Raw genomic sequence first — 57,671 nt, forward strand, 5'->3', positions numbered from 1 at the left:
AGCCCGTAGTCCAAGCCCAAGCCCAAGCCCAAGCCCGGATTCGAGTCCGGCCCTGAGCAGGAGCCCGAGTCCGCGTCCACCCTCGAGCCCAAGCCCGAAGCGGAGTCCGGCTCCGATCCCGAATCCGAGCCCGTAGTCCAAGCCCAAGCCCAAGCCCAAGCCCGGATTCGAGTCCGGCCCTGAGCAGGAGCCCGAGTCCGCGTCCACCCTCGAGCCCAAGCCCGGATCCGAGTCCGGCCCCGGCCACGACCCCCACTCCCACCCCACCCCCCGAGTTCCACCCCGCCCCCAATCCCGCCCGCCCCAAACACCACCCGCCCCCGACCCGATACACGCCAGGCGCGCGATCCCCCAATCCCGGTACCGCCCCGCCTCCCACCGACCCTCCGCCTCCGAAGGTGCGTCCAATACGCTCGGCAAGCCGTCCGAACCCAAGGAGTCGTCACGTGGTCCCGATCGCCCCGGGCGCAGTTCCGCTGCTCGGCCACACTCCGGCGTTGCTGCGTGGCCGCTGGGACTTCGTGTCGTCGCTGCGTGCCCACGGGCCGATCGTGCGGATCCGGGTCGGGCCGAAGGAGTTGTACGTCCTCAACGACCCCGCCCTCGTGCGCTGCGTCCTGGTCGAACACGCGGACACGATCGAGCGGGACGGCTTCTTCAAGCAGGCCCGGTTGCACATCGGGGACGGCCTCGCCGCATCCGACGGGCCCCTGCACCGCAGCCAACGGCGGACCCTGCAGCCTGCGTTCCAGCGGTCCCGGATCGGCGGGTACGTCGAGCTGATTCGCCGCCAGGCCGAGGAGGCGAGTGCGCAGTGGTTGCCGGGGGCCACGCTCGCGCTGGATCGGGAGATGAGCGAACTCGGGCTCGGTACGCTCGGCCGGTTGATCTTCGGGGAGAATCCGGCCGCCGACGCGGCGGTGGCCGAGGTACGACGGTCGCTGCCGGTGTTCATCCAGGAGGTGTTCACGCGCACCGTGTTGCCGGAGTGGGCCCGGCAGTTGCCGACACCCGGCAATCGGCGCTTCGCCGAGACGGGTAGCCGGTTGCGGGCGGCGATCGCCTCGGCCGTCGACGCCGGTGCGGGTACGGGTCTGCTCGGCGAGTTCGCGCGCATGGACATGTCGCCCGAACTGGTGCGCGACGAGGCGGTGTCGATGCTGATCGCCGGCAACGACAACACGAATGCCACCCTTTCGTGGGTATTTCACGAGATCGGGCGGCATGAGGACGTGCGCAAACGCCTGCACGCCGAACTCGACGACGTGTTGGCCGGCGGACCGGTGACCGCCGAGAACATCGGTGCTCTCGTATATACAAGGTGTGTTGTCGACGAGACGCTTCGGTTGTACGCGCCCTGGCTGGTGGTTCGCCGGGCCAATCGCGACGTCGACGTGATGGGCCATCACATCCCGAGCGGCAGCGACGTGTTGTACAGCCACCATGCCCTGCATCGGGATCCCGCACTGTTTCCGGAGCCCGAGCGCTTCGATCCGGACCGATGGGCCGAGCCGGGCTATCGCGGGCATGTGCGGGGCGTGTACATGCCGTTCGGTGCGGGCGTGCACCGCTGCATCGGCGAACACCTGTTCCTGGCCCAGATCGTGACCACCGTCGCGACCGTGTCGGCCCGATGGCAGCTCCGACCCGCGCCCGGCAGGCCGTCCCGGCCGAGGACGAGCGCGCTGCCCCGCCCCGGACACCTCCCGGTCACGGCCGTCCGCCGAAGGACCTGAGGCCGCCGCGAGGAGGCAACCCGCCCTGGGCCTACCCCAGACGGGACCGCCCGCGCAGGGACCGCACACTCCCGGGGCCGCCCTCCTCGGGGCCGCCGGCTCGGGACGGCCCGCCCCCGGAACCGCCCGGGGCGAGACCTTCCATCCGTCGACCCGCGGCGCCCCCGACCACCGACCCACGCCCGAACTCCCCACCCCCACAAGCACCTAAGCGATTTGACGATACTTCGACCCCTTCGCCGGATTCGCCGACGAGACCCCGTGCTCGTCCACGCAGCGTGTCGAGTACGGTTCGCAGCGTCGGGTCGGCAGTGCGTTATCACGTCCGGGCGATCACGGTGCGCGTAGAACTCGGCCGGCCAACAATTGCCCGAAAGTGCTTGCGGAGGGCCTCGTTTCGGGACCATCGTGGGGCCCGTTCGGTGTCCGGAACGAGATGCTTGCCCGTGATCTTTGGTGGGGTCGGGTTCGTCATATGGCGTCCGCGATCGTGCTGGTTGACGCGGTCGGAAATTGTTTCGGAAAGCTTCGAATGATCGACTTCGGCGGCTGTTTTCGGGCCGTTCACCATTCACCTGACAGTGTGTGTGGTGGAAGATACGAGCGGTAGCTCCGAAGTGGATCACGGTCCGCACGGAACCTGGGTGGACCCGGCAGAGCAAGGGGGCGGAGCCGGTGGTGAAGGCAGCTACGGAACGGCCATCGGGTAACGGCGTCGTGTCGCAGGGCGCCGCCGCCGGTGGCGCGATGCCGGTCACGCCTACGCGCAGCCTCGGCGCCAGACGCCGGCGGCCGGCGCTCATCGCGCTCTCGGTCGCGCTGATCGCGGCCGGCGGACTCGGGTCGGCGGCGTTCTATCAAATGGGCGACAAACGTGTGCCCGTGCTCGCCGTCGCGCGCACGGTGCCGTACGGCCAGACCATCGCCGCCGACGACCTGCGGGTCGTGGAGATCAACGACGCGCCCGGACTGCGCCCGATCGGATCCGGCTCCAAGGCCGTCATCGTGGGCAAACGCGCCGCCGTCGAGCTGCGCGCGGGCACCCTGTTGACCTCGGATCAGGTCACCGAGCGGATTGCGATCCAGCCGGGCGAGACGCTCGTCCCGATCGCCGTGGACGGGACCAAGATGCCGGTGCAGCGGGTCACTCCCGGCACCCGGATCCTGGTCGTGACCGCGGTACCCGTGGCCGGCGGCAATACCAACCCCACGGCGGCGCAACCGATCACCACCGCGGCCACGGTGATCCGCTCCGCCGCCACGGACTCCGCTTCGAGCTCCGACAAGTCCGTCCTGGACGTGGCGGTCCCCGCCAAGGACGGTCCGGTGCTGGCTCTCCAGGTGGCCGAGGGCAGGTTCTCCATCGTGGTGCTGAACACGGGCAACGCGGACGCGGCACCGGCCAGGACCGGAGGGGCCCCATGACCGTCGTCGCGGTCACCGGTGGCGCCGGCGCACCCGGCGCCACCTCGACCGCGCTTGCCCTCCTGCTCACCTGGCCGCTGCCGGCCGGCCGTCGGGTGATCCTGATCGAGGCCGACCCGGACGGGGGTTCGATCCTGGCCGGCGCGCTCCAGGGTCGGGTTTCGGCCGAATACGGCCTGCACCAACTGGGTGTGGCGCACCGTCAGGGAAACCTGGTGGACGCGTTCTTCCGGCAATTGGTCGACCTGTCCGACGGTCGGCGCGAACGGCTGCTGCTGCCCGGCCTGGTGGACCCCACCCAGGCCTCCGGACTGGCCTACACGTGGGATCCGATCTCGCAACTCGCGGCCGGTCTGGGCAATCAACAGATCCCGCACGACGTGATCATCGACCTCGGCCGGCGCGGCACCACGGGCGCGTCGGCGATCGCCGCGCGCCGGGCCGATCTGGTACTGCCGGTCGTACGCGGGACGTTGCCCTCGCTGGCCCAGGCGCAGCCCCGACTGGTCTCGTTGCGCAACGACCTCGACACGCACGGAACGGGCTCGGACTCGATCGCGCTCGTGGTGATCGAGGAGGGTCGGTACGCGCGACAGGAGATCGGCAAGCACCTGGAGGCGCCCGTGTTGGGCCTGCTGCCGTTCGATCCGGAACGTGCCCGGGTGTTGTCCGCCGGCGAAGGGGACACCGGAAAACGCTTCCTGCGTTCGAAGTTCATGCGGGCCGCGCGCACCACCGCGGAAGCCGCCCTGGCCCTGGCCAACCAGCGCCGGATGCGGCTGGCGCCGCGCCCGGCGCCCGGCGGCGAGTTGCCGTCCGGGCCCGACGCGCCCATGGCGGGGGACGGTTGGGCCCAGGCCGCCGCCTACATCCGCCGGCCGGCGGAGCCGGAGTCGCGACCCGAGGCCGAACCGGCGCACCGGCCGGCCGGCGAGGAGGCGGGTCATGTTCGATAACGCGCGACCCCTGCACCCGGATCCGCACAACAAACCGGAACCCGAGCCACCCGTCGAGACCGGCCACCGCCCGCACATGCACGTCGTGCCGGGCCTGCCGGAGGCGGAGGACGTGCTGTACGCGCCGCCGGCGCCGCCGCTGCGTACCTGGCCGGAGGGGTTCCAGCGAGGCACCCCGGCCGGACCCGACGCGGCTCCCGGGCAGACCTGGTCGGCGGGCGCGGGCTCGCTCACCCCCGCCGTGGGCCACACCCCGCCGCCGACACCCGCCAACGGCACGCCGGTTCCGCCGGCCGCGTCGGCGCCCCCGAACGGGCTGCTGAACGGCGCGTCCCGGCACGCCGGCAGTCGGGACGGCATGTTCACCGTGCCGCCGACCGCGAGCGTGAGCGCGAACGGCGTCGGTACGGTCAGCCGCCGACCTCCGCCCGCCGGACAGTCGCCCGCCACGACCACCACCGCCAAGCCACCCCGAAACCCCTCCGGCGAACCGGTGGTGGACCCGGCCCTGGTGCGGATACTGAAGGAACGCGCGGCCGAACAGCTGCACGAATTCGACAAGTTGTCGCCCGGACTGACCAACGAGGACCGTGAGCAGCGCGGCCGGGCGATCGTCGCCCAGGTCGTCGCCGAATGGGCCGACATCACCGCGCGCGAGCGCGGCATCTCCACCACTCCCGCCGAGGACCGGGCAATGGCCCGCGCGGTGTGGGACTGGCTGTTCCGGGCCGGGCCGTTGGAGCCGTACCTGACCGACCCCGCGGTGGAGAACATCCTGGTCAACGGCTACGACACGGTCTGGGTGGACTACGCCGACCGGCCCCGCGTCCAGGTACCGCCGCTGACCTCCTCCGACGAGGAGCTACGCGAGTTGCTCCGCGACCTGGCCCGACGGCACGGCAGCGGCGAACGCACCCTTTCCACCGCGCAGCCCACACTGGCCCTGCGGCTGCCGGACGGCTCGCGGCTCCAGGCGATCACCGAGGTCACCCCGCACACCTACGTGACGATCCGTCGGCACCGGGTGCGCGACGTGCGGCTCGCCGAACTGATCGGCCTGGGCACGCTGGACCGCACCCTGGCCGCCTTTCTGGGCTCGCTGGTCCGGGCCAAGAAGAACCTGATCATCTGCGGCACCCAGGGTGTGGGCAAGACCTCGCTGCTGCGGGCGTTGTCCCACGAGATCCCCCGGGACGAGCGGATCGGCACCTTCGAGACCGAACTCGAACTCTTCCTCCACGAGTTGGGGCACCTGCGCCAGGTGGTCGCGATCGAGGCCCGGGAGGGCAACGGCGAGCGGGGCATCGACGGCAAGTCGGCGGGGGAGTTGACCATCGGCGAACTGATCCCCTCCGCGCTGCGCATGTCGTTGTCCCGGATGATCGTCGGCGAGGTGCGCTCCAGCGAGATCGTGCCGATGTTGCGGGTGATGACGAACGGCGAGGGCGGCTCGATGTGCACGCTGCACGTGCGCGAGCCGGACATGATCTTCGACCGGATAGCCGAACTCTGCCTGGAGTACGGCGCGCACATGAGCCCCGAACTGGCCTACCGGCTGGCCTCCAACGCGGTCGACTACGTCGTCTTCGTACGGATGATCGACGAGACGGCGATCGGCGGGAAGCGGCATCGTTTCGTGTCGCACGTGCTGGAGGTGACCGGGATGGGCGAGCACCGCCGCCCGGCCGTGAACACGATCTTCGCGCCGACCGGCGACGATCCGCGAGGCATGGCTCGGATGTATCCCTCGGACATGCCGGACCTGATCCGGGCCGGGTTCAGTCCGCATCTGCTCGACGAGCCGCACGGCTGGCGGCCGTTGCAGCTGAAACTGCATCAGGGCGGGTGACGGACATGGGTGACGCGCTGTTGGTCGCGGTGTGCGGCTGCCTGCTGGTGGGCGGCCTGATCGGCTTGGTCGTCGGACTCGTCGGCACCTACGACGACCCCACGCCCAAGCCGCCCGGGCGGCTGGAGTTGGCCGTGCGCCGAATGCGGTCGGGTCCGGTGAGCGCCCGGCAACGCACCGCCCGACGGGTGCGACTGGGCATCGGGATCGTGGTGGCCGCGCTGGTCTGGCTGTTCACCGGTTTCCTGATGGCCGGCCTCCTGGTGATCGTGGCCTTCACGGGACTGCCGTGGTTGCTCGCGCCGACCAAGAGCGACCGCACCGTCATCAACCGGCTGGACGCGCTCGCCGAATGGACCCGGCGGATCGCCGACCTGATCGAGCTGGGTGCAGGCCTGGAGAACGCGATCCTCACTTCACGCGCGACCTGTCCGGAGCCGATCGTCGAGGAAGTCGGCGACCTGGTCAGCCGGTTGCAATCGCGATGGCGTCCGGACGAGGCACTGCGGGCGTTCGCCGCCGACCTGGGCGACGCCACGGCGGACAAGATCGCGGCGGCGCTGATCCTGCGCTCCGCGGACCGCGGCCCCGGCCTGGCGATGGCGCTCAAGGACCTGGCCGGCACGGTGCGCGAAGAGGTGCGCCAGCGCCGCGCGATCGAGGCGGACCGGGCCGGCGCCCGGATCGCCGTGCGCTGGATCACCTACATCACGCTCGGCGTGACCGCCCTGGTCGTGGTGATCAACCGCAGCTACGCGGAGCCGTACGGGAGCGTGGCGGGACAACTGGTCCTGCTGTTGCTGGCGATGGCCTATATCGGCACGCTGATGTGGATGCGGTCGCTGGCCACCGACCGCGCCAAGCCCCGGTTCCTGGTCGCCGATCCGCGCAGCGTGGTCAAGGCTGCCAAAGCGGTGGATGCGCAACAGGCGGAAGGTGTGCACAGCGCACCCGTGTTGCGGGGTGAGTGGTCGTGATCCCACCCGCGGTGATCGTCAGCGGTTGTGTCCTGGGCGCGGGCGTCGCGCTGCTCGTGCGCGAGTTGTGGCCGGCGCCGCCGGACCTGGGCAACGCGCTGAATCGGCTCTCCGGCACGCCCAAGCGGCGTACCGAGCAGACCGGCAGCAAGTACGACGATCAACTCGTCACGCTGGCCCGACGCATCCCCGGCTTCCGGGTGCCACACCGTGAACTCGACCTGGTCGGCGAGACGGTCGCGCAGTTCGTCCGCACGAAGGCGCTGATGGCCCTGCTCGGGCTGCTGCTTCCGGCGATGCTCTCCGCGGTGCTGGTGGCCACCGGCATCGGAGTGGCTTTCTACGTACCGCTGTTCCTGTCCCTGTCGGTGGCGGCGGGGATGTGGTTCATTCCGGACTTCGCGCTGCGCGACCAGGCAAAGGCCGCCCGGACCGAATTCCAACACGCGGCGGCCGCCTATCTGGACCTGGTCGCGCTCGGCCGCGCCGGTGACGCCGGCCCGGCCGAGGCGCTGGAGCGGGCCGCGGCCGTGGGGGACGGCTGGGCGTTCGCCCGGATCCAGGACGCGTTGGCGCGGGCCAGGGTGAGCGGTGCGGACCCCTGGGACGGCCTGCGCGACCTGGCCAAGGATCTGGACCTTCCGGAACTCGCCGACGTGGCGGACATCATCGAGATGGCGGGCACCGAAGGCGCCGCGGTGTACGGCACGTTGCGGGCCCGGTCCCAGTCGCTGCGCATCGAACTGCTCGCGAACGAACACGAACAGGCGAACGCGGACTCGGAGCGGCTCACCGTTCCGGGGACGATGCTCGTGGTGATCATGGGAATCCTGCTCGGATTCCCGGCAATATCCCGGATTTTCTCGGTATGAACGACCTTCGGACTCCGAGCCGTTCTCCGGAAGGAGTACAGGCAATGCAAACCGGTTCCTCGTCCCCCGCGGTACTCGATCGCGTGGAAAGCGCCGTACACAGACTGGCCCCGGCCCCGATCGCCTTCGTGTTGATGGTCACGGGCGGCGTGGTGGACCGCTATCGGCGGTTGCGCAAGGAGCGCGACCACGGCGCGGTCAGCATCGAGACGGCGATCATCGTCGCGGTGCTCATCGTTGCCGCGGTCAGCATTGCGGCGGTCATCTACGCCATGTACCAGAAGTACCAGAAGGGCCTGAAGGACTCCGACAAGGACTACCAGGAGCCGAAGCCGAACGCGTAGAGATCCGTCCCCCGAAGACCCGACGCCCAAGGATCCGGACCCGTTCTCGTGAACAAGGTGCCCCGCGGCTTTCCCGCCGATGCGATCCGACGCCGTCTGCGCAAGGCAGGCGGCTCGGATCGCGGCGGCATGTCCATCACCATGGCGATCATCTTCCCGGTGTTCATCCTGGTGCTGCTCGCGGTGATCCAGGGATGCCTGTGGTGGTACGCGCGCGAAGTCGCGATGCAGGCGGCCAAGGAGGGCGTCGAGGAGGGTCGGCACAAGGGCGGCAACATCGGGGACGCGGAGAAGCGCAGCCGGGATGTGGCGAAAGACCTCAGCGGGGGAATGCTCAAAGACCTGAAGGTGACTCCGGAGCGAGTCGACGGCAGCCGGCTCAAGGTGACCGTCGAGGGCACATCGTTGTCGATCGTGCCCGGCATCGGGAGTCTGACGATCACGCAACACGCGGACGGCGTTGTCGAGCGGTGGACGACAGCGGGCCGATGAAGACCTGGGGGGCGAGGGTGCACAGGGGGAGCCTGCGGGCGGACGAGGGGTCGTTCGCCTTGGAGGCAGCGGTACTTGCGCCCGTGTTGATCGGGTTCCTGTGTCTGGTCATCGCATTCGGGCGCACCACGCTGGCCGGCAACGGGGTCGATGCGGCGGCGAAGGCCGGGGCGCGCGAGGCCTCGATCGCGCGCGACGAGTCGACCGCCCGTACGCGGGCGATGGCGGCTGTGGAACGGTCCTTGGCCCAGGACGGGATCGATTGCTCGGCCGAAACCGTCGTCGACACCTCCGGGTTCAGCGTCAAGGTCGGTACGGCGGCGACCGTCACCGTGACGGTCGCCTGCAAGGTCTCGCTGTCCGATGTCGCCTTCCCGGGCATCCCGGGGTCGAAGACCATGCGTGGCACCTTCACCTCCGTGATCGACACCTACCGGGAGAGGTCGCCGAAGTGACGGCCGTGTGGCGAATCCGCGCGCGCGACAGGGGCGTCACCGCCGACCCCGGGGATCGCGGCTCGCTGGCCATCATGCTCGCGATCATGATGGCGGTGATCATTCTGCTCGTCGGGCTGGTGGTCGACGGCGGCGGCAAATTGCGCGCGGATTCCAAAGCCGATGCGTTCGCACAGGAAGCGGCACGTGCCGCCGGGCAGGCGATCGACCCCATCAAGGCCATTCCGGGGACGGCGATCGTGGTGCCCAGGGAAAGTGCCAAGAACGCAGCGCGCGACTACCTCGCCGGAACGGCGGTGGAACCCGACCCCGAGGTCAGCGTCGCTCCGGACGGCCGCAGCATCGAAGTCATCGTGACCCTCAAGTACAACACCAAGGTGGCCGCCTTCTTCGGCGTCTCCACCGTCACCGTCAAAGGCCATGCCCGTGCCGGGCTCGTCCATGGGATCCAAACCCCGGAGGACGCACCGTGACCGTTACCCAAGGCCCTCGTCCCGGCGCCGGTTCCGGTCCCGGGGCGCACGCTCGCAGCCGTGACGACCGCGGCAGGCGCCGTGGTCTCGGCCGCTTCCTGTTCGACCTCGTGCGTGGTGTGCTCAGCCTCGCCGTTCTGCTCGCGCTGCTGGTCGGCCTGCCGGCGCTGCTCGTCGTGGCCACCACGACACTGTTGCCGCGCCGACTACCCGGACTGGACGAGGTCACCAAGATCCTGACCGCTCCCGACGACGGGAGCGGGTTCATCGCGGCCCTCGCGATCATCGCGTGGATCGCGTGGTTGTGCTTCGCGATCTCCGTCGTGGTGGAAATCCCGGCCCAGGTCCGGGGGTTGTCCGCACCGCGGATCCGCGGCCTGGGCTGGAGCCAGAAGGCGGCCGGGGCACTGATCGGCGGCATCATGCTGCTGCTGCCCACCGGCACCGCACTTGCCGCGGGGCAGGCGCAGGCCGCTCCGCATCTGCCGGACAGCGTCGCGAGTGCGCCCAGCGCGGTGGTGGAGCAGGAAATCCCGGTCCGGGTACAGGAACCCGGGCCGAGCGCCGGGCCCACGCATACCGTTCAGCGCGGTGATTCGTTGTGGACGATCGCCGAGGAACGGCTCGGCGACGGCAAGCGGTGGACGGAGATCGCCAAGCTCAACGATGGCAAGGTGATGGCGAACGGCCAGCGGTTCGATTCGGCGGACTACGTCGAGGTGGGCTGGGTGCTCGCGCTGCCCGCGAATGCGGCACCGCCCGCCGAGGTCAAGGCCGCGCACGCGCCCGAGACCGGGCCCGGGGACCAGCGCGACGACAAGAAGGCTCTGCCGCAGACGGTCACGGTCAAGCCCGGCGACACCCTTTCGGACATCGCCGAGGAGCTGCTCGGCGACGGCGACCGCTATCCGGAGATCTTCGCCGCCAACAAGGACAAGCCGCAACCGAGCGGCTCGGTGCTGACCGACCCGAATGCGATCGAACCCGGGTGGACGTTGTCCATCCCCGGCGCCGGCGGCAACGAGGCACAACAGCCGCCGCAGCAGCAACCACAGCAACAGCCGCCCCAGCAACAACAACCTCAGCAACAGGCGCCGCAACCACCGCAGCAGCAACAACCGCAACCGCCCCCTGCCGCCGAGCAGAAGCCGTTCGTCGAGACTCCGCCGCAGATCGCCAAGCAGGACCCGATCACCGCGCCGAGCGCCCCCGCCAAGCCGAGCCAGGCGCCGAAGCAGAAGTCCGAGAACAGCAATCCGACCGGTAGCCGGGCCGAGGTCCCGAGCACGAGCGGCGACGAACGTTCGGTGCCGATCGGCGCCATTGCGCTGGGGGCGGTCGGTGCCGCGGCGGTACTGGGCGCACTGCTGGTGCGCCGCCGGCTTCAGCAGTCGGTACGCCGGGACGGCCGCCGGATCGCGATGCCCGCTCCGGAGGCCGCGGACCTCGAACAACAGCTGCGGGCGACCGAAACCCCCGACGCGCTGGACCTGTTCGACCGCACCCTCAGGACGCTGTGTGCCCGGATGTCGGATACCGGGCGAACCCTGCCGCTGATCGACTCGGTGCAGCTGACCGATCGGCAACTCGAATTGCATCTGGCCGCGCCCTCCCCGCCGCTGTATCCCTTCGAGGCGGTGCACGGCGACCACATGCACTGGACCTGCCCGGCGGACGCCGAGTTGTTGCACACCAGTGCGGCGGCCAACGTGCCCGCGCCCTATCCCGCGCTCGCCGTGTTGGGCGAAACCGACGACGGCCGGCAGTTGTTGATCGATCTCGAATCGCTCGGCGTGGTCGGGCTCACCGATGGCTCCGGCGCGGACAACCTCGCGGTGTTGCGCGCGCTGGCGGTCGAGCTGCTGTCCAACGTGTGGAGCGACGATCTGTGCGTGACGGTGGTCGGCTTCGGTCGCGAACTGCGCGACGTCGAACGCGAGGGCCGGCAACAACTGCGCTACGCCTACTCGCTGGACGAGGCCCTCGGCCGACTGGCCACCTGGTCGGACGAGGTGGTCGGGCTCCTCGACGACGCCAAGCTCACCTCGCCGCGCCAGGCTCGCACCAAGGGCATCCTGCCGGACACCTGGCCGCCGGAGATCGTGTTGTCCCTGGAGCCGCTGACCGAGGCACACGTGCCGCACATCCAGCGGTTGACCAACACCTACCCGCGTGCGGCCGCCGCGATCATCGCGCCGATCCACGCCGAGCCCTGGCTCAGCGGACTCGGCGTGACCCGACTGCCCACGGTGCCGGGTCTGGTGACGCCGAGCCGGATCAATACCGACGTACACGTGCAGCGCCTCGAAGACCCCCAGTACCAGGCGCTGGTGAGCATGTTCACCGTCTCCAAGGATCTGGACGGGGTGCCCGCCGACGAGGTGCTGATCCCGGGTCAGCGAGCCGACCACGAGCCGGAACCCGTCCAGGTGGGTGCCGGTGCGACCGGTGGCAGCATCTCCTCGGCCGCGTGGTCCGCGGTCGGCGGGATGGAGCGGCCGGCCCGGATGGGCGGCGGCACCGCGACCGAACTGGACGCGAGCGCCGAGGCGTCTCCCGACTACTACCAGCCCGATCCCACCGATCCCGAGCCGGACGAGCGGGCCTTCGCGGCGCCGGCGCCGAATGCGGGCGGCCGGGTCGGCTCGGGCTCCTGGGGCGCCGCGGTGTATCCGGTCACCGGACGGCCGTTGGCGCCGCCGGAGCGGATCGAGCGGCGCGTGGGATCGCCGGAGGACACCGGTTCGTTGCCCCTGCCCTGGCTGCCCGACGACCCGCACGAGTACGACCCGGAGCAGTCCGAGCAGTCCGAGCAGTCCGAGCAGGCGGAACGCGGCGACGAGCCGCAGCTGTTCCGGCCTTCGCCGGCCGGTTCGGACGGTGCGGGTGCGGTGGGGCCGCGGACGTATCCCGAGTCGACCGGAGCGGCCGAGCCGGCGGTCGACGAGCGGCCCGCCGCCGAGGTCGGTACGGAGCCCGGGTATCCGGAACAGTCATATGCCGAACCGCCGTATGCGGAACCGCCGTACCCGCATCCGCCATATGGCGGTGAAGCGTCGGTGCCGTCATCCTTCGAGGAGCCGACCGCCGACGGGTCGGTCCGTGCCGGGTCGGTGTATGCCGAGCCGCACGCCCAGGACGCTCTCGTCGCCGCGCCGGATTTCGGGGAACCGGTGCCACAGGACGAGGCGTTCGGGGCGGCGGCACCCGGGACAGCGGCGTCCGATGCGGCGGACCCGGCGGATTCGACCCTCGGCGAACCGGTCTTCGGAGCGCCCGTCGTTCCCGAACAGGCGGCCGAGCGCGACCTGGTGGTCGACGAGCGGTCGGTGTCGGACGCCGGGCACGAAGAAATAGGACTCGAAGGGGTGGACGATCCCGAGGACCACCCCTACGCATCCGCCGAGGAAGCCGGACGTCCGGCGGATCCGGCGGCGGCCGCAGAGGCCCCGGACGAGGGAACAGCAGTGCCGATCGACGCCCGGACCAGCACCGGAGAACAAGCCCCGCCGTGGGATGTCGAGGACGCCCGGGACGGCGGCTACGCGGCCTACCCGGCACACGCCGCCAACGGACACGGGGGTGTCCGTGCCGACGTACTGACCGGCCCGGGGGTCCAGGTACTGGGCCCGGACGACGAAGTCGACCTGATGCAGGGCGGCGAGCGCGAGCGCACCGCTGCGGCGCCGACCGCTCCGGGGGACGCGCTGCCGAAGCCGGCGGAGAGCGCCGCGGGCGGCGTCGAGATGCCGTCCGCCGAGTACTGGGGTGCGCCGGGGCAGGTGCAGGAGGGCCTGACCGCCGAGGACTCCGGCATGTTCCTGGTCGTCGCGCCGGACCCCGAGGCGGCCGTGTCGGAGGCTCCGGAGGTGGGGTCGACCTGGGACGTCGCGCCGCCGGTCGCCGCATTGCCCGCCGAGGCCCCGGCCGCGCCCGGACAACTCTCGGAGGGCTTCGCACCGACCTACCCGGAGATTCGCATACTGGGTCAGGTCGATCTGATCGGCGTCGGTGAGGAGGTCGAGCACGGCCGTCGGGCCCGGCTGACCGAACTCGCCGCGTGGATCGCGCTGCACCCGGGTCGCCCGCTGACCGAACTCGACGCCGCGGTCTGGCCGCTGGGCGTCACCGCCACCGCACGCAACTCGGCGATCAGCCAGCTGCGCCGCTGGGTGGGCACCGGCCAGGACGGAACGAGCCACCTGCCGGCCGCGGTCGGCGGCGGAGGCTACGCGTTCGGACCGGGGTTCGCCTGCGACTGGTTCCGCTTCCGCCAATTGGTGGCGCCCGGCCTGTACGGGAGCCACGAGGTGGCGATGGACTACGCGAGGGCGTTGGACATAGTGCGCGACGCGCCGTTCGACGGAGTGGGCCCGCGCCGCTACGTCTGGGCCGAGCCGTTCCGGCAGCAGATGATCGCCGAGATCGTCGACGTCGCCGCCCGACTGGCCGATTACCACCTGGACAACCACGACCCGCAGGCCGCCAAGCGGGCCTGCTCGGTCGGTCTGGTGGTGTGCCCGGAGTCGCAGATGCTGTATCGCACCATGTTCCGGGCCACGCACATAACAGGCGACCGTGCGGAGTTGGACTACTACGTCGATCGGCTGGACGGCCTGCTCGCCGGTCTCGGCGCGGAACCCGAGCCGCTCACCGTCGAGTTGCTGCGCGACCTGCTGGACGACTGAACGGGCGGTGGGCGGATCGGCGCGGGTCGCCGGTTCGCCCACCGGCACGGCCCCGTCCGGGTCGTCCCGATCAGGTGCCGCGAACCAGGAGCACGAGCACCGCGGCGCCGAGCAGGAAGGGCCCGAACGGGACCACGCTGCCGCGGCCGGCGCGCCTGCTCACGGCGAGCCCGATCGCGTACAGGCCCACGCATACGTACGCCGACACCAGCGCCTGTCCGAGCGCCGCCCAGGACAACCAGCCGACCACCAAGCCGACCAGACCCGCCGCCTTGGCGTCGCCCAGGCCGATGCCGACACCACACAGCGCGAGGACCAGGTGCACGGTGTACGCCGCGGCCATCGCGAACAGCGCGCGGAGGTAGGCGTCCCGGTCGAACGGGATCAGCAACAGCGCGGCGAGCAACGGATATCCCGGCAGGGTCAGCGGATCCGGCAGCCGCATCAACCGCGCGTCGCACACCACGAGCGCCGACGCGAGCAACGCGAAGGCGAGGAAGGCGGGCAGGACCGCCTGGGCGCCGACCCGCCAGACCAGCGCGCCGCCGGTGAGCACGAACGCGCTCGCGATGATCGGCAGGTCGCGCCGCAGCACGCCGGCGGTGTCCGCGTCGAGATGGATCGGAGATATCCGCACGGCATCGGATCCTGTCAGACGGATGGCCGGACCCGGGCTCGGTGGTGAGCGCTTCGGGCCCGGCGGCGAGCGAGCCGGGCTCGGATCGGGTGCGTTTGCCGCGGAATCCGTACCGAGGCACCGGGTCGGACGGCACACTGGAGCCGTGCCCAAAGCCATGGCGTTCGACCCGTTCCAGCCGCTCCCCGCCTCCGCCGCATCGGATTTCGAGGACGGCCACGCGACGACGCGCGACGGCGTATACGTGTTCGACGACGAACGGATCGTGCTCGCGGTCAACGTCGCCCTGGCGACCCGCCGACCGCTACTGGTGTTCGGGCCGCCCGGATCCGGCAAGTCCACACTCGCACCGAACGTCGCGCGGTATCTGGGACGGGTCTGCCACACCGAGGTGATCACCGCGCGGACCGAACCCGAGGACCTGCTCTGGCGCTTCGACGCGCTCCGCCGGCTCAACGACGCGCAGATTCGCAAGGTCGCCCCGACGATCGGCGCCTACTGCGCGCAGGGCGTGCTGTGGAAGGCGTTCGACCCGTATCGGACCGTGCCCGGGCCCGCGGACAAGCAACCCGCCGCGGTCGCCTACGGTCGGCACACCGGGCCTGCGCCGCAATCGGTGGTGCTGATCGACGAGATCGACAAGGCCGACCCGGACCTGCCGAACAGCCTGCTGGTGCCACTCGACACGCTGCGGTTCACCGGCCCGGACGGCGAAGAGGTCCGGGCCCGCCCGGGCGCGGAACCGCTCGTCGTGATCACCAGCAACAACGAGCGCGAACTGCCCGCGCCGTTCGTTCGTCGCTGCATCCTGTTGTCCCTCGAAGCCCCGGACCGGACACACCTGTTGAAGGTCGCACGCAGCCATCTCGGGGCCCACTACGACGAATCCATGGCCGAGCAGGTGGCGGACCATCTGCTGCGGATCGCGAACGAGTCCGCGTCGACCGCCGGGCCGAGCACGGCCGAGTTCCTCGACACCCTGCGGGCATGCCACGAACTGGGCGTCACCGCCGGCAGCCACACCTGGGACCTGGTCGTGGAGGTCGCGCTGAGCAAGGGTCGAGGGAGCGCGAGGCCGCACGAGTGAGGGCCGAACGGGGGCAGGTGCACCTCGGCGACCTGATCCGGGCGATCGACGCTCTGGAGGTCACCGACGTGGCGACGGCGGCGGGGATCGCCCGGATGCTCGGTATGGCCGATGCGGGGGACCCGGAGGCGCAGGCAGGTATCGCGGCGGAACCGGCGGCGCAGGCGGGCGAGGCCGACCCGGACCCCGCCACGTGGGACGAACCGCCCCCGGCGGGCCCGGGATCCGCGCCGGCACCACCCCATGAGGCGGACGGCGGCTGCTCGGTGCTCACCCTGCGCGGGCCGACGCCGGGCCCGGACGGCACCGACGGCACGGACGGCGTGGCCGAGTGGGACCCGGTCGGTGTAAGGCGGTTGCTCGACCCCGGCGGGAACGACGGTGCGCCGGAGCCGCCGTGGTCGGCGCGTTGGGCACCGGGAGTGATGTTCGCGGTGGCCTCGACAGACGTATTCGGTCGCGTCCTCGACGAACGCGCGCTGATTCGTGCCATGGCCGCCTGCTCGCCGGTGCGCGGATTGCCGTTCCGCATCCGGCCGAGCACTCGGCTGGGCATGCAACTGGTCCTGGACGGCGGCGAGTCCATGCTGCCCTTCCGGGCCGACCAGCAGTGGTTGCGTGAACTCGCGGACGCCGTGGTCGGGCGCGGCCGGGTCGAGGTGCTGCGGTTTCGGGGCACCCCGGGCCGCGGCGTACGCGTGGTGGGGCGGCGGCGCGTGCGGGTGGCCTACCGGCCGCCGGCGGCGGGTACGCCCGTGGTGGTGGTGTCGGATCTGGGCCTGCGCCGACTGCCGTTCAGCGGATCCTCCGCGGCCGGTGTCGGCGAATGGCGGGACTGGCTCGACGCGGTACGCCGGGCCGGGTGCCCGGTGGTGTGCTTGACGCCGTACGAGGCGTGGGCACACCCGTGGACTCTCCGGCGACGAGTGGCGCTGATACCGCTGGATCGTCGGACCTCGATTCGCGCGGCCCGGCGGGAGAGTCGACGGGTGCGGAAGGGGGTGCGGCGGTGACGGATCAGGGCCCGATGATCCTCGGGGTAGCGGCTGCCGGTGTGCCCGCCGGGCATGTCGAGTCCGTTCACCCGACGGTGCACGCCTACCTCCATCGGTTGGCCAGGACCGATCCGCCCCTGCACACGCTCGCTCGATCCCTGTGTCTGGCCCCGCACGCCACACCGGCGTTCGTCCGGCGGGCCCGGCTGGAGTTCGTCCCGGCCAGCGCCGCGGGCCTGGAGGCGGACCTCTGGTTCTCGCCACTGGTCGAGTCGGCCGACGCGCGGGCCGTGGTGCTCGATCCGGTGCTCGCGGCCGGGTTGCGGCACTCCCTTGCCCAGGACCCGGCGCAATGGCGCGCGGTGCACGCGCTGACCGAGGAAATGCAGCGCGAGGCGCCGGAGTTGGTGCGCCGCTACACCCGGTTGGCGGTGGCCGATGCCGGCGGGCCGGACGCGGACGCCGAACTGGCCGGATTCGCCGAGGCGATCGCGGCGGACGCACCCGACGACGCTTCGGCCGAGGATGTGTCCCGCTGGCTGGTGCACTTCCTGCCCAGGCTGCCCCGAGTGCTCGCGGCCGGTGCCCTCGCCCGCACGCTGCTGATCTCGGCGGCGACCCGACTGGCCGTCGACCCGCCGAAGTGGGTGCTCGACCGGCACGGGCCGGAGGGCGTTGCCGCGGCTCGTGCGGCAGTACGCGGCCACGCGGAACTGGGCGTGCGGCTCGACGACGACGGGCTGATCCTCAGCCGCCCGCCGGAGCACGGTTCGCGCGTGCTCGAAGTTCCGGGTGCGGAACGGGTGCGGATCGAGCTGGCGGGGCCCGGTGCGGATCCGACGCAGGGATACCCGGTGGAGGTGGGGGCGGCCGAGACGGTTCGGGTCTCGGTCGCGGTGTTCGCCGACCTGACCGGCTTCTCCGTCGTCGAGGTCCCGCCGACGGGTGGCCGGCCCACGGGCGGCGAGGTGGCGATCGGAACCTCGGAGGTCCTGCTCACGGACGCCGAGGTGGTGTTCGGGGCGTCGGAGGTGCTGGCCGACGGGAAGCTCAGGGCGGTGCTGCGCCGGACGGGCGACGGGTCGGAACTGGCCCTGCGACACGGCACGATGCGCCGCACGGTGCGGCTGCGCGGAACCCCTCGCCTGCTGCGCGCGGACGAGCGCACCGGGACGGTCCTGCTGGCCACCGAGGACGAGTTGGTGGTCGTCCGCACCGACGGGAGCGAGACCGCATACTTCGGCGGCCTGGGAGAGCTCCGGGACACGATCGTCGCCGCGCCCCATCCCTCGTTGCCCACCCCGTGGGTGATCGTGGCGAACGAACACGGCGTGTGTGTCGTGCGACCGGATGCGCCGGCCGATCCGCCGAGATATCTGTCCCGTTCGGCCGAACCGGGCCTGCGGATCTGGGTCGGCGTCGAGTCGTCGGAACTGGTGATCGTATCCGGCAGCGCGGAGCCGCAGTTCATCGATCTGGCCAGCGGCGCTCGGATGCCGACCGAGGCGCAGGCCGACGTGTTGCCGGCGACGGCGATCACCAGCGGGCACGGCGGCCGGCCCCTGCTGTACGCACAAACCGGTCCGCGACTGGTGCTGATGCCGACGCGGGACTCGACCCAGGTGGTCCGAGGCGGCGGGTTGAGTTCGGACATCGTGTCCGTGGCGATCAACCGCAGCGGATCCAGGGGTGCGAGTGTGGACCGGCAGGGCCGGCTGGTGCGTTGGGACGGCCCGATGATGTCGCGCCCGATGTATGTGGTGCCGCTGCCGTTCCGGGCGATCGACGTCTCGGGCGCGGACCCGCGGCCGTTCACCGTGGTCGGCCGAGGTGGTCCGGTCGAGCTGCGCGATCAAGCCGGCCGGAGCATGCTGCTGGCCCCCGCCCGTCGATCCGAACCCGATACGGGATGGCTGCGGGACACGCTCGTCGCCACGATGCCCGACGGGCCCGCCGGCGACGCCGCTCTGGAATCACTGCGGCGGGCCGGGATCGACTGTGCGCGAGTGGCCTTCCCGATGGTGGGGACGCAGCCCGTGCACCTCGGCTCGGACCCGGCGTCGGAGTTCCTGCGTGCGGCCCGCGCGGCCGGGATCAAGGTGCTGGCCGAACTGCCCGTCGGGCCCGCGATGGACGAGATAGGGCCCGAGCGGGCGCCTGGTTTGCTGCGCCGCTGCGCCGAGTTGCTCGCAGCCGGGGCGGACGGAGTGTGTGTGTCGCTGTCGCCCGAGGGCTGGGGCGGAGCGACCTCGACGGGTCGGGACGACGGGTCGGTGGACTTCCTGCGGTCGCTCCGGCGGTTGGTCGACGAGCATCCGGGCCGGGTGCTCGTGCTCGACCGCGGCGCGAGCGGCGACTCGATGTCGGGTGCCCGGGACGCATGTTGCCACCTCGTGCTCGCCCAGGAGAGTCGTTCGTGGCGAGAGGCAGCGGGTCTCGCGAGGGGCGATGAGCACGTGGCACCGAACTGGGCCGTGTCGCTCGCGGCCCGTCCCGACGAGGATCCGGCGCGCGTACGAGCACTGGCCTCGATCGCCCTCGCGCTACCCGGCCTGCGTGCCGTCGCCGAACTGCCGAGCGGGCCCGCGAGCGAGGCTGTCGCTGCTCTGCTGCGCACGCGGGGTCGAGAGCGGGCGCTGACCCGAGGCATCGTGTCCTGGTTGGGCTCCCCGGGTCCGGACGTGATCGCGCTGTCGCGGCGGTACGAGGGCGAGTTCGTGGTGTGCGTGGCCAATCTGGGGCCGCGCCGCAGCGCTGTCGCACTGACCACGCCCAGCCTGCCGCGCGGCACCCTGGTGGATCTCCTGGATCTTGGGGCGCCGCGTCCGGTGCCGCCGCTCGGGGGGAAATCGCCGACGATGCTCACCCTCGCCCCCGACGAATACCGCTGGTTCCGCCTGTTGACGACCGACGAGCTCTATGCGGGTCGCTCGTGACCATCCATGACTTCCCCGAGCCGCGGGGTGCCGTGCCGGTGCCGCGGCCGCGGATCTTCATCAGCCACAGCACGCGGGCCAAGCCCGGACAGGTCTGCTGCCGGTGCCTGGACGCACGCGAAGCGCTGGTGGAGCAGCTGGCAGCCGAGGGGTTCGAGCCCGTGTACGACAAGGACTTCCTGCGCAGCGGTGACGGGTGGCAGCAGGAGATCGCGGTCCAACTGCACGGCAGCCAGGCCACGGTGCTGCTGCTGTCCCGGCACGCGCTGGATTCGGCGAACGTCGGCTACGAGGCGAGCATCGCCGACGGCAGACGGCGCGCGGACGCGCGATACCGCCTCATCGCACTGAAGTTGCCGGACGTACGGCGGGCCGATCTGGACGCGAGCGCGCTCAGGGCGATCCACCTCGGCGAAGTGGACATGTGCGACTGGGCGGAGGACGAGATCGCCGAGAACCGGCTGCCCGACAAGCTGCGTACCGATCTGGCCCAGATCCGGCTGTGGCACCTGGACCGCTCGTCGCCCACCCGCAACGCCGTGACGTATGCGCTGGCCGAGGCGTACGAAGACCGACTGCGGGCCGCCGCGGATCTGCTCGGGGTACGCGAGCGGCTCGACCGCAGGGTGTTGCGAGAACGGCTCAGCGAGGCACTGCTGACCGAGCGGGCCCCGGCGCCCCGGCCGGAACCGGACCCGCTGGTACGGGCGTTGAACGAGGTGCTGCCGGTTCTGCGGACGGAGCCGGCGAGTACGGTGGCCGACCTCAGTGTCGTGTACGCGCGGGTGCCCACGGTCGCCGCCGTGCAGTTGGGTGAGTTGCGCAGGCGCGCGGAGGGGCGAGTCGCGGTGCTTGCGGCGACTCGGGGCGGGACCCTGCGTGCCTACCTGCTCCGGGCGAGCGGACACCCGCGTCCGTGGCCGCACTTGGAGGTCACGGTGCCGGCCGGGGCCGGGATAGTGGCGGGCCTGATCGCCGCGATCCGGGACCGGGTGGCCGGCTACCTCGACTACGACGGCTATCACGACCCCGAGTTGGAGGGCGAGGCCGGATTCCGGGACGTGATCCGGGCGCATGCCCAAGAGACCGGGCCGATCGTGGTGGTGATCAGGCACCAGCCGGACGCGGCGTTGCTGCGCGAACTGCGGACGGCGTTCCCGCACCTGCTGCTGCTGTTCGTCACCGATCGGGCCGGCGCCTGCGGTTCGATCGAGGTGACCGAGCTGATGCCGTTGACGCCTTCCGGTGAAGGCGAGTTGAAGCGTACGCACGGCCGGGCGATGGAACTGGCCGGGCACCTTGAACGAGCGAACATGCCCTGGAGGCCGGCGTGACCGTCACGGATCCGGTGTTGGCCCAGACCTGGCGTGCGCAGCGCCGGTGGTCGCTCGCGGCGTCCGCGGCCAAGGCCTCGGTGCAGCGGTGGCGGCTGGTTCGGCTCGTCCTCGGGGTGAGCGGCGCGATCCTGGCCACGGCGGGCACCCGGGTGGACGGCGATGCGGGCACGGTGTCGTCCCTGGTCGGCGCGCTGTGTGTCGGGTTGGTTCCGCTGGTGACGTCACTGCGGCTGCACCCGGCCCGGGTCGAGGCGTGGACGCGGTTGCGTTCGGTCAGCGAGGGCCTCAAGAGCGAGGTCTACCTCTACTTGACGTCGAGTGATCGGTACTCGGGCAGCGAGGCCGAGCGCCGGGCGGCCCTGTCCGCGCGGCGCGCCTCCTTCGAGGACGATGCCGGCGATCTGCTCGCCGAGTTGCCGCAGTTGGATCCGGCCGCCGACCCGACGCCGCCGGCCGTGTCGGATGTGGACGGCTACGTGCGGGAGCGGGTCGACGTCCAGGCGGACGGCTACTACCGCGACCGGGTGGCTCTGATGCGGCGGGGCCTGACCCGGATCCAATTCGCCGAGTTCGTCTTGGCGCTCACCGGCATGACCCTCGCGGTGGTGGCGGGTACGGCCGACGACGCCGGGCTCGGCGCCTGGGTGCCGGTGGTGACCACGGTCTCGGCGTCGGTGATGCTCTACGGATACGGCGTGCGGTACCAGGAGAATCTGATCTCGTTCGCCCGCACGGCCGAGCAGTTGCGCCGGTTGCGCGACGACCGGACGGCGCGGATGCCGCTGGACCCGGCCGAGGAGGCCCGGTTCGTGGAGCGCTGCGAGAACGTCATCTCGATCGAGACCCAGGGGTGGATGGCCCGAGCCGCGCACGCGGATCCGGGACCACCGCAGTGAGTCGGGCGCGGCGGCGACGGCGGCACGGCCGCCTGCCCGCGACCCGACCGAGGCGGAAACGGCCGTGCGAGCAGGGTCGGTGACGGCGGGTCAGGCCGAGCGGGTGCGCAGGTGTGCGGTCGCGGGGTGCTGTGCGTCCTCGGCGTAGCCGTGTGCGGGTTCGTCCGGGATCACGTCCGGCGCGGTGTAGGGGCCGGAGCGCAGGCCCCAGTCGTAGTAGCCGCGGATCCAGTTGCGCATCCCCTCGACGCTCATCTCCACGGCCGTGCGTTCGGTTGTGCCCAGGCCGAGTTCGCCGCAGATCTGCGGCATGTAGGCCTGGAGGGTCATGAACGTGTCGAGTTGCTCGTACGTCATCCTGGTCGCCTCGCGCAGCGCGGTGTCGTACGAGCAGTCGAGGCGGTCGCGCAGGACCATGACCAGGTTGTGCGAGGCGACCCGGCGGCCCCGACGCCCCGGCGACTGGATGTCGTTGATGTACGCGATGGTGTCGGTGGCGGCCTCGCGCAGTCGGCGCATCAGCGGGTGTGCCTGGATCTGGGCGGGTACCTCGAACCTGCGGCTGCGTTCGATCGCATCGAGGGAGTGCGGGATGCCGGCGGTGTTGCGGCGCATCACGCGATAGCTGTCCAGATCGGGGACGGCGCGCGAGGTGCTCATCCGCAATTCCGAGGCGTGCGAGGCAAGGAACCGGGCCCAGTTGGCCGCGAAGCGGTTCTGCCAGGTGACCGAGGTGCCGTCGGACATCGAGGCCCAGACCTCGGACCAGGCCAGGGTGATCGGGGAGACCAGATCGGGCGGGGTGCCGGGCTCGCGGAACGGGATGGTGATCAGTTCGCGGGCGATCTCGGCGACCCGGTCCGGGCGTTCGGGGATGCGGGGGCGGGCGCCGGCGGTGCTGCCGGGAGTGGCGTCGGTGCCGGCGTCGGCTCGGGTGCGGGCGTCGGCGTCCGGGTCGGCGTCGCAGTCGTCGTCGAACAGGAAGGCCAGCGAGAACCAGTTCATCAACATGTACTGGTCGTCGGCCGAGGCGTGCGGGTAGGTGCGGCCGACCGCCTCCGGCAGGTCCCAGGAGGTGTATTCGCGCAGACCCGCGTCGGTGCGGATCAGGCCGCGGTCGCGGACCCAGTCGAGATGGCGGCTCCGGGCGTCGTCCAGGTACGGACTGATCGGAGCCTCGAACGGAATCGAGAACAGCACATCCTGCGGCACCTGGTCTCCCACCCGTTGCGTGATCATTGTTATGCCGCATCGGCGTCGCCGGCGCAAGATCCTTTGCATGTGCGGAGAGTGACGTCGACGGGCGCTTCGACACGTACGGTGATGCGTGTTTTACGGGGACGTGCGGTGAATCGTGGTGCGGTCCGCGTGCACGGGAACGTGCGTTGCATCGCGCGCGGACACGTGCGGTGGTGCGTATGGCGGTGATGTGTGTGCGGTGATGCCTCGATGCGGTGGTGCCTGTGTGTGCGTGCGTGAGCCGTGCGCTGCGGGCACGGGGCTTGCGGACGGGCCCGGGTCAGGCCGCGAAGTGAGCGGTGCTCTTGGTGGAGAGCAGTGCTTTCAGATCGTGCACGGCAGCGCGACCGGCCCGATTGGCACCGATCGTGCTCGCCGAAGGACCGTACCCCACAAGGTGGATGCGCGGGTCACGCGCGGTGTGTGTACCCTCCATCCGGATTCCGCCGCCGGGCTCGCGCAGGTCCAGCGGCGCCAAGTGCCGCAGTGCCGCGCGGAATCCGGTCGCCCACAGGATGGCGTCGGCGCGTACCGAGGAGCCGTCGGTCCACGCGACACCGAGAGCGGTGATCCGATCGAAGATCGGCAGTCGCGTCAGCACCCCGTGCTCTCGCGCGGCGCGCACCGCGGCCGTGGGCGGCAGACCGGTCACCGCCACCACGCTCTCCGGCGGCAGCCCCGCCCGGACCCGCTCCTCCACCCGGGCGACCACGGACCGCCCGACCTCGGCACTGAACTCGCCGTCCCGGAACACCGGCGGCCGGCGGGTGACCCAGGTCGTGGTGCCGACCTCGGCGATCTCGGCGAGCGCGTGAATGGCGGACGTACCACCGCCCACCACGACCACGTGTTGCCCCGCGAACTCGGCCGGCCCGCGATAGTCCGCCGTGTGCAACTGCCGGCCGCGGAACTCGGCGGCCCCCGGGTAGTAGGGCACGAACGGGTGACGCCACGTCCCGGTGGCGTTGATCAGCGCGCGGGCGATCCACGTGCCGCGGTCGGTCTCGACGACCAGCAGGTCGGCGGGGTCGCCCTCGGCCGTGCTCGGATCGTGCGCCCGGCCGGCGGGGGAGTCGGCGCTGTTCGGACGGGGCGGGCGAGCCGACGGCGTCGAAGCGGTCGGTGCCGAAGACGTCGGAGCCGAAGCGCCCTGCATCGAAGCGCCGCCCGCCATCGAAGCGCCCTGCATCGAAGCACTGCTCGCCGTCGAAGCGCCCGCCGTCGAAGCCCCCGGCATCGATGAGCCCCGCATCGATGCCGCCCGTATCGAACCGCCCCGCATCGAGTGCACGGCCCGCACCGCGACCGGACGCACGACGTCCAGGTCGAAGGCGCGCTCGTAGGTCGCGAAGTACTCCGGCAGCGCCTCGAACGCGGGCCGCGCCGGGTCGATGCGCGGAACCGGCAGGCCCGGCAGCTCGTGGATCCCGTGCACGGCCTCCATCAGCAGCGTGGGCCACCGGTGCCGCCAGGCCCCGCCCGGCCCCTCGTCGGCGTCCAACACGACGAAGGACAGGCCGGAACGGCGCAGGTGGTAGGCCGCGGAGAGGCCGGCCTGGCCGGCACCGATCACCACGACGTCCAGGACGCCCTCGTGCACCGGCGAGTCGACGGCCGGCCCCGAGACGGCCCGCGTTTCACGCCCCGCCCCGCCCCCGGTGCGCGGCGCACCCGCCGCGGCCCCGCCCGCGTCCGCCCCGCCCGCGCCCACGGGGTCCGCGCCCGCACCCGCCGCTCCGACCGCCGCGCCCGCACCCGCAGTTCCGGTCGATGTGGCCCGCGTAGTCGATGTAGCCCGCGTACTCACCATCTCGCTCACACGAGCGAGAACAGGCGGCCCCCTGAGATGCTTCCCGCTCAGCCCGTGGCGTCGACCACGATGGTGATCCCGATCCACTCGTGCCCGATGCCCACCCGCGGCCGCGCCCTCAGGAATCCGACCCGAGCAGCCGGCCGAGCTGCTCCTGACAGCGATCGAGCCGAGCCTGAAGCAAAGTGACCTCGGCGACCAGCTGCGGTACGAGTTCGTACTCGCCGCGCACGTACGGGTTGGCGTCCGCGGCGACCGGCACCCCGGCCAGGCGCGCGTACGACCCGAACGACAAGCCCACGCGCCCGGCCGCACAGCCGGTACAGCTGCCGACCAGGCCGCGCCGGCCCACGACCCCCATACCCGCGTCGACCAGCAACTCGGCCGGGTTGCCGCACCCGCAGGCGCCGACCCACACCGAGGTGACCCGCTGTCTGCTGTACCGGAAGCCGCGTTCGAAGCGGATATAGCTGCCGAGCACGTCCACCCGCAGCAGCGCCGCGTGCCGATACTCGGTGACACACATCAGCCCGCGCGCGTCCGCCTCGGTGGTCAGACAGTAGAACCCGCAGTCGCAGCGGGCCGCGGGCGGCCGATGTCGCCGCCCGTACGCACACCGCGCCTCGGCCTCGACGTCGTACGCCTGACCACGCCCGATCGACACCCCGGCGAAGCCCGCCCGATCACCGTCCACCGACAACAACAGCGACGCGACCTTGAACCCCACGGGCGCGACGCCCGGCCGCTCCTCGGGCAGCCGCCGCCGGCCGATCATCGCCCGGCGACCCCCGACGGCACCTCCACCGCAGGCGCCCCCGGGGCTCGCGCGTCGCCCCCACGACCCTGCTTCGCCTCGGGCGCCGGCACGTCCCGCGCCCGCTCCTCCTCGATCCGCGTCGTCTGCTCCACGACCACACCCGTCGCCACCGGCCTGCCGAGCTGCATGGGATGCCCCTCCCGAATCGACTCCTCTCAGGATGTTCACCCGCCACAACCGCACCCACACCCCCCGCCTGATCCCGACGAGACGCCCACGAGATCCCGCCAAACCAACCAACAGGTAACCGTGTCGCAAAGCTCTCCGGAACCTTGCTATCCTTGCGATGCACGCAGGGCTTCGCCCCTGCGCCCACTCGTCCGGGTGGCGGAATTGGCAGACGCGCTAGCTTGAGGTGCTAGTGCCCGAAAGGGCTTGGGGGTTCAAGTCCCCCCTCGGACACACATGGTCGTTCTCGAGACGGCCTGGGATGAATCGACGAGATCCCGTTTCGACCGTTGAGGTCGGGGCGGGATTTCGGCATTTCGGGGCGTATTCGCGCAGGCCCGATGCCGATCGACGGGTGACCGCCCTCGGTCGCGCTCCAAGCGGGTTCGAGAGGAGTTCGAGGCGGGTCTGTGAGCTTGGGGCGATCCGGCGGATGGCTGCGGCGAGAAAGCATGGCGACGACTGGCCGTGTTTGCCGGCGGTGACCAACGGAAGCGGGCCGCCGTCGGCGGCCGTGGGCCGGTCGACACGAGGAAGGACATCCCATGAAGCCGGACGGGCAGCTGTCCGAGGGAGAGCTCTATCTCGACCTCCTGGAGAAGGTGGTCACCAATCTCGTCTACGGTGACGCCCCCATCCCGAACGAGTGGGTACCCGAGACGAGCTTCAACCCCGAGCATCGCGAGAACGGCCAGGACTGGCCGAGCATCGCCCACACGATGGTCGGGCTCAAACGCATCCGCAATGTGCGCCATGTGCTGGACCGGGTCGTCGAGGACGGCGTGCCCGGCGATTTCATCGAAACCGGTGTGTGGCGCGGTGGCGTCTGCATCTTCGCTCGCGGATTCCTGAAGGCGCACGGCATCACGGACCGGCGGGTCTGGGTCGCCGATTCCTTCGAGGGCATCCCCGACACCGGCGCGGACGGCCATCCCCTGGATCGGGAGATGGCGCTGCACCAGGCCAACGAAGTGCTCGGTGTCTCGCTGGAAACGGTACGGAGGAATTTCGAGCGCTACGGTCTTCTCGATGATCAAGTCCGGTTCCTGCCGGGCTGGTTCAAGGACACACTGCCGGACGCGCCGGTGCGGGCACTGGCCGTGATGCGGCTCGACGGCGACCTGTACGAGTCCACCATGGACGCGCTGGAGCACCTGTACCCCAAGCTGTCCCCCGGCGGGTTCGTGATCATCGACGACTACGTCGTGCCGGCCTGTCGAAAGGCCGTCGACGACTTCCGGGAGCGGAACGGTATCGAGGACGCGGTGCGAACGATCGACGAGCACAGCGTGTTCTGGCGCCGCGACGCCTGACAGCATGTGCGCCCACAGGGGCCGGCGGCCGATCCCGGCTGCCGGCCCCTGCTTGCGTGTTCCCCGCCGGCGCCCGGCCGGCGCGTGCGCACGGCGTCCGGAGAGAGATAACCCATTGCGTTGGAAACCGCGCAGACTGTGAACTTGTCCTGCCTGTGGACGTCTTCCCGCTGGTGACGGGGCCGATTACCGTCATGGGCATGACCAACGGGGTGTCTCGAATCGGGTCCAGCGTCGTCGACCACTTTGCCCATTGCGCTCTCGACAGTCCGAGACCGTGCCCCGGCCGCAGGCCGGATGTGCACGGTCGGTCGAGTCGGGCGTAGTCCGCAGGCTCCGTCATCGGTGTGCGTGACCGCCGAGGCACGAGCCGATGCGCGCTGCGGACGGTCACAGGACGTCCATGGACGGACGGTCGCCGATGTTCCGATACCGGTTCACGGGCACCTCGTCGGGCGAGGCAGCTCACGATCCCCTGTCGGCAGCGGCACGGTCCGATGATGCTCGACGAATTGTCGCGGCAGGTCGAAGGGGAAGAAATTGCCTAGAGTGCTGATCGCAGAAGAAAAGCACATGATCCGAGGTGCCCTGGCTGCACTTCTCCGGTTGGAACCGGACATGCAATTGGTCGCCGAGGTGGATCGCCAGGATGCGATTGTCCGGACCGCCATGGCCAGCCGTCCGGATGTGGCGATCCTGACTGCCGACGGGATGACTGTCGCCGCCGAATTACATCGCAAATTACCAGAATGTCACACCCTGGTGCTGGCGTCGGAGGCCCGGCCCTGGCTCCTTCGACAGGCGCTCTCGGCGCATGTTTCGGGGTTCATTCTCAATGATGAACCACCTGCCCAATTGGCGGAGACGATCCGAAAGGTGGTGGCCGGTGAACGGATATTCAACCCGGATCTCATGTTGAGGGCACTGGACACGGACGGGACACCGCTGACGGCCCGGGAGTTGGAGGTGCTGCGACTGCTCGCCAGCGGAGCGGAGTCGATCGACATCGCCAGATCCCTGTCCCTTTCGGTGGGCACCATCCGCAACTATCTGACCAGCGTGGTCACCAAACTCGATGCGAGGAACCGGGTGGATGCCATCAGAATCGCCTCCCAGGCCGGGTGGTTACCGTGACGAGTGCCGACCGCAACCCACGGTGCAACGGTATTTCGGGCGGGTGTGCGACGCCGGCACCCGTCCCCGGTGCCCGGCCGCCTGCGTGCCGTTCCACCGGGGCCGGACCTCCTCGACAGGGTTACAAGCAGGATTGCACCGGCACCGAGCAGGCGATCGCGTGCCGCTCGAAGTCGAGCCCGTCCGCCACCTCGGACGAATCCAGCAGGGGGTCGCCCACCAGCACCGCCCGGTGCAGGCGGCGCAACCGAGGCGAGGGTTCCAGACCCAACTCCTCGATCATCGTGTCCCGTAGTTTGCGGTAGCTCTCCAGGGCGTTCCAGGATCGGCCCGAACGATGCAGGGCGATCATGAATTGGGCGCACAGGTTCTCGTGCATCGGATACTGCGCGGTCAGTGCGGTCAGCTCGCTGAGCAGCTCGGCGTGCCGCCCCATCCTGAGCCGGGCCGTCAGGCGTCCCTCCATCGCACCGATCCGGGCCTCGGTCAGTCGCATGACCTCCGGTTCGAGGATCCGCCCGACCTGCACGTCGACCAGCGGTGGCCCGTTCCACAGGCTCAGTGCCTGGGTGAACAGGTCCGAAGCGAGGCTGTCGTGACCGGAATCGACAGCCGCGCGGGCTTCGCTCGAGAGGCGTTCGAACCGGTGGACATCGACATCTCCGGGCTCGGCGAGGAGAAGGTAGCCGCCGTGCCGCGTGACGATGACGTCCTTGGCCGTCCGCCGACGCTCCCGAGCCAGCGCCGCGTCGAGCTTCCTGCGCAGTTGGAATATGTAGGTCTGGAGAGTCGTCGCGGAGCTACGGGGTGGATTGTCACCCCATATCTCCTCGATGAGGGTCGCGACGCTGATCACGCGGTTTGCATTCAAGGCGAGCAGGGAAAGAACCTGCCTTGGCTTGCTTGCACTGGGGGTCAGGGAAACAGAGTTTTCCTGTGCGACGAGTGGTCCCAGGATCTTGATCCGCACGACAGGTAATTCCTTTTCGGTAGTCCCCTGTCCGCTCACGGGGTTGCCCCGGCAGGGTAAGGCGTGCAATCTCCGGTCACCCAACCCTGGCACGAGAGCGAGCGCCGCCGACAGTGACGCCTTCATCTCTCGATGTGAAATTCGAACCTGATGATTCGTGAGATCGTCATGCTCTCCAAATGATGAGTATCACGTCCCTTCGCCGCATTGCGGGGTGCTCGCGGGGCGGGTCGCGGTGGCGGGTGAATGCCCGGAATCCGCGTGCGTCGTGCTCCTGCGCGTGGCCGAAACCTGGGCCGTCGTGGTGCCCGTCTGGGTCCCGTCGGCGGCGAAGAGCTGCGAGACACCCGAACCCGTGAACGTGTCCGCCTGCTGGAGGGCCTGCTGATTCACACCGACCCAACCGACGACGGTGCCCGACGGGTCGTGCACGTCGTGCAGGATCTTGAACGAGAAGCGGTTCGTCCCGGTCCGCCACCACGTGCCCAGGCCGCTGCCGCCGAATTCGCCGGGCCCGCCGAAGCTCATGCAGGCCACACCGCCGGCGGCGAAGGCAAACGTGGCCTGATGCCCGCTGTCCGGCAACGTCACGGTGGCGTCCCAGGTCCCGATCGGCGTCGAACCGGTGGACGAGGGCGGAGCCTCCGCCCCGTGGGCAGCCGCGGGAGTGGGAAGCGATACGCCCAGGGCGACGGCCAGGACGGCCGCCGGAACGGCGGTCGTGATCCTGCTTCGAACCGTGTGAGACATGGCGATCATCCTTTGTCGTCGTTCGGGTGGAGAGTCGTGCGTAGTGCGCATCGGGCGGCCCGCCGTCAGTCCTCCATGATCGCGACCGCCCTGGCCCAACCGGCGCCCGCGCCGGTGATCTTCACCGGAAAGCAGGACACCAGGAAGCCGTACGGCTCGGGCAACGCGCCGAGATTGGCCAGGCGTTCGATCTGGCAGTACTCGCGGTCGCGGCCGGTGACGTGGGCCGGCCACAACACCGACCGGTCACCGGTCTCGCGGTACCGCTCGATGATGTTCCCGAACGGAGCGTCCAGGCTGAACGCGTCCGTACCGATCACCCGTACCCCCAGATCGAGCAGCAGGTGTACGGCCGGACCGTCGAGGCCGGTGAAGTCCGTGAAATATGCGGGGGTGCCCGCCCGTTGGTCGGCTCCGGTGTGCAGCAGCACGATGTCGTTCGGGGCAGGCGTGTAGTCGATTCGGGCGAACTCCTTTTCCAGATGCGCGACTCCGACCGCTCCGACCTCGGCGTCGGTCAGGTCGAGCACGACGCCGCGACCGTAGAACCACTCCACCGGCATCTCGTGGATGTGCCGCGGAACCCCGGTGCCGTAGCCGGCCACGGACCCGTAGTGCGAAGGGGCGTCGACATGGGTGCCGGTGTGAGTGGTGAGGGTGATCCGGTCCAGGGAGAGAAATTCGCCGTCGGGCAATTCGTCCGGGTCGAACTCGATCCCGAAATGTTCGCGCATCTCCGCGCTCATGTGCAGGGCACCCTCCCGAGGCGTGAGTACCTCGTGCACCACGGGATCCGCCTCATAACCCCCGGCATCCACGGGCGAGGAAAGATCGATGATTCGCACGGCCACCTCCGGGTGTCTCGACAGGACGCACCGTCGCCCGAAATGTTGCCGCCGGTCGCTAGAGGTGCGTTGGAGCATCGCTGTAACGCCGACTCGAGTGAGGTTCGAACCGCCTGTGGCAGCGTGCGGACACGCAGGCCGTACCCGTACCGCGACGGAAGGCAGGAGAACCGTGTCCGTAGGGATCGATCATCCGAATTTCGAAAAGATCTACGCCGAAGTGCAGCAGTTCTACGCCCGGCATATCCAGCTGATGGACGAGGGCCGGGCGGAAGAGGCGGCACTGACCTTTGCCGAGGAAGCCTTCATGCTGTCCCCGCCGAAGATCGCCGAGCCGATTCGCGGCCGTGCGGAACTCGGTGCCCGTTTGCGGGAAGCCGCGGACACGTTGCGCGCGGAAGGGGTGCGCTATCGGCGTTGTCACACGATGATGACGGTGGAACCGCAGCCGGACGGTCGATTGTTCGTCCGTGCCTATGTACAGGTGGTCCGGACCCGGGGCGGTGAGTCCGTCCTGCACGCCATGTGCGTATGCGAGGACGTGCTGGTGCGTGAGGACGGCGAACTCAAGGTGCGCGAGCGCGTGGTGACCCGCGACGACTGCAGCTGAAATCGACTCCGGCTCTAGCGGCGGTATCTACCTTTCGTGACGTGATCGATTCCAAGAAGAGCACCTCTCCGCGCGGCGTGATCGTCACCGGCGGTGGCACCGGTATCGGTCGGGCCACCGCACGGGCATTCGCCGAACACCACGACCGGGTTCTCGTGGTGGGCCGCAGCGAGGACACGCTCGCAGAGACCGCCCGGGGATACCCGAATATCCATACCCTGTCCGTCGACATCACCGATCCGGATGCCGCCGAGTCGATCGTGAGTACGGCGCTGAATACGTTCGAGCGGATCGACGTGTTGGTGAACAACGCCTCGATCGCCGTTCCGGCGCCGTTGGAGAAGATCGATGCGGCGACGGCCCGGGAACAGTTCGAAGTGAACCTGTGTGCGCCGATCCTCCTCACCCGGCGGGCACTCGACGCGCTTGCGGAGACCCGCGGCACGGTGGTGAACCTCAGCAGCGCCGGCTCGCTCGGGCGCCGCGCGTGGCCGTACTTCTCGCTCTACGGCGCCGGCAAGGTCGCCATCGACTTCCTCACCAGAACCTGGGCCGTCGAACTCGCGCCGCGCGGTATTCGCGTCGTGGCCGTCGCTCCCGGGGTGATCGACACGGGCATGGGTCTGCGCATGGGTTCCACGCCGGCGGAGTACGCGGAATTTCTGGAAGGGATGAAACCGCGCACCCCGCTCGGCCGAGTCGGGCGACCCGAGGAGATCGCCTGGTGGGTACGTCAACTCGCCGAGCCGGAAGCCTCCTTCGCGACCGGCACGATATTCGCCGTCGACGGCGGCGCGAGCATCGTCTGAAAAAGTCGCGAGCATCGTCCGAAAAGCGTCGGGCCACGTGTGGATCGGTTCGTCCGCACGCCGGCTTCGAGCAGTCGAGTCAACGTCGACCCGCTTGCGAGAGATGCGGGGCAACGTTGGTGCCACCGGTACGAATGTCGATTCCATCCGAATGTCGAGGAGTCCTGCACATGTCGAGCGACAACTACGATGCCACCGGCAGCGGTGTGATCACTTTCGTCAACACTTTCACGGTGCACTGCCCGCCGGAGGAGTTCGAGAAGGTGTTCGTCGAGATATCCGAGTTCATGGCCGCCCAGCCGGGCTTCATCTCGTACTCCCTCTCTCGGCACGTCGACGAGGATAAACAGGATCGGTACGTCAACATCGCCCTGTGGACGGACGTCGAGTCCTGGCGGAACGCCGTCGCACATCCGGGTTTCCAGTCGCATGCCAAGGAGATCCGGGCCCGATCGACGAACGAGGGCAACCTGTACGCCCCGCGGCAAGCCTTCTCGGTGAAGTGAAATCCCCGCCGCGGGTCCGCCGGGCCGCCGGATCCGCGGCGGGGACGGTCCCGAAAGCCGAGGCCATACGCCGAGCGTGTTGTGAGGGCGATCAGAAATGAAGCGTCGTGTCGTAATGACCGGAATCGGAGTCGTTGCACCGGGCGGCACCGGTACCAAAAGATTCCTGGATGTGATTTCTTCGGGGCGCACCATGACCCGGCGGATCACGTTCTTCGATCCCGCCCCTTTCCGGTCGCAGGTCGCCGCCGAGTGCGCCTTCGATCCGGCGGCCGAGGGGCTTTCTCCGCAACAGATCCGGCGGATGGACCGGGCCGCGCAACTGGCGGTCGTCAGCGCCCGGGAGTCGTTGGCCGACAGCGGCTTGGATCTGGGACTGCTCGATCCCGCGCGGATCGGCGTGACCGTCGGCAGCGCGGTGGGCTGCACGATGGGCCTGGAGGAGGAGTACGTGGTCGTCAGCGACGGCGGTCGCGCGTGGGAGGTCGACCAGAAGTACGCCGTGCCGCACCTGTTCAACTACTTCGTGCCGAGCTCCATCGCGGCCGAGGTCGCCTGGGAGGTCGCGGCGGAGGGTCCGGTGGCGACGATCTCCACCGGATGCACGTCGGGTCTGGACTCGGTCGGGCAGGCCGTGGAATTGATCGCGGACGGGGCCGCGGACGTGATGATCGCGGGCGCGACCGACGCGCCGATCTCCCCGATCACCATGGCGTGCTTCGACGCGATCAAGGCGACCACGCCGAGAAACGACGATCCGGCCACCGCGTCGCGACCGTTCGACCGGACCAGGAACGGGTTCGTGCTCGGCGAAGGGACGGCGATGTTCGTACTGGAGGACATCGACCACGCACGCCGGCGAGGCGCCCACCTGTATGCCGAGATCGCCGGGTTCGCCTCGCGCAGCAATGCCTTCCACATGACCGGTCTGCGGCCGGACGGCAAGGAAATGGCCGAGGCCATTCGGATCGCCATGGCCCAGGCCGAGACGAGGCCGGAGGACATCGACTACATCAACGCCCACGGCTCGGGCACCATCCAGAACGACCGCCACGAGACGGCCGCGTTCAAGCGCAGTCTCGGCGAACACGCGTACTCGACGCCGGTCAGCTCCATCAAGTCGATGATCGGCCATTCGCTGGGTGCCATCGGCTCGCTCGAAATCGCCGCGTGCGCACTCGCGATGGAGCACTCGATGGTGCCACCCACCGCCAACCTGCACGAGCCGGATCCGCAATGCGACCTGGACTACGTTCCCCTCGAAGCACGGGACCAGCGGGTGGACACCGTGCTCACCGTGGGCAGTGGATTCGGTGGGTTCCAGAGCGCGATGGTGCTGCGCAACCCGGAACGGAACCCGTCATGACGGTGGCCGTGGTGACCGGGATGGGCGTGGTGGCGCCGACGGGTCTGGGGACCCGACAACACTGGGCCCGCACGATGCGCGGGGAGGCCGCGATCGGCCGGATCACCGCCTTCGACCCGCAACGCTATTCCAGCACGCTGGCGGGTGAGATCAGCGGGTTCGTGCCCGCCGAGCACCTGACCAAGCGACTGCTTCCGCAGACCGATCGCATGACCCAACTTTCCCTGGTGGCCGCCGATTGGGCGCTGCGGGACGCGGCGGTGGAGGTCGCGTCCCTCCCGGAGTTCGGCATGGGTGTCGTGACGGCCGGTTCGGCCGGCGGTTTCGAGTTCGGCCACCGCGAACTGGACAAGCTGTGGCGCAAGGGACCGGAGCACGTCAGCGCCTACCAGTCGTTCGCGTGGTTCTACGCGGTGAACACCGGCCAGATCTCGATCCGTGAGGGACTGCGCGGCCCGAGTGGTGTCCTGGTGACCGAACAGGCCGGCGGTCTCGACGCGATCGCGCAGGCCCGGCGACGGGTCCGCGACGGTACGGCGGCGATGGTCTGCGGCGCGGTCGACGGCTCGCCGTGTCCGTGGGGCTGGGTGGCGCACCTTGCCGGCGGCCGGATCAGCACCTCCGAGGATCCGCTGCGCGCGTACCTGCCCTTCGATGTCGACGCCGCGGGGTACGTGCCGGGCGACGGCGGCGCACTGTTCGTGCTGGAGGCCGAGGAAGCCGCACGGGACCGGGGCGTGACCTCGTGGCACGGCGAAATCGGCGGGTACGCCGCCACGTTCGACCCGCCGCCGGATTCCGACCGGCCGTCGACGCTGCGCCGGGCCATCGAACTCGCCCTCGCCGACGCGAACATCGGGGCGGACGAGATCGACGTGGTGTTCGCCGACGGCTCGGGCCTGCCCGAACTCGACCGCGTGGAGGCGGATGCGCTGCGCGCGGTGTTCGGGCCGCACGGCGTGCCGGTCACCGTGCCCAAGACGATGACGGGGAGGCTCGGTGCCGGCGGAGCCGCCCTCGACCTGGCCACCGCCCTGCTGACGATGCGCCACGGGGAGATCCCGCCCACGGTGAACGTGTCCCGTCCGGTCCCGGAGTACGAACTCGACCTGGTGACCGAGCCGCGGCCCACGGCCGCCTCGGCCGTGCTCGTGGTGGCGCGTGGTTACGGCGGATTCAACGCCGCCATGGTGGTGACGAGGCGAAAGAGTGCCGGCTGAAGACGATGGGAGACGGACGAAATGAGTGAGTTGAGGCTGACCGACCTGGTCACGATCCTTCGGGAATGCGCGGGTGAGGACGAGACCTCGAACCTGGACGGGGACATCCTGGACGCGGAGTTCGGCGAGCTGGGATACGACTCGATCGCGATGCTGGAGACCGCGTCCCGGATCCAGATCCGGTACGGCGTGGTGTTGTCCGACGAGGAAGTGGCCGAGGCCACCAGCCCGCGTGTGCTGCTGCACCTGGTGAACCGATCGCTCGCGGAGACCGCGTAGCGAGGGTGCGCGCCGTCCTGCGGCGGGCTCGTACGACTCCCCGGTGCGAACAGCCCGAGCGTGAGCGGCCCGAGGCCGAACAGCGCGGGCCGAACAGCCCCGAGACCGAACCGCCCGAGGCCGATCACCAAGGCGCCGCCACCCTCGACGAGGGTGGCGGCGCCTTGGTGCGCAATGCGAGCCGGGCATGGAGGCCGGCCGGTCGCGCCGGGTGTCGACCGGGTCAGGACTCGCCCGCGTACCACAGCCGAGGGTCTTCGGTGCGCGGAATCCACGACGGCGGGCCCTGCTCGGTGTTGACGCCCTTGTCGAGCACGACGACGTTGTGGTGCACGTGGACGCCGGTCACCGTCAGCTCGGTCGCCGAGGGCGCACGATCCGCCGGGCGGATCTGCTCCTGATGGTTGAGCCCGTCGAGCAGCTTCTTGACGAATCCCATCGAGGTGGTGGTCGAGTCCAAGTCGGTGCTTCCGCCCCAACCCGGCCAGTAGGACGACTGGGTGTCCTCGATGATGTACCGCCCGCCCGGCCGCACATGCGGGAAGAGCTGTGCGAACGAGGTGAGCACGTGCTCGCTGAAGTGGCTGCCGTCGTCGATCACCACGTCGAACGGACCGTGTTCGCGGGCGAACCCGGCCAGGAACTCGGCGTCGCCCTGGTCGCCCTGCACGGTCTGCAGCCGGGGCTCGGGGATGCCGGACTTGGGGTAGATGTCGAGTCCGTAGATCCGGCCCCGCCAGAAGTAGTGCTTCCACATGCGCAGCGACGCGCCGCCGAGATTCGGGTCGTTGTACCCCCCGACCCCGATTTCCAGCACCTTCACCCGCCGGTCCCGCAACGGTTCGAGGTAGTGCTGGTAGTGCGGGGTGTACCAGTGCCCGCCCCACTTGTCCGCGTCGAAGCGCACCGCGAGTTCGGTGAGGTCGGTGAACCGCCGAGAGATCGCCTCCACGAGCTGATGGGCGGCCAGTACGGCGGACCGCCGTTGCCGCAGCCACGGGTCGTCGGCGGCAAGGCCGTGCGGCTCGGTCGAATCCGCGATCACCAGCTCGCGGGTGCCGTCGTGACGGCCCGGAGAGAACACCGCACGGAGCAGCTCCGACAGATCCTGCCGGTAGGTCACCGGCGGTCGTGGTGCCCGGCCCGCCTCGACCTCGCACGTGCCCGCGCCGAGGGTGAACAGGTAGTGCAACCGCTCGTTGTCGAACCCGAGATCCAATTGCACCGTCGTCTTCTCGATGGGCTCGGGAAGCAGCCGGGTCCGAGCCGATATCTCGCTCAACAGAGCCTCGGCGACTGCCGCGGCGCCCAGTTCCGCGATCGCGGCGTCCGTGTCGGCCGGTGGTAGGTCGGCCGCGGTGATCAGCTCGCTCAGTTGGTGGTCGTCCATGATCGGCTTCATGGCTCACTCCCCTGGAGATAGTCGTCCGGGCATAACGGCGCGCTTAGGGTCACTCGGGACGCTAGGCCCGATTCCTCGGACGCCGCTCAAGGGGTGCTTGATCACCTCGGACTGTTCGAGGGCGTCCCGAGGACGATTCGAGGGCCGCGGTCCACGGTGGGGGAGTGGCGATACGGACGGACAGTGAACTCGGCCGGTCCCTTCTGACGGAGCGGGGTATGCAATGGCTGTACGCACACGGCGGGGACCCCTACGCCGTGCTGATCCGCGCGGAGGACGACGACCGCGCGACGACGACCGCGCGGATCCGCGAGCTCGGGCCGCTCTACCGCAGTCACTCCGGCGCGTGGGTGAGCGGGAACTACGCGCTCGGCAGGGAGATCCTCGGTGATCCGCGGCTGGTTTCCCGCGTCCTGCACGGCCCCTGGGCGGGCGGGCCGGGGCCGGGCGAGGTGTTTTCCGCTCTTCCCGCGGTCGGGTTCGTTCCGGCGTGGGAGTCGGCCGATCCCGACCGGTGGGCGAGTATCGCCGAGCGTCGGTGCGCGGCGGTGCTCGGCCGGCTCGGCGATTCCTTCGACCTGGTAGCCGATCTGGTGCGCCCGGTCCTGGTCGGCGTGGTCGGCGAGGTCTTCGCCGTGCCCTCGGCGGAGCGCGCGGCGTTCGGCCGGTGGTGCGATTCGGCGGCGACGGCCTTGGACGCCGTGTTGTGCCCGCCGACACTCCCGCGGGCCCGGGCGCTGATCGAGGCGGTCGAGGGCCTTCGCTCCCTGCCGGCCCGGTCGACCGGTCCGGACGAGGAACTGCTCGCCTTCGCGATGACGGCCTCCGTGGTGGGCTTGGAGACGACGGCGAACGTGCTCGCGAACACGATGCTCGCGCTGCTCGACCGACCGGACCGGTGGCGGCTTGTGTGCGCCGACCCGACGTGGGCGCACAGCGCGGTGGAGGAGTCGTTGCGGCTCGATCCGCCGGTGCGGCTGGACAGTCGGATCGCGAACGAGGATCTGGAACTCGCCGGGCGGGCGATCACCGCGGGCAGCGAGGTCGTGGTGTGCCTCGAAGCGGCGCACACCGATCCCGAACTGCACCGTGACCCCGGGCACTTCGATCTGCGACGGGAAGCCGTCGCCGACCATCTCTCCCTGTCCGGCGGGCCGCCCTTCGCGGTCGTCGCACCGCTGGTGCGGGCCTCGGCGGTGGCGGTGTTGCGGGTGCTGGCCGCTCGGCTGCCGGCCGTGCGCCGGGCCGGACCCGTGGTGCGACGCCTGCGGGCCCCGGTCACCCAGGGCATCGTGCGGTTTCCGGTCGCCTGCTGAGATGCGCACCCCCGCAGCGAGCCACCCCCCTCTGGAAGGTCCTGCACCATGCGTGTACTGATCACATCGCTCGCCGTCGAAGCACACTTCAACGGCGCGGTCCCGTTGGCGTGGGCACTGCGCGCGGCCGGGCACGAGGTCCGGGTGGCGAGCCATCCGGCGCTGACCGAGAGCATCACCCGGGCCGGGTTGACCGCTGTGCTGGTGGGCACCGACCACGTCCACCACGAACTCGTCCGCGACCTCGGTGCCGAACTCGACACCTTCTACCGCGACATCGACTTCACCGGGGAACGCGGCGACGACTACGTCGCACTCAAGGGCGCCAACACGCTGCTCACCGCGACGTTCTACGCGCAGGCCAACAACGACTCGATGGTGGACGAACTGGTCGACTTCGCCCGGTACTGGCAGCCGGATCTGGTGATCTGGGAGCCGTTCACCTTCGCGGGCGCGGTGGCCGCGCGAGCCTGCGGGGCCGCGCACGCGCGGCTGCTCTGGGGACCGGATCTGTTCCTGCGGATGCGGACGGCGTTTCGGCAGCGGATGGAGCTGCTGCCGGCGGAGTCGCACGACGACTCGCTGGAGGAGTGGTTGACCTGGACTCTCGACCGCTTCGGCTGCGCCTTCGACGAGGAGGTGGTGGTCGGCCAGTGGAACATCGACCAGATGCCGCCCGGCGTCCGGCTGCCGTCGGGTCGGCCGACCGTCCCGATGCGCTATGTCCCGTACAACGGCCGGGCGGTGGTGCCGGCGTGGCTGCGCGAGCCGCCGCGACGACCGCGGGTCTGTCTGACCCTGGGGATCACCTCGCGAGACACCGACCATCCGAATCCGGTGTCGCTCGACGAGGTGTTCGAAGCGGTTTCCGACCTCGACATCGAGGTCGTCGCGACGCTCGACGCGGCGCAGCGCGCCGAGGTGACGCGGGTGCCGGACAACACTCGCGTCGTGGACTTCGTGCCGCTGCACGCGCTGCTGCCCGGTTGCTCGGCGGCGATACACCACGGCGGTGCCGGCACCTGGTCGACCGCCGCGGCGTCCGGGGTGCCGCAACTGGTGATCGCCGGGATGTGGGACAACGTGTATCGGGCCCGGCGGCTGGCGGATCTGGGCGCGGGCCTGTTCCTGCCGCCGGACGAACTCACGGCGGCCGGGCTGCGCGACGGCCTGGAACAACTGCTGACCAAGCCGTCCTTCCGGGAGGACGCCCGACGCCTGCAGGCCGTGATCGCGGCCGAGCCGAGCCCCGCCGACGTGGTGCCCACCCTCGCGGAACTGGTCGGCCGGCACCGCGGAGCGCGCGGGTGACCGGTGTGCGTCCGGGGCTCTTCGAGTCCTGTTCGATCCGTCCTGTATTTCGCTCCCATAGCTTTTGCTGGCCGGAGCGGCGAACGCCTCGCACAGCACGGGGACGTGTCCTGCCGCCCGTGACATCGGTACCCATGAACGAGGAGGAGCGATGGCGTTGTTCGCCGTACTGGCGACGCAAGCACCTGCCGCGGGCGAAGGCGAGGAGTTTCGACGGCGGTTGCCGGAAGGCTTCGCCTACACGAAGAACCTGGTGGACAAGGGAGTGATCCGGCACAGCTGGGTCCGGGTCGGTGCGGGCGGCGGCCTGAACATCTACGACGTCGACTCGCACGAGGAGTTGCTGGCCGCGCTGTACGGCAACCCGGTCAGCCCGCACCTGAGCTTCGAGGTGATCCCGCTTGCCGAGCCCGGGAGCTTCGACCCGGCGGCCTACCTCCTCAAGTGGGCCGAGCCGTTCGGGGACGACTCCACGGGAGGCCGCGCATGACCGCCGACACCGCCCTGCTCGATCGCGTCGTCCAGGCGGGGACCGCGCCCGACGCGGAGATCTTCGCCGTGGTCAAGGACGCCGGCCTCGGGGCCGTCGTCGGGGTCCTCGTCGATGAGATCCTGTTCCGCTGCGACGCGCCGATCAACGTGATGCCCGTCGACATCGCCCTGGACGTCACGCACGAGAGCGAGCGGCATCGGACCGTCTTCCGGATCGTCCGGGACCGGCCGATCGCGATCCTGGACGGCGAGGAGCCGGTGATCCGGCGAGAACTGCGGATGAACGTGGTGGACCTGGTGCGCCGACTGTACGGGCGGGCGGACCACCCGCGCACCGGCGACTTCCACGACGCGTTTCTGCCGACCCGCCCCGCCGACCTGACCGAGCTGCCGGCGATCTTCGCCTCGACCAACCAGGCCTCCGGCGCACTGCTGTCCGGCTGCACCGTTCCGCGGATCGACCTGGGCGCGCTCTCCGTCGCGTACGGCTCGGACAAGTGGGCGAGCTTCCACTGGTACACGGCGCACTACGAGAAGGAGTTCGCCCCGTACCGCGACCGGCCGGTGCGGATCCTGGAGATCGGCATCGGCGGATTCTCCGGTGAATTGGGTGGGTCGTCGCTGAAGATGTGGAAGAAGTACTTCCACCGCGGCACGGTCTTCGGACTCGACCTGTTCGACAAGTCCGAGCTGAACCAGCCCCGGCTGACCGCATTGACCGGGGACCAGGGCGACACCGACGGACTGGTCGCCCTCGCCCGCGAGCACGGCCCCTTCGACATCGTCATCGACGACGGAAGCCACGAGAACGAGCACGTCCGCGTCTCGTTCGAGGCCCTGTTCCCCTATGTGCGCAGCGGCGGGCTGTACGTCGTCGAGGACCTCCAGACGTCCTACTTCCCGAGGTTCGGCGGCACCGCCGACAAGGTCGCCGGCCCGGAGACCTCGGTCGGGCTGGTCAAGAGCCTGCTGGACGACCTCCACCACCGGGAGCACGCGACGTATCCCGGGCACCCGACGAGCGTGACCGAGGAGTCGGTGGTCGGAGTGCGCGTGTATCGCAACGTCGCGTTCATCGAGAAGGGCGTCAACGGGGAGGACGGCATTCCTCGGTGGATGGACGACGAGGCGTGGATCGCCCTGGGCGCGATACCTCCGTCGGCGGACTGACGGCGGACCGAGACAGAGGGAGAAGCAGCATGGGTCAGAGCCGGCCTTTGCACGAGAGCACGCCGGGCGACGTCGAGTCGGATCCGTCGACCGCGGAACTCCTGGCGCAATTACGCGAGTACCTCCGGCCGGACCCGCCCGCGATCGGGCTGCCGCCGCAGGTGTTCACCTCGCCCCGACTGTACGAAGCCGAACGGGCCCGGATCTTCGGGAGTTCGTGGATCATGGTGGCGCACCGGGACCAGTTGGCGAATCCCGGCGACTACCTCGCGCTGGACATCGCCGGTGAACCCGTCATGGTCACGCGCGGCGAGGACGGGCGGCTGCACGGCATGTCGCCGATCTGCCGGCACCGGATGATGCCGCTGGTGGAATCCGGTGCCGGGAGCGCCAAGGACTTCACCTGTCCCTACCATCTGTGGCGCTACCACCTCGACGGCACCCTCGCGGGCGCGACCCACATGCGCGGCAACCCCGATTTCGACCCCGCCGCCTGCCGGCTGCCCGGCTTCGCCGTCGAGGAATGGCACGGCCTGGTGTTCGTCAACCTCGACGCCGGCGCCGCTCCCCTGGACGGCTGGATGGCCGATGTGGAAGGGGACCTGGCCAACTACCGCCTCGACGAGATGGTCCAGGTCGTCTCGTGGACCGAGGAATGGAAGTGCAACTGGAAGATCGCGGTGGAGAACGGCCACGAGAACTACCACGCGATCGGCTTCCATCCGAATACCGTCAAGCCCCTCATGACGGGTGGCATCGACATGGAGGTGCGCGCCGACTCGACGTTGATGACGCGACTGCTCACCCGGACGGAGGTGCCGATGGAGACGTCCGTCCTGCCGTTGACCGACGAGGAGAAGAAGATCCTCTTCAGCTTCCGGTTGTTCCCGTGCAGCAGCGTCGCGACCTTCGGCGAGAGCGTCGCGTGGATCAGCCTCATCCCGCTCTCCCTCGATCGGACGGAGGTACGCGGCGGCACGCTGATGCCGGCGGCGGCGCTCGAAGGCGCCGACGTGGAGGCGATCCGCAAGCAGACCGAGGCATTCACGGGCGTGATCAACGCCGAGGACCGGCGCGGTCTCGAAGCCGTCCAGCGCACGGTCGGGTCGCGTTTCATCCAGCGCGGGCACCTCAGCCCCAAGGAGCCCGGGCTCCTCGCCTTCTACCGGAATCTGGCCTTCGCGCTGACCGAGGCGGACCCGGCCTAGGCCGGGTCCGGTGGATCCTGGTGCGACCCCACCAGGATCCACCGGACACGGCCTTGCGGACCGGCCGGCCGGGGCAGATGTCGGGTTCCGGTTCCCGCCGCGTGCGCGGGGGGAACCGGAACCGCTGTTCTCGGGCCGATGCGGTCGCCGGGGACGGGCCCACTCGTCCTCGTCCCCGGCGACCGTGCCCGCCTGCGGCCGCGCCGCATCGAGGCGGCCGTCCCGGCGCGGGCTCCGGGGCCGCATCCGGGGATCGGATCAGTCCGGCGGCCGGATCGACAGGCCGTGCCGGAAGACGTTCCGCGGATCCCAACGCGCCTTCGCCCGTTGCAGCCGCGGGTAGTTGTCCTTGTAGTACAGGGTGTGCCAGGGCGTGCCCGAGGTGTTCCAGCGCGGATCCGCCAGGTCCGTGTCCGGGTAGTTGATGTAGGAGCCGTCGTTGATCTCGCCGGGGACCGGGACGCCACCCGTGTCGGCGTAGACGTCCCGATAGAACCCGCGGATCCAGGCGATGTGCCGGTCGTCCGCCGCGGCATCGGTCCAGGTGTCGAGATAGAACGCCTTGAGGACCGCGCTCCGCTGCGCCGTGGCCGTGGCATCGGGGGGCACCGCCGAGACCTTCCCGCCGTAGGCGGCGAACAGGACACCGGCGGCGGGGTTGTCGTAGCTCTCGTCCACCAGTCGGCGATAGACGGCGTCGATCTGGGAGTCGGCGAACGCCTTCCGCAGATACGCCGCCTTGCACTTGGCACGCAACCCGAAGACGTTGCCGCCCCCGCGAGGGTACAACATCGACCGCAGCCACGGTGTGGTGCGCACGTCGTGCGTGTACGGCACCCCGACCCCGTCGTCGAGCGCCGCCAGGTAGTCACGCAACAGCCCCTCGGCGCCCGGGAGTCCGGCGTCGATCTGGGTGCTCAGGGTGAACACACCCGACTGCTTGCGCAAGGCGGTCATGATGCTGAACAGGGCCGCGTGCGGTGCGTCCGGTTCGTTGTGCCGTTCGTGCCAGCGTCCGTGGTTGCGCAGCAGTCGCCGGAAGGACTGTGGCGTCATCTGTGGCCACGACCATTGCACGTAACTGTCCAGCACCTCGGCGGGCGGGGCGGGCAGCAGTCGGGCGGGGTCGCGGCTGTCGATCCCGGGGGTGCGGAACCAGTACCGGGTGACGATGCCGAAGTTCCCGCCGCCGCAGCCGGTGTGCGCCCACCACAGTTCCCGGTTCGGGTCGGTGGGCTCACGCGTGGCAACCACGCTTTTGGCGGTGCCCGAGCGGTCCACCACGACGACCTCGACGCCGTACAGGTGGTCCACGACGCAACCGTGCAGCCGGGTCAGCGGGCCGTAGCCGCCGCCGAGCACGTGCCCGCCGATGCCGACGGTCGAGGTCTGCCCGGCGGGGATGGTCACACCCCAGCCCTTGAGGAGGGTGCGGTACACGTTGCCGAGCAGCGCACCGGGTTCGATGGCGAAGGCGGCGCGTTGTTCGTCGTAGCCCACGGCGGTCATCTCGGACAGGTCGACGAGCACCTGGGTCGCGGGGGAGTCGACGAAGTCCTCCAGACAGTGGCCGCCGCTGCGGGCCACCACCCTGGCGCCGGTACGCACCGCGTCCTGGACCGCCCGCACCACCTGAGCGGTCGAGCCGACCACCCGGACCTCCCGGGGACGGCAGTGGAACCGGGCGTTCCCCGCGGTGGTCAATTCGGCGTAGCGGGGGTCGCCCGGGGCCACCGCCACCGGGCCGAACACCGGAGCGCACGCCCGGGTCGAGAAGTCGGCCGGCGACGCGGCGGCCTCGGCCGGCGAGAGGCCGGTCGCGAGAGCGTACAGCCCCGCCCCTCCGGCCAGCAGTCCTCTGCGGGATACGTCAGTCATGGCAGGCTCCGGGCCGGTTCACGCGCGAAACAGGTCGAGCGGGAGCACCTTGGCGCCCTGGAAGCCCCGCGGATCGTGGTAGACGAGCCGCTCGCCGGCGGGCACCTCGAAATCGCGGTAGCGGGACAACATTGCGCGCAGCGCGATCTTGACCTCCAGCCTGGCCAGCGGCGCGCCGAGACAGAAGTGCACGCCCATGCCGAAGGACAGATGCCGGATCGGGTCGCGGTGGATGTCGAACGTGTCCGGGTTCTTGAATTCGCTCTCGTCCCGGGTGACCGACGGGAGCGCCACGCTGACCTGCGAGCCCGCGGGTATGTCCCGACCTCCGAGGTGCACCGTGCGAAGCGCCTTGCGGTCCAGCCACACCAACGGTGAGCGGTAGCGCAGCACTTCCTCGATCATGGCCGGGATCAGTGCCGGGTCCTCGCGCAACTGCCGCGCGGCCTCGGGGTTTTCGTCCAGGCACAGGATCGCGTTGCCCAACAGCGTGCTCGTGGTCAGGTGGCCGGCGATCAGCAGCAGGGCGAGAAAGCCCACGATCTCCTGATCGTCCAGCGTCACGCCGTCGGTTTCGGCGGCGATCAGGTCGGCGATCAGGCCCTCTCGCTCCGAAGTGCGGTACTCGCGCACGTGGTTGAGCAGGTACGCGTTCATCTCGCGAATCGACGGGGCCATCGCGGCCACGCCCTCCTCGCTGAAGATGGCGTCGATGCCGTTGTCCACGAGCAGCGCGTCCGCCCACTTCCGGAAGAGCCCGCGGTCGGACACCGGCAAGCCCATCACCTCGGCGATGACGGTGACCGGCAGGGGATGTGCCAGATCGGCGACCAGGTCGATGCGCTCGCGGTCGCCGATCGCGTCGAGCAGTTCGGTCGCCACCGCTTCGATCCGCGGTGCCAGCCCGGTGACGAAGCGGGGCGTGAAGCCCTGGCTGACCAGGCCGCGCAGTTCCCGGTGGCGCGGCTGGTCCATGTTCTGGAAGTTGCCCTTCGAGAACGTGGCCAGGTCCTCGTGGTACGGGATGAACTCGCTGAGGTCGTTGGAGAAGGAGTTCGCGTCGGTTGCGACGGTCATCGCGTCGGCGAAGCGGAAGACCCGCCACCGCCCGGTTTCCTCGTCCAGGCCGACCGGCTCGGTGCGCCGTTTGTGCCGGAACAGCGTGAACAGTTCCTGCATCTCTTCGGAGATGTGCGGTCCACCCATCGAGCTTCACTCCTCGCGTTGCGGAAGGAGACGGAGGTTCCGATGCATCCCATCGGATCCCTCTCGAAGTTCGGTGGAAGATCGCTTTACGCGCTCAGCCGTCGGGATGCGCGGACCGCAGCCGGTCGACCTCCGCGGCCGCGCTGTCGCGAGCCACCTCGACGAAACGCAGCAGGGTACGGAGCTGGTCGTCGTCGAAGGGCGTCAGGTCGTCGCGGGTGCGCGCGGTCAGGCCCGCGTAGTAGGCCGTGATCCGGTCGAGTCCCTCCATGGTCGGTTCGATGACGACCCGTCGCCGGTCGTTGGGGTCCGGAACCCGCTTGACGCAGCCGGCCTCGGTGAGCCGGTCGATCATCCGCGACGCCGCGCCGGGAGTGAGGCCCACCCGTCTGGCCAGGACACTGGAGGTGGCCGGCCCGTCCTGGTGCAACGCGTGCAGACAGTGGAAGTCGGTCGCCACGACCCCCATGCGGTCGGCGATCAAGCCGTTGATCTGGATCAGCTGGGTGATCCATTCCGGCAGCGCGGTAATGACCCGAGATGCGAGGTCCTCTCTGGATGCGTCGGTTTCGGCGTTTTCCTGCTGGTTCTTCGTCATGTTGACACGACCCGATCGTCTCACTAGATTGCGTCGCACAATAAGTGCGCCGCACAACAAGTGTGCTGCGCAATATAATTGCGTTCGATTCGAGGAGCAAGTGTTGTCCATCGAGCCCCCCGCACCGATGGCGACCCGAGGCCGCACCCTGGCCCTACTCGTCATCCTGCTCGCGACGTTCATCGACCTCATCGGTGTCACCGTCCTCAACGTCATCCTCCCGTCCATTCAAACCGATCTGGACGCGAGCCCGGCCCAGCTGCAGTGGATGCAGGCGGGTTACACCCTGGTGCTGGCAGTGGGCATCGTCAGCGGCGCCCGGCTGGGCGACATGCTCGGCCACAAGCGCGTCTTCATCGCCGGCATGGCGGGCTTCGCGGCCTCGTCGGCCCTGTGCGCCCTGTCGGTGGGACCGGAAATGCTCGTCGGCGGGCGAGTGGTGCAGGGCTTGTTCGCCGCGCTGGTGATTCCCCAGGTCCTGTCCCAGATCCAGATCATGTACGCCTCGAACGAACGTGGCGGCCCGATGGCGGCCTACTCGTCGCTGTCCGGTCTCGCCGCGACGCTGGGGCCCGTCCTGGGTCCGCTGCTGCTCAAGTCGGACCTGGCCGGGTCCGGCTGGCGGATGGCCTTCTGGGTGAACGTGCCGCTCGGCCTGTTCGTCGTGGTGGCCTCGTGGAAACTGCTCCCGGAAAGTCGGGCGACCCACGCCGCCCGGATCGACGTGCCGGGCGTGATCCTCGCGTCGGTGGGCCTGGTCCTGGTGTTGTATCCGCTGATCGACTCGGCGGGCAAGACCCCGTGGCCGGCGTGGACGTACGGGTCCATCCTGGCGGGTGTGGCCGTACTCGTCGGTTTCGTCTTCTACGAACGGCGGGTCGGCAGTCGCGGTGGGTCCCCCCTGGTGGAGATGTCGCTGTTCCGGTTCCGCTCGGTACAGGGCGGCCTGCTCCTGCAACTGCTGTTCTTCGTCCCCGCGATGGGCTTCTTCCTGGTCTTCATGCTGTTCCTCCAGAACGGCATCGGCATGAGCCCGATGCGCGCGGGTCTGACGATGCTGCCCTGGTCGGTGGCGGTTCCGGTGTTCGCCACCCTCTCCGCGGCGGTGCTCCTGCCCAGGATCGGCCGGATGACCGCGCAGATCGGACTGGTCGTGATGGCGATCGGCTTCGCCATGGTCGCGCTCGCCGCCGGCGGCGCCACCCCCGACACCGACTGGACGGACATGTTCTGGGGCGTGCTGGTCGGCGGCGCGGGCATGGGCATGCTCGTGGCCCCGCTGATGCAACTGACCCTGACCGATGTGCCGATCGAGTTCGCCGGATCGGGATCGGCCCTGTACAACACCGTCACCCAGTTGGCCGCCTCGATCGGTGTGGCCGTGATCGGTACCGTCTTCTTCACCGAACTCAAGGGCGTCGGGCAGACCTCCGCCGAGCTCGCCGACGGGTACGGCAGTGCGATGGCGACCTCGTTGTGGCTGGGAGTGGGCCTGCTCGCGGTTGCGTTCGCCAGTAGCTTCCTGTTGCCGCGTGGACCGGTTGCGGCCCCGGCACCCGACGTCGAGGTGGTCAATGCCTGAGTTGCCCGGACGACTGCAAGCCGTCTTCGTCCCCGCCGAGAGCGCGATGGCCTGGTGGGGTGTCACCGACCTCGAACCGGCCGTGCGCGAACACGGGCTGCCCGAAGGCCGTCCGAGCACCTGTCGCCTCGCCCTTCCCGACGGGGACCAGGTGCTGCCGGCCACCGTCGCGGTTCGACTCGCGGAGCTCGACGACGCGCTGCCGGCCCTGTCCGCCCTCGACCCCGACCGCCCGACGATCGGTGCCTCCATGCGGGCCTGGCGGGTCGCCGCCACCCTGCCGCACGACGCCGACGACGCCTTCGCGGAACTGGGCGCGCGCATGCCCACGGCCGCGCACGCGCTCCTCGGCTTCCAGGAGACCACCATCTTCTCGGCCTCCGCTCTTCTCGGCCGCTTCCGACAGACGGTGGCCACCCACACCGCGTTGCGCTCCACGAGCATCCGGGCGGAGCTGCGCCCCTACCAGATCCACGGCGTGGCCTGGCTCCGCAGCGTGCCCGGTCTCGGCGGCGGGGCGATCCTGGCCGACGAGATGGGACTGGGCAAGACCCTGCAGGCGATCTGCCTGCTCGCCACCCGCCCGCCCACCGGCCCGCACCTGGTGGTCTGCCCCACCTCCCTGATCGGCAACTGGCAACGCGAACTGGCCCGCTTCGCGCCGGACACCCCCGTGATCGGCTATCACGGATCGCGCCGTACCCTTCCGGACTCCCTCCCGCCCGGATCCGTGGTCGTCACGAGCTATCCCATGCTCCGCACGGACGGCATTCTGACGGAGACCAAATGGGACGTGGCGATCTTCGACGAGGCGCAGCAGATCAAGAATCCGGACGCGCTCGTCAGCAAGGCCGCCAATCGCCTGTCCGCCGAGGTCCGGATCGCCATGACCGGCACCCCGGTGGAGAACCACCTCGAGGAACTCTGGTCGATCCTCAACGTCACCAGCCCCGGCCTGCTGGGCAGCCGCGCCCGGTTTCGACAACGCTTCGCGGCCCCCATCGAACAACGCCGCTCGGCGACCGCGGCAGCGGCCCTGAACGCGCTGGTCGCGCCGCGGCTGCTCCGTCGCACCAAATCCGAGGTGGCGACCGAACTGCCGGCCAAGCAGTACTCGACGATCGTCTGTACCGTGACCGAGGAGCAGTCCCGGCTGTACCGGGAAGCCGTCGACCGGGCCTTCACCGACGGGTTCGGCAGCGGCATCGGGCGGCGGGGCCGGATCCTGGCGCTGCTCACCTCGCTCAAGCAGATCTGTAATCACCCCGCCCAGTTTCTGCGTGAGGAATCCGCGACACCCGGCCGTTCCGGCAAGTTCGACCGGGCCACGGAGATGCTGGCCGAAATCGTCGAAGAGCGCGACCGTGCCCTCGTCTTCACCCAGTACCGGGCGATGGGCGAACTGCTCTCCGGTTCCCTGTCCGCCACCCTGGGCACCGGGCGCATCCCGTTCCTGCACGGTGGCCTCTCCCTCGAACGGCGAGACCGGCTCGTTCGGGCCTTCCAGGAGGACGACGACGCGCCACCCGTCCTGCTCCTGAGCCTGCGCGCCGCCGGATTCGGGCTCAACCTCACCCGCGCCACCCACGTCATGCACTACGACCGCTGGTGGAACCCCGCGGTGGAGGAGCAGGCCACCGACCGGGCCCACCGCATCGGCCAGGACCGCACCCTCAACGTCCACACCCTCGTCACCGGAGGCACGATCGAAGACCACATCGCACAGATGCACGACACCAAACGCGGATTGGCCGACATCGTCTCCGGCAACACCGAAGCCGCGCTGGCCGACCTGTCCGACGAGCAACTGCACGCCGTACTCGACCTCGACCTCGGAGCCCTCACCTGATGCCTGCCGAATTCGGAGCCACCCCCTGGGGCCGAGTCTGGATGCGTACGGTGGAATCCACCGTGGTGGCCGCACCCAACCCCCTCCTTCCGAAGGCGCGCAGTCTCGCGCGCAACCACGCCGTCACGCTGACCGTCGAGGGTGGTCGGATCGACGCCGCCGTGGTCACGTCCGGCCGACCCCACCGGGTCCGGATCGATGTGCCGCGCTGGTCCGCCAGGGAACAGGCGGACGCCGAGCGGCTGATCGCCGAAGCCCTCGCCGACCACCGCGGACTGGCGCCCGGAGACCTGCCCGACACACTGGAGGCGGATCTCAGACACCACGACGTCGGCATCGCGCCGGCCCTGGCCGACCTGGACGCCGGCTGCGAATGCCGAACCCGGCAACGCCCCTGCGTCCACGTGCTGACCACGCTCTACGCGCTGTCCCAACAGCTGGACGAACGCCCGGTACTGGCCGTCGAGTTGCGCTCTTCGGGCGCGAAACCCGCCACACCGCCCGATCCCGACCGGATCGAGATCACCGCCATCGACGTGGCGGGCTTCTACGGAGACTGACCGCCGCGCGCAGCGCACGCGGCCGGCCGGCTACACCCGGGCCTCGAACAGTGCCACCGAGCCCCGCACGGTCAGCCGGTAATCGGTGAACCTGGCGGAGAGTTCGGCCTCCAGGTCGGCCAGCGCATCGCCCCGGTTGTCGAACGTGCCCTTCTCGTTGAGCTCGTCCAACAGCTTCCGCGCGCGCTTGCCGTGCGCGACACCCGTCGCCAACACGGTGCTGCCGAAGATCCGGCCGCCGGGCACCACATGGGCGCGTGCGTGGTCGAACACCTTCGCCTTGTGCGCCATCCCACCCGGAAGACAGTGCAACAGGAAGTTCAATCCCGCCGAGTCGAACCGCTTCCCGTCGAGCTCGAACGGGGAGAGCACGTCACGTTCGAACGTGTCCGGCCCGAACCGTCGCAACCGGGTGGATGCCTTGGTGAGCACCGTCGGATTCAGATCCACCAACGCGATCTGCGGACTGGGCGAACGGTGCCGGCAACGATCGAGGAAGAACCCGGTGCCCGGCCCCAGATCCAGGTGCCGCGCACCGATGTTGCGGTCGTACCCGGCCAACATCTCGGCGCGATCGCAGCGCCAGACCCATCGGCAGATGACCCCGAGCACCACGAGGTCGTACAGCGACAACCAGCGCCGCGTGTACGTCGCCGTCCCGGCGAGGATGCGATCCCGGGTGGGGCCGGCCTCCGCATGCTCAGACACCGGCGCGCTCCTCGGCAAATGCCTTCGCCAGCCGCAGGTTCGACATGCTGTTCGCGCTGAGCACCCGACGCAGGTACTTGCGGGCGTCCAGCACCGACGTCCCCGGGCCCAGGATCGACAGCGCGGACGGATCGATCGTCGCGGTGTGCCTGGCGGCGAGCACGAAACCCTCACGCGTGGGGGTGAACCGCCAGTGACCGGTGTGGCCGGTCAACAACTTGGGCAGGTGGATCTGCTTGTACACGATCAACTCGCCCGGCAGGCAGACCCGTACCGACCGAGTGGTATGCGCGGAACCGTCCGGGGTCTCGGTGTCCATGTCGAAGAACTGGATGTTCGGGACGCGCTCCTCCAGCACCAACCGGGAAACGTGCGGAATCCGCTCCGGCCACTTGTCCGCCTCGTACAGATAGGCGTAGGCGTCGTCGATCGAGCCCGCCACGAACAACGGGTCCTCGAAATCGACCGCCAGATCCCGCTGCTCCGGCGTCTGCTCGGCGGCCTCGACCAGGCCCGCGAAGAACTCGCCCGACTCGCGGTCGACCCGCTCCGCGTCGAATCCGCCCTCGCCGAGCGCCGCCTGATCCACCGTCACCTCGGTGGACGAAGCGGACAGCGGACGAAACGTCCACACCCCGCGCGATCCGGCCGCCGGCGGCTCGGCCGGCTCCCACTCGTACTCGATCCGCAGCGCTTCCCGGTCGAACCGCCAACTCGCCTGCCAGGTCCGTACCGTGTGCTCGTCGAGCACCCACCAGTGCCGGAACGACTCCGCTCCGTCCCGGACGCCCAAGGACTGCGCATGCACCGAAGGACGATGGAATTGCGACCACTCGCGCAGCTCCGCGAGCAGATCGAACACCTCGTTCGCCGGCGCGGCGACCACCGCGGTATGCCGGACGACACCCTCACCCACAATCGGCATGTCTGATACCCCTCCACAATTCGGCGACAGCACAGCATTCCCAGCACCGAGCCTCACGGCCCCCGCTCGAATCCGCGTGGAACATCACTGGAAAACCGCCGCGCCCCCCGACGACCGTCAGCCGGGCGCTATCGCCTCGACGACGTCGTCCGTGACGTCGATGCGGGTGGCGGGGTCGCCCGGCAGGTAGATGCGCCACTCGCCGTCGGGAGCGGACGGGTCGGCCGGGGCCGGGATCAGGCGTACGTCCAGGTGGTCCCCGACGGTGTCCTGCCAGCGCTGGATGGCCCAGCGGGCCTGCACTTCGTTCATGGCTGCCTCCACGGACGCGTCGACCGACACCGGGGTCGAGTCTGCCGGCGGCGATGCGCGACCGCCCGGGTCCGTTTGCCGGCGGGATCGCGTTGCCGTGCTGCGGGTGCGGCCCGGAGATCGGACCCCGGTGGGCGGCGGGGCGGGCCGGAAGTACGGCAGCCGATGGCCGAGTTGGCACTGTCGGGGTGTTTCGAGACATGACACGGGATGTCCCGGAGGGCCGCGAAGGCGTTCGATTTCGCGTCGACCGGGGTCGATTGGGGTGGCGGGTAAGGGAAATCGGGGTCGGGGGAGGGGGAATGTAGGGGTTGTTCGGCTTCGGGTGAGGGTTCGGATGCTCCGGGTGGGTATCGAAGGAGCAGACGGTGCGCGTCGTGCGCACCACGGCGACTGCGCCGGAGACCGGGACGACCAGGAGGACGTGGCCATGACGCGGATCAGGATCGTCAAACGCCCCGTTTCCCCGCGGCCGCAGCCGCCGGCGGATTTGCGAACACCGTCCGGGCGTCCGCTGCCCTATTGACGGCGATGGGGACTCGGCGTGGACCGCCGGACCCCGGGACCGCGGTCGCGGGGCGCGGTCGTTGATCGGACGGGCATCGGACGTTGATCGACGCGCGGGACACCGGCGCGTCCACGCGGCCTCGGCCGCGCCCTGTGTGCGGCCGGATGCCTGTGCCGGCCGGATGCCTGTGCCGGCGCGCCGTCCGAAAAGGGAACCGCCCGATGTCCGCCGTGCCCGCCCGTCGCCCATGGCCCGACCCGGGCGTTCCGCGCGATGGGCCGCATCGACGCCCGACGCCCGACCCGGGCACCACGCGTGGTGGCCCCGTGTCCGCCCGCCTGCGGTGCGTTTCGCGCTGCCCGTACGGCCCGCCCCGAGCTTGGCCGAGGGCTCGATCGCTTCGCCCGGCGCCTTCCCGGCCTGCCCGGCGCCTCCTCGGCCCGCCCGGGCCGGTGCATGCCTTGACCTGCTCTATGCCAGGCGCCCGAGCGGAGCACCCGATTCCTCTCTACTCTTGACCCGATGACGAATCGCCCCCCAAATGGCCCATGATGGTGGTCAACCGTGGAGTTTGGTGGGGTGTGTGCCGGTCGTCCACGGCGCGCGTGGCATGCTGTGCCGTCAATGTTCTGCCGGAGGGGGAACGGCGGCCGTCCCGGGGGGATATCGGATGAAAATGGCCTTGGCGTTCCTCGTTGAGGAGCAATACCGCCTCGATGGCATGCCGCTCGATGTGGTCCGGCAGCTCGACGCTTGGGGGCATCACGTCGACATCGTGCGTCCCGGCAGCTCGTTGATCGAACTGTCCGACCTGATCCGGGCAGGCTCGCACGATGCCTGGGTGCTCAAGACGGTCTCCGGCGGGCCGGGGCTGAGCATGTTGGAGGCCGCGGCGGCGCTCGGGCTCACCACGATCAACGACGCGCGGGCGATTCGATCCGTCCGGGACAAGGCGGTGGCCGCGGTGATCGCGCGCGCCCACGGGCTGCCGATGCCGGTCACCTACTTCGCCGCGGTGCCGGAGTTGCTCTCCGCTGTTCCCGCGGCCTCCTACCCGCTTGTGGTCAAGCCGGCCGGCGGCAGTTCCGGACGGGCCGTGCACCTGGTGTCCACGCCCGAGGAACTGGCCCGATTGGGCGCGGAACTCACTGGCGAGGGACCGCTGTTGGCCCAGGTATATGTCCCGAATATGGGCAATGACCTGAAAGTTTACGCTGTTTCGGGCGAACTGTACGCGACGGTTCGGCGCTCGCCACTGCATCCCGAGCATTCGGTCCGGGAGAGCAGGGTGCCGCTGCCGAGCGGAACGGCTGCGCTGATGCACCGGATCGGCGAGGCATTCGGGCTCGATCTGTTCGGCGTCGACATCATCGAGGGACCGGACGGGCCGATGGTCGTGGACATCAACGACTTCCCGAGTTTCCGCTGCGTGCCGGACGGGGTGGCCCGGGTGGCCCGCGCGGTGCTCGACCTCGCCGCCGCCGACCGGGGAGTCGGTACGGCGCCGGCCGCCGACGTGGCCGTGATCGCGAATGCTCCGGCCCGTACGCCGCTGCGCCCCAGGGCCGTGGCCACGCCCGCCCATGCCGGTGCGGGTGCGATCGTCGACGCCGCGCCGCCCGCGTACGTCGGCTGACGGGGCGCGTGCGCACGTGCTGAGGATCTGCCTCGTCACCGATCGTCCCGACCACCCGCTCCTGGCGGACGCGCGTGCCTTGTTGACGCCCCGTCATGAGGTGAGCGCGCTCGACCCCGACACCGTCACCGACCGACACCCGATCAGCGCCGACGTCTACCTGCTCAAGGCGCGTACCGCCAAGGCGCTCGCGTTCGCCGAGCGGGCCGAGCGACACGGTGCTCGGGTGCTGAACTCCGCGGCGGCCACCCGTGCTTGTCAGGACCGGGTACGCATGGCCGAACTCGCCTGGGCGGCCCGGCTGCCGTTCCCGGCCACCACGGCTTTCGCCTCGCCCGCCCGGCTGCTCGCGACCGATCCGGTGTTCCCGCTGATGGTCAAGAGCCGACACAGCCGTCGCCACGACCTGGTCGCCCGGGTCGACGACCTCGACGCACTGCGCACGATGGCCCGGGAGTGGCCGGACGAACCGATCGTGGCCCAGGAGTTCGTCGACAACGGCGGCTGGGACCACAAACTGTGGGTGGTCGACGGTCACGTCTTCGCGGGCCTGCGCCGCACCGCACTCGACGGCCCCGCGGAAACCAAGCCGATCGCGCCGGAGGATCTCCCCACCGGATGGTCGTCCCTGGCCCGCCGGGTGGGCATCGCCTTCGGCCTGGACGTCTACGGGGTGGACATCCTGGAGGTGGAGGGCGTCCCATCCATCATCGACGTCAACGCGTTCCCGGGCATGCGCGGGATGCGCGGAGCGCCGGAGGCACTCGCGGCGTTGGCCGAATCAGCCGCACCGACACGATTGGCTGAGATGTCGGATCAGGCCGAAAGGCTGGAGATGGTCCGGGAGTCGTAGTTCGGACACCAGCCGCAACGTAGGTCGTGGGTAGCGCGGCGTGTCCCCTTCCCTGCCCTGGTGACTGTCGTTGGCCTGATCAAGAGACAGAGCGCGGTGACGTATGGGTGCCACGAGCGGTAGCGCCCCCTGGGCATCGCGGGTCAGCTACGCGGCCCAGACCACCAGCTCGGGGCTTCATCCGCCTCTTCCCGGTACGAGCCGACCGTTGCATACGTCCTGGACGTGGTCGAGCTGTATGTCACCTTTCGGAAAGTAGATCGCTCCGGTGGCCCGACCCTGCTCGCCCTCCTGGCTGAGCCGTCCTGCCAGTGGTCATTCGGTCAGCGGACGCTCAAGCTGGACGCCTTCTTCATCGAGGTCGACCGGGTCAACCAGTACGGAGTCAAGATCGAGACGAGGCAGCCGCAATACCTCGCGTATCGCCGGCGCGATCGCCTGGCTTAATCTGACCTGGCCTTTCCGCGGATCGCCTCCTGCCCCCTGGCGAGCGGCGTTCGGCTTACCTCGACCGACTGATTCACATCCGACCGGAAGCGCAACGCCCCGTCCGACGTCGAGCTGTTGGATCGTCCGCTGTGGGTGCCGCCGGCGCCGTAGCCACCAGGTTGAGACGCGAGAGACAGCATCTGAACTTGAGTAGCCTGACGACCTCCGTGACGAAGGCCGTCAGACTTGAGCGATGGCGTGGGGTACGCAACCCATGAGTAACGTGCGATCAGGGCTTCGGGCGGCCGGTCACGCCAAGCCGGTCCAGGATCTCGAAGGTGATGGGGATGGTGAGCACGAAGGCGGTGGCCGCCCAGCCGAGCCGCGTCGGCCAGGGCTCGTGTGCAGCCCAGGCGATACCGAAGGCAGCCATCCCGACGACCAAGGCGAGCAGTAAGGCCACGATGACAATCAGGGGAGAGGGCTTGTTCGGGCTGGCCATGAGGGCTCCCAGCAGCTTCGATCCGGTGGAGGAGATGGGCGCGCCAAGCTAGGCACCAGGAACACATCTGGCCATCGCGCGTGTTCCAATGCTAGAGAAAACGCGAGACAATTGCGAGCTGCTTGCCGCACAGGGAGGTGACATGGGGCGTCCAACCAAGCCGATTGACGACAGCACACCCCTCGGTGCACTGGTCCGCGACCTCCGCGAGCTGATCAAGGCGTCCGGGCTGTCCGTGGCGCGCGTATCGCAGATCACGGACGTCCCCAAGTCCACGATCTACGGCGCAATGAGTGGACAACGACTACCCAGCGATGCGGTGTTCGTCGCGCTCGTGAGAGCAGCCGGTGGCCCTGAGAAGGAGTGGCGGGAACGACGTTTTCGTGTCGCGGTCCAGACCCAAGAGGAACTCCATGTGAGCCTGAGTAGCCACTTTTGTGCAGTCTGTGGTGATGCTTATGCGGAAGCACAGACTTCGCGATCTGCGTCTACTTGTCCTGGATGCGACAACGATCTTCGACGTGCAGGCAGTGTGGCCGGTCCCAAGTCCGTGGACCCGGAACTGGCGGCGACCCGTCAGGAACTGAAACAGGCTCAAAGAGAACTGGACTTGCTCAAGGCGTCTTACGACCCAGAGATGAAGCGGGTCCACGTAGATCCCAACGGTGCTCTTGCTCAACTGACTAAGTCGGCGCGCGCGACTCGTCATTACGCCGGAGCTAAATCGGCTGATGAAGTAGCTCCTCCTCGGATGCCTGGTCATCAAGGCCCGCCAGCTGCGATGACTGATGTCATGGTTCCAACGCCTGAACAATCACTTGGTGGGACCGTCGAAGAGTTCGCGATTGCACTGCGCGTACTACATGAGCGCGCCGGTCGCCCCACATATCGTTCTCTTTCGCGAACGACAAATATTCCTGTGAGCAGCCTGAGTAGGGCATTCTCGGGTCGCCATCTCCCGCGCTGGAGAGTGGTCGAGCAACTACTCGAGGCGTTCGGCGCGCAGCAGTGCCACAGCGAATTGAAGCGAAAGTGGTTGGAAGTGAGAAAGGCTATTGACCACAAAACCGATGCCGACTCACAGGATGATTTTCGCCAAAGGTTGATTCGAGCCTGGGAGGACTACGAACGCCGTAAGCAAGTGGCCGAAGAAACTGCCTCTCGGTGTGTGCATCAGCTGATGGCCATAGAGAGTGAACTCAATCCTGGGCCCCCTGCCCGTGACCAGCTGACCG

Annotated in this window: 50 protein-coding genes, 1 tRNA gene and 3 pseudogenes; 37 read left to right on the forward strand and 17 right to left on the reverse strand. The window is 69.7% G+C overall.

Going from position 1 to position 57,671, the window contains the following annotated elements; genetic code table 11:
* The first annotated feature begins 446 nt into the window (after positions 1-446).
* The 11 genes from ACIBM5_RS10535 to ACIBM5_RS10585 all read left to right on the forward strand — a co-directional run bounded on the left by ACIBM5_RS10535 (position 447) and on the right by ACIBM5_RS10585 (position 14,267).
* Positions 447-1,736: a cytochrome P450 gene (locus ACIBM5_RS10535; protein WP_396006468.1), complete on the forward strand. Its 1,290-nt coding sequence runs from the start codon at positions 447-449 to the stop codon at positions 1,734-1,736.
* 678 nt (positions 1,737-2,414) lie between these two features.
* Complete coding sequence (locus ACIBM5_RS10540; RefSeq protein ID WP_396006469.1) at positions 2,415-3,161, forward strand: SAF domain-containing protein; 747 nt, start codon at positions 2,415-2,417, stop codon at positions 3,159-3,161.
* Positions 3,158-4,117 carry a hypothetical protein gene (locus ACIBM5_RS10545; protein WP_396006470.1) on the forward strand — a complete coding sequence of 320 codons (960 nt, stop codon included), beginning with the start codon at positions 3,158-3,160 and terminating at the stop codon, positions 4,115-4,117. The genes ACIBM5_RS10540 and ACIBM5_RS10545 overlap by 4 nt, the downstream gene beginning before the upstream one ends.
* Positions 4,107-5,966: an ATPase, T2SS/T4P/T4SS family gene (locus tag ACIBM5_RS10550; RefSeq protein ID WP_396006471.1), complete on the forward strand. Its 1,860-nt coding sequence runs from the start codon at positions 4,107-4,109 to the stop codon at positions 5,964-5,966. The genes ACIBM5_RS10545 and ACIBM5_RS10550 overlap by 11 nt, the downstream gene beginning before the upstream one ends.
* A 5-nt stretch (positions 5,967-5,971) precedes the next feature.
* Entirely contained in the window at positions 5,972-6,943 is a 972-nt protein-coding gene (locus ACIBM5_RS10555) for a type II secretion system F family protein (RefSeq protein ID WP_391584927.1), read from the forward strand.
* Complete coding sequence (locus ACIBM5_RS10560; RefSeq protein WP_396006473.1) at positions 6,940-7,815, forward strand: hypothetical protein; 876 nt, start codon at positions 6,940-6,942, stop codon at positions 7,813-7,815. The genes ACIBM5_RS10555 and ACIBM5_RS10560 overlap by 4 nt, the downstream gene beginning before the upstream one ends.
* Before the next feature lie 44 nt (positions 7,816-7,859).
* A complete protein-coding gene (locus ACIBM5_RS10565) occupies positions 7,860-8,159 on the forward strand; it encodes a FeoB-associated Cys-rich membrane protein (RefSeq protein ID WP_396006474.1) in 300 nt (99 codons plus the stop codon).
* A 48-nt stretch (positions 8,160-8,207) separates the two neighbouring features.
* On the forward strand, positions 8,208-8,651 hold the full coding sequence (locus ACIBM5_RS10570; RefSeq protein WP_396006475.1) for a TadE/TadG family type IV pilus assembly protein: 444 nt from the start codon (positions 8,208-8,210) through the stop codon (positions 8,649-8,651).
* A gap of 17 nt (positions 8,652-8,668) precedes the next feature.
* The gene (locus ACIBM5_RS10575; protein WP_396006476.1) at positions 8,669-9,106 is read left to right on the forward strand and encodes a TadE/TadG family type IV pilus assembly protein; all 438 of its coding nucleotides are present in this window, start codon (positions 8,669-8,671) and stop codon (positions 9,104-9,106) included.
* Entirely contained in the window at positions 9,103-9,579 is a 477-nt protein-coding gene (locus tag ACIBM5_RS10580) for a pilus assembly protein TadG-related protein (RefSeq protein ID WP_396006477.1), read from the forward strand. Before ACIBM5_RS10575 ends, ACIBM5_RS10580 begins: the two co-directional genes overlap by 4 nt.
* Positions 9,576-14,267, forward strand: coding sequence for a LysM peptidoglycan-binding domain-containing protein (locus ACIBM5_RS10585; protein ID WP_396006478.1), 4,692 nt, complete (start codon positions 9,576-9,578; stop codon positions 14,265-14,267). The genes ACIBM5_RS10580 and ACIBM5_RS10585 overlap by 4 nt, the downstream gene beginning before the upstream one ends.
* 70 nt (positions 14,268-14,337) lie before the next feature.
* Here the strand turns inward: ACIBM5_RS10585 and ACIBM5_RS10590 are convergent, their stop codons facing one another.
* A complete protein-coding gene (locus ACIBM5_RS10590) occupies positions 14,338-14,904 on the reverse strand; it encodes a prepilin peptidase (protein ID WP_396006479.1) in 567 nt (188 codons plus the stop codon).
* Between the two features lie 145 nt (positions 14,905-15,049).
* Between ACIBM5_RS10590 and ACIBM5_RS10595 the strand changes: the two genes are divergently transcribed.
* From ACIBM5_RS10595 to ACIBM5_RS10615, 5 genes are read left to right on the forward strand one after another with little or no spacing between them, the layout of a single operon-like run.
* Entirely contained in the window at positions 15,050-15,991 is a 942-nt protein-coding gene (locus tag ACIBM5_RS10595) for an AAA family ATPase (RefSeq protein ID WP_396006480.1), read from the forward strand.
* On the forward strand, positions 15,988-17,004 hold the full coding sequence (locus ACIBM5_RS10600; protein WP_396006481.1) for a hypothetical protein: 1,017 nt from the start codon (positions 15,988-15,990) through the stop codon (positions 17,002-17,004). Before ACIBM5_RS10595 ends, ACIBM5_RS10600 begins: the two co-directional genes overlap by 4 nt.
* A 14-nt stretch (positions 17,005-17,018) precedes the next feature.
* Entirely contained in the window at positions 17,019-19,922 is a 2,904-nt protein-coding gene (locus ACIBM5_RS10605) for a hypothetical protein (protein WP_396006482.1), read from the forward strand.
* On the forward strand, positions 19,919-21,256 hold the full coding sequence (locus ACIBM5_RS10610) for a TIR domain-containing protein (protein ID WP_396006483.1): 1,338 nt from the start codon (positions 19,919-19,921) through the stop codon (positions 21,254-21,256). Before ACIBM5_RS10605 ends, ACIBM5_RS10610 begins: the two co-directional genes overlap by 4 nt.
* Positions 21,253-22,155 (forward strand): DUF4231 domain-containing protein, encoded by a 903-nt coding sequence (locus tag ACIBM5_RS10615; RefSeq protein WP_396006484.1) that lies wholly within the window; start codon positions 21,253-21,255, stop codon positions 22,153-22,155. Before ACIBM5_RS10610 ends, ACIBM5_RS10615 begins: the two co-directional genes overlap by 4 nt.
* Positions 22,156-22,245: 90 nt before the next feature.
* On the opposite strand, the gene ACIBM5_RS10620 is transcribed toward ACIBM5_RS10615, so the two are convergent.
* The 5 genes and pseudogenes from ACIBM5_RS10620 to ACIBM5_RS10640 all read right to left on the reverse strand — a co-directional run bounded on the left by ACIBM5_RS10620 (position 22,246) and on the right by ACIBM5_RS10640 (position 26,149).
* Entirely contained in the window at positions 22,246-23,379 is a 1,134-nt protein-coding gene (locus ACIBM5_RS10620; RefSeq protein ID WP_396006485.1) for a terpene cyclase, read from the reverse strand.
* Positions 23,380-23,674: 295 nt separating this feature from the next.
* Positions 23,675-24,427: pseudogene (locus ACIBM5_RS10625) on the reverse strand (NAD(P)-binding domain-containing protein); the annotation flags it as partial.
* A 441-nt stretch (positions 24,428-24,868) separates the two neighbouring features.
* Positions 24,869-25,204, reverse strand: a pseudogene (locus tag ACIBM5_RS10630) (FAD-dependent oxidoreductase); the annotation flags it as partial.
* A gap of 118 nt (positions 25,205-25,322) precedes the next feature.
* On the reverse strand, positions 25,323-25,979 hold the full coding sequence (locus ACIBM5_RS10635) for a hypothetical protein (RefSeq protein ID WP_396006486.1): 657 nt from the start codon (positions 25,977-25,979) through the stop codon (positions 25,323-25,325).
* The gene (locus ACIBM5_RS10640) at positions 25,976-26,149 is read right to left on the reverse strand and encodes a hypothetical protein (protein WP_396006487.1); all 174 of its coding nucleotides are present in this window, start codon (positions 26,147-26,149) and stop codon (positions 25,976-25,978) included. The genes ACIBM5_RS10635 and ACIBM5_RS10640 overlap by 4 nt, the downstream gene beginning before the upstream one ends.
* A 190-nt stretch (positions 26,150-26,339) precedes the next feature.
* Here ACIBM5_RS10640 and ACIBM5_RS10645 point away from each other — a divergent pair.
* The 3 genes from ACIBM5_RS10645 (at position 26,340) to ACIBM5_RS10655 (ending at position 28,636) form a co-directional block, all read left to right on the forward strand.
* Positions 26,340-26,423: transfer RNA gene (locus ACIBM5_RS10645), tRNA-Leu, on the forward strand.
* A 311-nt stretch (positions 26,424-26,734) separates the two neighbouring features.
* Positions 26,735-27,502 carry a TylF/MycF family methyltransferase gene (locus tag ACIBM5_RS10650; protein ID WP_078975348.1) on the forward strand — a complete coding sequence of 256 codons (768 nt, stop codon included), beginning with the start codon at positions 26,735-26,737 and terminating at the stop codon, positions 27,500-27,502.
* 540 nt (positions 27,503-28,042) lie between these two features.
* On the forward strand, positions 28,043-28,636 hold the full coding sequence (locus tag ACIBM5_RS10655; RefSeq protein WP_396006488.1) for a DNA-binding response regulator: 594 nt from the start codon (positions 28,043-28,045) through the stop codon (positions 28,634-28,636).
* 121 nt (positions 28,637-28,757) lie between these two features.
* Here the strand turns inward: ACIBM5_RS10655 and ACIBM5_RS10660 are convergent, their stop codons facing one another.
* The 3 genes from ACIBM5_RS10660 to ACIBM5_RS10670 all read right to left on the reverse strand — a co-directional run bounded on the left by ACIBM5_RS10660 (position 28,758) and on the right by ACIBM5_RS10670 (position 31,201).
* On the reverse strand, positions 28,758-29,606 hold the full coding sequence (locus ACIBM5_RS10660) for a BTAD domain-containing putative transcriptional regulator (RefSeq protein WP_396006489.1): 849 nt from the start codon (positions 29,604-29,606) through the stop codon (positions 28,758-28,760).
* Positions 29,607-29,795: 189 nt separating this feature from the next.
* Positions 29,796-30,356, reverse strand: coding sequence for a hypothetical protein (locus tag ACIBM5_RS10665; RefSeq protein ID WP_396006490.1), 561 nt, complete (start codon positions 30,354-30,356; stop codon positions 29,796-29,798).
* Positions 30,357-30,421: 65 nt separating this feature from the next.
* Positions 30,422-31,201 carry a cyclase family protein gene (locus ACIBM5_RS10670; RefSeq protein ID WP_396006491.1) on the reverse strand — a complete coding sequence of 260 codons (780 nt, stop codon included), beginning with the start codon at positions 31,199-31,201 and terminating at the stop codon, positions 30,422-30,424.
* 172 nt (positions 31,202-31,373) lie between these two features.
* On the opposite strand from ACIBM5_RS10670, the gene ACIBM5_RS10675 reads away from it, so the two are divergent.
* The 6 genes from ACIBM5_RS10675 to ACIBM5_RS10700 all read left to right on the forward strand — a co-directional run bounded on the left by ACIBM5_RS10675 (position 31,374) and on the right by ACIBM5_RS10700 (position 35,991).
* A complete protein-coding gene (locus ACIBM5_RS10675) occupies positions 31,374-31,811 on the forward strand; it encodes a nuclear transport factor 2 family protein (RefSeq protein WP_235618530.1) in 438 nt (145 codons plus the stop codon).
* A 41-nt stretch (positions 31,812-31,852) separates the two neighbouring features.
* Positions 31,853-32,620: an SDR family NAD(P)-dependent oxidoreductase gene (locus ACIBM5_RS10680; protein ID WP_396006492.1), complete on the forward strand. Its 768-nt coding sequence runs from the start codon at positions 31,853-31,855 to the stop codon at positions 32,618-32,620.
* 170 nt (positions 32,621-32,790) lie between these two features.
* Positions 32,791-33,126, forward strand: coding sequence for an antibiotic biosynthesis monooxygenase (locus ACIBM5_RS10685; RefSeq protein ID WP_078979214.1), 336 nt, complete (start codon positions 32,791-32,793; stop codon positions 33,124-33,126).
* Positions 33,127-33,223: 97 nt separating this feature from the next.
* On the forward strand, positions 33,224-34,492 hold the full coding sequence (locus ACIBM5_RS10690; protein WP_396006493.1) for a beta-ketoacyl-[acyl-carrier-protein] synthase family protein: 1,269 nt from the start codon (positions 33,224-33,226) through the stop codon (positions 34,490-34,492).
* The gene (locus ACIBM5_RS10695) at positions 34,489-35,712 is read left to right on the forward strand and encodes a ketosynthase chain-length factor (protein WP_396006494.1); all 1,224 of its coding nucleotides are present in this window, start codon (positions 34,489-34,491) and stop codon (positions 35,710-35,712) included. The genes ACIBM5_RS10690 and ACIBM5_RS10695 overlap by 4 nt, the downstream gene beginning before the upstream one ends.
* 21 nt (positions 35,713-35,733) lie before the next feature.
* Positions 35,734-35,991 carry an acyl carrier protein gene (locus ACIBM5_RS10700; RefSeq protein ID WP_078975341.1) on the forward strand — a complete coding sequence of 86 codons (258 nt, stop codon included), beginning with the start codon at positions 35,734-35,736 and terminating at the stop codon, positions 35,989-35,991.
* A 223-nt stretch (positions 35,992-36,214) separates the two neighbouring features.
* Here the strand turns inward: ACIBM5_RS10700 and ACIBM5_RS10705 are convergent, their stop codons facing one another.
* Complete coding sequence (locus ACIBM5_RS10705) at positions 36,215-37,393, reverse strand: hypothetical protein (RefSeq protein ID WP_396006495.1); 1,179 nt, start codon at positions 37,391-37,393, stop codon at positions 36,215-36,217.
* A 164-nt stretch (positions 37,394-37,557) separates the two neighbouring features.
* Here ACIBM5_RS10705 and ACIBM5_RS10710 point away from each other — a divergent pair, with 164 nt between their 5' ends.
* From ACIBM5_RS10710 to ACIBM5_RS10730, 5 genes are all read left to right on the forward strand, one after another.
* The gene (locus ACIBM5_RS10710; protein WP_396006496.1) at positions 37,558-38,709 is read left to right on the forward strand and encodes a P450-derived glycosyltransferase activator; all 1,152 of its coding nucleotides are present in this window, start codon (positions 37,558-37,560) and stop codon (positions 38,707-38,709) included.
* Between the two features lie 48 nt (positions 38,710-38,757).
* Positions 38,758-40,020, forward strand: coding sequence for an activator-dependent family glycosyltransferase (locus ACIBM5_RS10715; RefSeq protein ID WP_396006497.1), 1,263 nt, complete (start codon positions 38,758-38,760; stop codon positions 40,018-40,020).
* Between the two features lie 151 nt (positions 40,021-40,171).
* The gene (locus tag ACIBM5_RS10720) at positions 40,172-40,510 is read left to right on the forward strand and encodes a muconolactone Delta-isomerase family protein (RefSeq protein ID WP_391584955.1); all 339 of its coding nucleotides are present in this window, start codon (positions 40,172-40,174) and stop codon (positions 40,508-40,510) included.
* Positions 40,507-41,682: a hypothetical protein gene (locus ACIBM5_RS10725; RefSeq protein ID WP_396006498.1), complete on the forward strand. Its 1,176-nt coding sequence runs from the start codon at positions 40,507-40,509 to the stop codon at positions 41,680-41,682. Before ACIBM5_RS10720 ends, ACIBM5_RS10725 begins: the two co-directional genes overlap by 4 nt.
* 29 nt (positions 41,683-41,711) lie before the next feature.
* A complete protein-coding gene (locus ACIBM5_RS10730) occupies positions 41,712-42,890 on the forward strand; it encodes an aromatic ring-hydroxylating dioxygenase subunit alpha (protein WP_396006499.1) in 1,179 nt (392 codons plus the stop codon).
* Positions 42,891-43,148: 258 nt separating this feature from the next.
* Here the strand turns inward: ACIBM5_RS10730 and ACIBM5_RS10735 are convergent, their stop codons facing one another.
* From ACIBM5_RS10735 to ACIBM5_RS10745, 3 genes are all read right to left on the reverse strand, one after another.
* Positions 43,149-44,768, reverse strand: coding sequence for an FAD-binding oxidoreductase (locus ACIBM5_RS10735; protein WP_396006500.1), 1,620 nt, complete (start codon positions 44,766-44,768; stop codon positions 43,149-43,151).
* Between the two features lie 18 nt (positions 44,769-44,786).
* Positions 44,787-45,974: a cytochrome P450 gene (locus ACIBM5_RS10740; RefSeq protein WP_396006501.1), complete on the reverse strand. Its 1,188-nt coding sequence runs from the start codon at positions 45,972-45,974 to the stop codon at positions 44,787-44,789.
* A gap of 94 nt (positions 45,975-46,068) precedes the next feature.
* Positions 46,069-46,572: a MarR family winged helix-turn-helix transcriptional regulator gene (locus tag ACIBM5_RS10745; protein ID WP_391584960.1), complete on the reverse strand. Its 504-nt coding sequence runs from the start codon at positions 46,570-46,572 to the stop codon at positions 46,069-46,071.
* A gap of 103 nt (positions 46,573-46,675) precedes the next feature.
* Here ACIBM5_RS10745 and ACIBM5_RS10750 point away from each other — a divergent pair, with 103 nt between their 5' ends.
* Genes ACIBM5_RS10750 through ACIBM5_RS10760 form a run of 3 tightly spaced genes read left to right on the forward strand, consistent with a single transcriptional unit; the run spans position 46,676 to position 50,563 of the window.
* Positions 46,676-48,154 (forward strand): MFS transporter, encoded by a 1,479-nt coding sequence (locus ACIBM5_RS10750; protein ID WP_396006502.1) that lies wholly within the window; start codon positions 46,676-46,678, stop codon positions 48,152-48,154.
* On the forward strand, positions 48,147-50,003 hold the full coding sequence (locus ACIBM5_RS10755; protein WP_396006503.1) for a DEAD/DEAH box helicase: 1,857 nt from the start codon (positions 48,147-48,149) through the stop codon (positions 50,001-50,003). The genes ACIBM5_RS10750 and ACIBM5_RS10755 overlap by 8 nt, the downstream gene beginning before the upstream one ends.
* A gap of 41 nt (positions 50,004-50,044) precedes the next feature.
* Positions 50,045-50,563 carry a hypothetical protein gene (locus tag ACIBM5_RS10760; RefSeq protein ID WP_396006504.1) on the forward strand — a complete coding sequence of 173 codons (519 nt, stop codon included), beginning with the start codon at positions 50,045-50,047 and terminating at the stop codon, positions 50,561-50,563.
* Positions 50,564-50,593: 30 nt separating this feature from the next.
* Here the strand turns inward: ACIBM5_RS10760 and ACIBM5_RS10765 are convergent, their stop codons facing one another.
* The 3 genes from ACIBM5_RS10765 to ACIBM5_RS10775 form a co-directional block, all read right to left on the reverse strand.
* Complete coding sequence (locus ACIBM5_RS10765) at positions 50,594-51,271, reverse strand: class I SAM-dependent methyltransferase (protein ID WP_396006505.1); 678 nt, start codon at positions 51,269-51,271, stop codon at positions 50,594-50,596.
* On the reverse strand, positions 51,264-52,196 hold the full coding sequence (locus ACIBM5_RS10770; protein WP_391584965.1) for an SRPBCC family protein: 933 nt from the start codon (positions 52,194-52,196) through the stop codon (positions 51,264-51,266). Before ACIBM5_RS10770 ends, ACIBM5_RS10765 begins: the two co-directional genes overlap by 8 nt.
* A 117-nt stretch (positions 52,197-52,313) precedes the next feature.
* Positions 52,314-52,508, reverse strand: a complete 195-nt coding sequence (locus tag ACIBM5_RS10775; protein WP_396006506.1) for a hypothetical protein — start codon at positions 52,506-52,508, stop codon at positions 52,314-52,316.
* Positions 52,509-53,692: 1,184 nt separating this feature from the next.
* Between ACIBM5_RS10775 and ACIBM5_RS10780 the strand changes: the two genes are divergently transcribed.
* The 3 genes from ACIBM5_RS10780 (at position 53,693) to ACIBM5_RS10790 (ending at position 55,952) form a co-directional block, all read left to right on the forward strand.
* Complete coding sequence (locus ACIBM5_RS10780) at positions 53,693-54,652, forward strand: RimK family alpha-L-glutamate ligase (RefSeq protein ID WP_396006764.1); 960 nt, start codon at positions 53,693-53,695, stop codon at positions 54,650-54,652.
* 19 nt (positions 54,653-54,671) lie between these two features.
* Positions 54,672-55,505, forward strand: a complete 834-nt coding sequence (locus ACIBM5_RS10785; protein ID WP_396006765.1) for a RimK family alpha-L-glutamate ligase — start codon at positions 54,672-54,674, stop codon at positions 55,503-55,505.
* 225 nt (positions 55,506-55,730) lie between these two features.
* Positions 55,731-55,952, forward strand: coding sequence for a hypothetical protein (locus ACIBM5_RS10790; protein ID WP_396006507.1), 222 nt, complete (start codon positions 55,731-55,733; stop codon positions 55,950-55,952).
* Positions 55,953-56,223: 271 nt separating this feature from the next.
* Here ACIBM5_RS10790 and ACIBM5_RS10795 read toward each other — a convergent pair whose 3' ends face one another.
* A complete protein-coding gene (locus ACIBM5_RS10795; RefSeq protein WP_396006508.1) occupies positions 56,224-56,436 on the reverse strand; it encodes a hypothetical protein in 213 nt (70 codons plus the stop codon).
* Between the two features lie 142 nt (positions 56,437-56,578).
* Between ACIBM5_RS10795 and ACIBM5_RS10800 the strand changes: the two are divergent.
* Positions 56,579-57,436 (forward strand): annotated as a pseudogene (locus ACIBM5_RS10800) (helix-turn-helix domain-containing protein); the annotation flags it as partial.
* Between the last annotated feature and the right edge of the window lie 235 nt (positions 57,437-57,671).

Origin of the sequence: Embleya sp. NPDC050493 (genome assembly GCF_044458105.1) — a bacterium.
Lineage (GTDB): Bacteria > Actinomycetota > Actinomycetes > Streptomycetales > Streptomycetaceae > Embleya.

Excerpts from the sequence above, each read along its gene's own strand:
- ACIBM5_RS10550 (WP_396006471.1), top strand. The coding sequence starts at position 4,107 with ATGTTCGATAACGCGCGACCCCTGCACCCGGATCCGCACAACAAACCG.
- ACIBM5_RS10735 (WP_396006500.1), bottom strand. The coding sequence starts at position 44,768 with ATGACTGACGTATCCCGCAGAGGACTGCTGGCCGGAGGGGCGGGGCTG.
- ACIBM5_RS10755 (WP_396006503.1), top strand. The coding sequence starts at position 48,147 with ATGCCTGAGTTGCCCGGACGACTGCAAGCCGTCTTCGTCCCCGCCGAG.
- ACIBM5_RS10605 (WP_396006482.1), top strand. The coding sequence starts at position 17,019 with ATGATCCTCGGGGTAGCGGCTGCCGGTGTGCCCGCCGGGCATGTCGAG.
- ACIBM5_RS10720 (WP_391584955.1), top strand. The coding sequence starts at position 40,172 with ATGGCGTTGTTCGCCGTACTGGCGACGCAAGCACCTGCCGCGGGCGAA.
- ACIBM5_RS10725 (WP_396006498.1), top strand. The coding sequence starts at position 40,507 with ATGACCGCCGACACCGCCCTGCTCGATCGCGTCGTCCAGGCGGGGACC.
- ACIBM5_RS10565 (WP_396006474.1), top strand. The coding sequence starts at position 7,860 with ATGCAAACCGGTTCCTCGTCCCCCGCGGTACTCGATCGCGTGGAAAGC.
- ACIBM5_RS10745 (WP_391584960.1), bottom strand. The coding sequence starts at position 46,572 with ATGACGAAGAACCAGCAGGAAAACGCCGAAACCGACGCATCCAGAGAG.
- ACIBM5_RS10695 (WP_396006494.1), top strand. The coding sequence starts at position 34,489 with ATGACGGTGGCCGTGGTGACCGGGATGGGCGTGGTGGCGCCGACGGGT.
- ACIBM5_RS10545 (WP_396006470.1), top strand. The coding sequence starts at position 3,158 with ATGACCGTCGTCGCGGTCACCGGTGGCGCCGGCGCACCCGGCGCCACC.
- ACIBM5_RS10780 (WP_396006764.1), top strand. The coding sequence starts at position 53,693 with ATGGCCTTGGCGTTCCTCGTTGAGGAGCAATACCGCCTCGATGGCATG.
- ACIBM5_RS10690 (WP_396006493.1), top strand. The coding sequence starts at position 33,224 with ATGAAGCGTCGTGTCGTAATGACCGGAATCGGAGTCGTTGCACCGGGC.
- ACIBM5_RS10665 (WP_396006490.1), bottom strand. The coding sequence starts at position 30,356 with ATGTCTCACACGGTTCGAAGCAGGATCACGACCGCCGTTCCGGCGGCC.
- ACIBM5_RS10770 (WP_391584965.1), bottom strand. The coding sequence starts at position 52,196 with ATGCCGATTGTGGGTGAGGGTGTCGTCCGGCATACCGCGGTGGTCGCC.
- ACIBM5_RS10635 (WP_396006486.1), bottom strand. The coding sequence starts at position 25,979 with ATGATCGGCCGGCGGCGGCTGCCCGAGGAGCGGCCGGGCGTCGCGCCC.
- ACIBM5_RS10715 (WP_396006497.1), top strand. The coding sequence starts at position 38,758 with ATGCGTGTACTGATCACATCGCTCGCCGTCGAAGCACACTTCAACGGC.
- ACIBM5_RS10700 (WP_078975341.1), top strand. The coding sequence starts at position 35,734 with ATGAGTGAGTTGAGGCTGACCGACCTGGTCACGATCCTTCGGGAATGC.
- ACIBM5_RS10740 (WP_396006501.1), bottom strand. The coding sequence starts at position 45,974 with ATGGGTGGACCGCACATCTCCGAAGAGATGCAGGAACTGTTCACGCTG.
- ACIBM5_RS10705 (WP_396006495.1), bottom strand. The coding sequence starts at position 37,393 with ATGAAGCCGATCATGGACGACCACCAACTGAGCGAGCTGATCACCGCG.
- ACIBM5_RS10795 (WP_396006508.1), bottom strand. The coding sequence starts at position 56,436 with ATGGCCAGCCCGAACAAGCCCTCTCCCCTGATTGTCATCGTGGCCTTA.
- ACIBM5_RS10650 (WP_078975348.1), top strand. The coding sequence starts at position 26,735 with ATGAAGCCGGACGGGCAGCTGTCCGAGGGAGAGCTCTATCTCGACCTC.
- ACIBM5_RS10760 (WP_396006504.1), top strand. The coding sequence starts at position 50,045 with ATGCGTACGGTGGAATCCACCGTGGTGGCCGCACCCAACCCCCTCCTT.
- ACIBM5_RS10640 (WP_396006487.1), bottom strand. The coding sequence starts at position 26,149 with ATGCAGCTCGGCAGGCCGGTGGCGACGGGTGTGGTCGTGGAGCAGACG.
- ACIBM5_RS10555 (WP_391584927.1), top strand. The coding sequence starts at position 5,972 with ATGGGTGACGCGCTGTTGGTCGCGGTGTGCGGCTGCCTGCTGGTGGGC.
- ACIBM5_RS10775 (WP_396006506.1), bottom strand. The coding sequence starts at position 52,508 with ATGAACGAAGTGCAGGCCCGCTGGGCCATCCAGCGCTGGCAGGACACC.
- ACIBM5_RS10685 (WP_078979214.1), top strand. The coding sequence starts at position 32,791 with ATGTCGAGCGACAACTACGATGCCACCGGCAGCGGTGTGATCACTTTC.
- ACIBM5_RS10730 (WP_396006499.1), top strand. The coding sequence starts at position 41,712 with ATGGGTCAGAGCCGGCCTTTGCACGAGAGCACGCCGGGCGACGTCGAG.